Genomic DNA, 53,828 nt, shown 5'->3' on the forward strand with positions numbered 1-53,828 from the left:
AGCGAGGCGGCGGCAATCACCGGCGCCAGCGTGTTGGAAAACAGATAGGGCCGCGAGCGCTGGCGCAGCCAGTCGACAACCTCGGCCTTGGCCGACGTGTAACCGCCCGAGGCGCCGCCGAGCGCCTTGCCGAGCGTGCCGGTGATGATGTCGACGCGGCCCTCGACACCGCAATGTTCGGCCGAGCCGCGACCGTTCCTGCCGACGAAGCCGACCGCATGGCTGTCATCGACCATGACCATGGCGCCATACTTCTCGGCGAGGTCACAGACGCCCCCGAGATTGGCGATGATGCCGTCCATCGAGAACACGCCGTCGGTGGCGATCAGCTTGAAGCGACTGCCTTGGGCCTTCTTCAGCTCTTCCTCCAGCGCCGCCATGTCGTTGTTGGCATAGCGGAAGCGCTTGGCCTTGGAGAGGCGCACGCCGTCGATGATCGAGGCGTGNGGCGTGGTTCAAGGCGTCGGAGATGATCGCGTCCTCTTCGCCCAGCAGCGTCTCGAACAGGCCGCCATTGGCGTCGAAACAGGAGGAATAAAGGATCGAGTCTTCCAGGCCGAGGAAGGCGGAGATGCGCGCCTCCAGTTGCTTGTGCTCTTCCTGGGTGCCGCAGATGAAGCGCACCGAGGCCATGCCGTAGCCGTACCGGTCGAGCGCCTTTTTGCCGGCTTCAGTCAGTTCCGCATTGTCGGCCAGGCCGAGATAGTTGTTGGCGCAGAAGTTCAGCACCCGCTCGCCCGAGGCAACCTCGATCTCGCCCGCCTGTTTCGAGACGATCACCCGCTCCGACTTGTAGAGACCGGATGATTTCAAGCCATCGAGTTCGGAGCGGAGGTGGGAAAGAAAAGCATTGGTCATGGCGGGGTAAAGCCTCACTCTTGCCGGCGACACACTTCCGTGTCGCAGCACTGGGAATTCCATATTGAACAACGAGGACCGGGCTGTTGCCCGATCGGTTGCCACAATCGCCCGGCCTTCACGCACGATCGGCGGGCTGGCTGCCGCGAGCGCGTGAAAGCGGGCAATCAGGACTGAAGTCAGGCGGCCGCGGCAAACCCGTTGCGGCACAGCTCCTTGAGCTCGTCCAGCGACATAGCGTCGAGATCAAGGGCCGTCAGAAGGTCGTTCTCCGCGGTGAAATCACGGCCATACATCGCCGAGAAAATTCGGATACCCGCCTCGTGCAGTTCCGCGGGATGGCCTGCGAGACGGCCGATCTTCGCCGTCATGACCAGACCGAAGGGCACGTCTTCCGTCACGTAGCGGCTATCGGCGGTGGTCGGGCCGCTGCCGCCATTGCCGGCTTCGTGCATCTCCTGATTCATCTGGGAGATGGAGCTCATCGGCACGTGGAATGACAGATGAAAGTGCTGAAAGATATTGCGCACCTCAAGTCCGAGCTTGCTGGCGATGGCGATGCGCTCCCGGTCGAGATCCTCAAGAAGGCGTCCGACGTTCGGCGTCACGTTCTGGCCCTGGCTCCAACTTTCGCCGCGCTCCATGCGGGTCATGTTGCCGAGCGCGATGCCCATATGGTTCTGCGGATTGAGGTTGGAAAGCGCGATCGCCATCAGGCTGCCGCGGTCGAGGAAACGGTCGCCGAACAAGGACTGGCAGATCGAGAGCCCCTTGGCGCTCTCGGATGCCGGCACCGTCGCGAGATCGACCTGCTTGCGGATCGTGTTCACATTGACCGAGGTCGGGCTCAACTGCCTGCCCGACACAGCTGTCGTGCCCCAAGCGACGATCGGGACAGTAACGCCGCGCGCTGCCAGCAGGCGGGAGAGATAAAGCGCACCAAAGGAGGCGTGCGAACTGAAGATGACGATTTGCCCCGGCGTGATATGGGGTGCGATGGCGTCCAGTACAGTCTTGTGGCCATAGGCCGGCAGCGCGATGACGAGCGCTTCGGCACGGGCAACAAGGTCCTTTGCGCTGGTGGCAACGGCCAGATGGAAGGTGCCCTTGATCGCGCCTTCCGCAACCAGCGCCTGGCCGCTGGCCAAGGCACGCGTCCGTTCGCCGGATGGCGACCACAAGGTCACCTCGTGGCCCTGCTGCTCAACAAGCGCCGCCGTTCCAAAAGCGATCGAACCCGCCCCGACTATTCCTACCCGCATTATCATTCCCTTTTCTGCTCATGAATTCGGCCCGCTGGCCGATCGTTATTTCGGACGTATCGCCGTTCTCGGCGTGTTCGGCCCGACATCGCCGGACGCAACCACCAGGAATGCCCCCGCCCCGACAGGACCGACGCTTGTCAGCGAATGGGGGACGTCGGCGGCATAGCGCGCCGTTTCTCCGGCCCGAACGATCATGGTGTTGCCTGCGCTGCGCACCACGATCTCACCCTTGGTGCAGTGCAGATGCTCAACGGTGCCTGCCCCATGCGGGTCGCTCACCAGTTCCCCTTCAGCCTCAAAACTCAGCAGATACCATTCGATCAGCGACACCATGCTGGCCGGGGACAGGATCTGCAGCGTGCAACTGCCGTCCGCACTGCGGATGGTCGGCGTCAGGTTTCCCGGCTGGAGGTCGATGATGGAATCGCCGCGCTCTTCGCTTGCGCCGCTGACCAGACTGTTGAGGTCGATCTTGAGCGCACGCGTCAGATGCCACAGCGTTCCGTAGGTCGGGTTGGCATTACCGCGCTCAATCTCCGACAGCATGGAGCGCGATACGCCGGACATTGCAGCCAGTTCGGCGAGTGTCAGATTCAACTCTTTTCGATATGCCTGCAAGCGCGGCCCGATCTCGGGCGGGCTGACCAACACCATGGCTTGTCCCTCTTTGCCAATCGAGTGAGCGTCTCCTCCTGTCATTCCCTGATCGGTTCGCCGAGCGTATGCATAAGCCGGTTGGCCCAGCCGAACAGAGACGTGGACAGGATGAGATCGAGGATTTCCTCCTTACCTAAACCGGCCTCCACCAGCGCCGCCATATCATCGGCGCTTGCTTCGGACGGGCATTTCGAAAGCTTGACCGCAAACTTCAAGATCGCCTTCAACCGCGGCTCGATCTCGGCATCGACGCCATCGGCAAAAATGGATGCAATCACATCGGTACTTTTGGTCAACTGGTTGTAGCGACTGGCATGAACGGCCGCACAGTAGACGCAACGGTTGACGATGGAAGCACCGACGGCCCCGATCTCGCGCTCGGCGCGTGACAGGCCGCCACTATTATACATGACACCGTTGAAGAGCGGGCTTCTGTGCGTCAGCGTTTCGACGTCGTGCGCCAGCACCAGCACGTAGTCAGAAACCTTGGTATTGGATGGCGTGACCTTGAGCGCTTCGAGCTGCTCGGCGCTCGCGTCCGCCAGCTTGAGCGGGGTCACATAAGGCTTCCAGACCGGGATATCGGTGGTGAAGTCGTGCACGATCTCGCTCATGCCAACCCCCTCATCAACTCAAGGCCGACGGCAACCCTGATCTGGTAGCTGACGAAGGCGACGAGTTCTGAAAGCCGCACGATGTCGTCATCGGCAAGACCCGCTTCCTGCAACAATTCGATGTCGTGGCGGGTTGCCTGCTTCGGCGCATGCGCCACCAGGTCGACGTGGCGGATCAGCGCCTTGGCACGGATATCGCTGCCACCATCGAACCAGATATCGGCCATCCGGGCAGCGGCGTCGGGCGCACCGGCTTTTTCCAGCAAAGCCTCGAAATGATCCTCGAAGGCTTTATGGTCATTGATCTTTGCAATGCGCCAGGCAAGTGCTGCGCGCTCGGCATGCGACAGGCCACCGGAATTTTCCGGCGTCAGCGCACTGTCATGTGTCTTCTGGGTAAGCGCCATGATGTCCGCGCGCGCCGATAGCACGCCGGCCATCGCGCTGCCGGGCTCGATGCCGACGATCGCGGCAATCACGTCCTCGTTTTCAGCCATGTGATCCTCCTATGCCTGCTTGCGATCGTTGACCGCTACGCTGTCCGGCAAGGGCGATGCCGTCCATTCGTCGCCGCGCAATTCGGGCGTGTCGTAGTCAAGTAAACGCTGCCAATATTGGTCGAAATTCTCTGAGTAGAGCTTGGCGGCGATCTCCCGCACCAGCCACGACGCGCCTTCGCTGATGCCCGGAATGTCGCCACTCACCTTGCCGAGGCTGGCGGCAGCGCCCGAGTTGAAGCTGTGGATGTTGGCAAGCCACGGCGCCTGGCCTGGTACGCGCTCGAGGAAACTGAAATCGTCGGCGAGATAGGGGAACCGGCCGAGCTGATCATTTTCCTCGCGCGCTGGCGGCGTGAAGCGGTCCTGCCACAAAAGGATCTTGTCGGCGTAGCCGTCGAGTTCCTTGCGCGCCAGCGGATCGACCCCAAAGCCGGTGCCGAGGATAAGGAAATCCGCGCGGACCGACTTGCCTTGCGACGTCTCGATGACGATTTCGTCGCCGTCGAGTTCGACACTTTCGACGGCGGCGTCAAAATGGAAATAGGCGTTGGGATGGCGGCTGACGCGCATCGTCGACCCACGCGGCGCCGGCGTCTGGGTGCGCAGCGAGTAGTTCATGATCTGCCACCGCCTGGCGTCACCCAGCTGCGGGAACGCAGCGGTGAAGCCGAACGAGCCGATACCCATCAGTTTGTTGATGCAGGGCATTTCCTTGCGTCGGATGAGATGGCGGACTTCGGCAGCCCCCGCTTCCAGCGCCTCGGCGGCGTTGTCGACCGCCGATGCGCCGACTCCGACAACCACGACCCGTTTGCCGCTGAGGGCAGCAAAGTCGATCTCGTGGGAGGAATGCGCCCAGTATTTCTCCGGCAGATCGCCGACGAAGTCGGGAATGCTGGGATGCCCCATGCCGTCGCGGCCGGTTGCCATCACCACCTTCCGGGTAAACACCGACGTTTCCCGCGCGCCCTTGCCTGTTATCGTCAACCGCATGAAAGCGCCCTCGGGCTGGATCGCCTTGACCTCGACGCCGTTTTCGACCGGCAGATCGAGCACCTTGCGGTACCAGCGTAGATACTCCATCCACATCGGGCGGGGGATCTTGTCGAGCTTGGCCCATGAGTCATTGCCGAACTGGGCAACGTGCCAGGCGCGGAAGGTGAGCGAGGCCATGCCATAGGCCGGGCCGGTTAGTTGCTTGGGCGAACGCAGAGTCTCCATGCGCGCATAGGTCAGCCATGGCCCTTCGAGGCCCTCCTCGCTGCGATCGAAGATGCGGATATTCTGAATGCCGGCGCCGATCAGAGCGAAACTGGCGACCAGGCCGCACATGCCGCCACCGATGACGACGACGTCATGGACCTGTTCATCAGAGGCGGTGGGCACAACCCAGTTTGCCGGCGGATAGCACAGGCAGGCAAGATCGTCGCGGACACGCTGTTCCAGCTCCAGCAGGCTCGTCGCCGCCGATGGGATCGGTGTCTCTACGTTATAAGCCATGGTTCACCTCCGTCGGCCGATGGAACTTGGGGTTCGCATTGGCCGCCTTGCCTGCTTAGGACCCGCACCAATGCGATGCGCGCCGTTGGTTGATTAGTTGTGAGCGTGCCGGTCGGGAATGACCGTCGCCGTCTCGGGCTTCCAACCGACCCAGATGTCCTCGCCGTTAAGTTGCGCGACATCGCTTGGATGCACAAGGGTGTTGAGCAAGGTGCCCGCGCCGACTTCGACCATCAGCGAGGTGTGGTTGCCCTTGAACACCCGTTGACGGATCTTGCCCTTGATGCGGTTTCCGCTGGTCGGCTCGCTCGCCGAACAATGGATCGCCTCCGGGCGCAGGACCACGTAGAGATGCTCGCCGACCTTCGGCGAAAGCCCGCCTTGGTTTGCCGTGATGGTGATGCCGTTCCAGCTGAGAGCCGCGACATCGCCTTCGGTTCCGACAACGGTACTGCGCAACAGGTTGGTCTCGCCGATGAAGTTGGCGACGAAGACCGAGCCGGGGCGGCCGTACAGCGTGTGGGGATCGCCCATCTGCTCGATCCGGCCCTTGTTCATGACCACGATCGTGTCGGACATGGTCAACGCTTCTTCCTGATCGTGGGTGACGAACATGAAGGTCTTGCCGGTCTTTTCCTGGATGGCCTTGAGCTCGATCTGCATCTGCTGACGCAGCTTGGCATCGAGTGCGGAAAGCGGCTCATCGAGCAGCAGCACGTCCGGATCCGGCGCAAGGGCGCGCATGAGCGCGACGCGCTGGCGCTGACCGCCGGACAGCTCCGCCGGCAGGCGATTGGCATAGTCCTGGAGCTGGACCAGTTCCAGAAGTTCCGATACCCGGCGATGAATCGCCTGGTTGTCGAGGCCCTTCAGCTCGAGGCCGAAGGCAATGTTCTTGGCAACAGTCATATGCGGGAATAGCGCATAGTCCTGGAACACGATGTTGACGTTGCGCTTGTTGGGCGGAACCTTGGTGACGTCCTTGCCGCTCAGCAGGATGCGGCCGGATGTCGGCGTTTCGAAACCGCCAAGCATGCGAAGCGACGTCGACTTTCCGCAACCGGAAGGTCCGAGCAAGGTGACGAACTTGCCAGCCTCGATGCTCAGGTTCAGGTTGTCGACGGCGACGTGCTTGCCGTAGCTCTTGTTGACATTGTCGAATTGGACGACGGGTTCCATCAGCGGGTCCTCGCGCGGCGGGTGAGATGTTCGGCGTACAGTCCGACCGCGGCCGTAACCACGAGGACAAGCGTCGCCATTGCGTTGATTTCAGGAGACATGCCGCCCTGCACCTTGGCGAAGATCAGCATGGGCAGGGTCGGGCGATAGCCGCCAAGGAAGAAGGTGCGGACAAAATCGTCGATCGACAGAAGCACACAGAAGATCATGCCACCGAGCAGCGCCGGTCCGAGATAGGGCAGCGTCACGCGGAAGAAGGCAACGACGCTGTCGGCACCGAGATCGCGTGCCGCATCGACGAGGTTGCCGGGCATCGAGCGCAGGCGGGTGAGCGCCATGACGACGACGAAGGGCACGGCGTGCACGGTGTGGCCGAGGATGACGGCCGCCGTACCCGTCGGCATGTCGATGGTCGAGATGAAGATGCGCAGTGAGATCGCCGAGATCATGCCCGGGACGACCGCCGGCAGACAGGCGAGCGCGAAGATGATGACCTGGCCGCGGACGCCCTCGGCAACGATCAGCATGGCGATCCAGACACCGAGGATTGTCGCCGCAAGCGTCGTCGCTCCCGCGATCATGATGGAATAGAGGCAGGCTTCCAGGAACTGCTTGTCCTGCATCACCTTGACGTACCAGTCAAACGTCCACTCCCCGATCGGGAAGGCGACGAAATTGGCGCCCTTGAAGCTCATGGCCATCATCAGCGTGAGCGGCAGAAGCAGATAGAGGATGAAGGCCCAATAGAACGCGGTCAGTGATGCGCGCGGGGCATCGGAAAACAGATTGCGCATTAGATTGCTCTCCTTTTACGCCCGCCGACCAGCCGCATGAAGATGGCGGCGGCGACAAGTGCGGTCACCAGCATGATCAGGGCGAAGGCGGCGCCGACCGGCCACTTGTCGCTGGCACCATGGAAGAAACCGCTGATCGTTTCGGGAAACAGCACGGTGTTGGGGCCGCCGAGCAGCATCGGGGTGGCAAAGACGCCGATACATGTCAGGAAGACCAGGCAGCAGCCCGATACGATGCCATCGCGCGACAGCGGCAGGATGATCCGGCGGAAGCGCGTGAACGGCCCGGCGCCGAGATCGGCAGCCGCATCCAGCAACGGCGACGGGATCTTTTCGATCGCCGAATAAAGCGGCAACAGCATGTAGAGGCAGATCAGGTAGACCAGCCCGAAGCCCAGCGAGAACGACGTGTAAAGCATCGGGATCGGCCGGTCGATCAGGCCGATTTCGCGCAGCAGCACATTCACGGCGCCGCGGTTAGCAAGCAGCATGATCACCGAAAACGTCCGGATCAGCTCGCCGGCCCAGAACGGCACGAGCAACAACAGCAGCGCCTTGGAGCGTCCCTCGGGCCTGACGATCTTGGCGACGTAGTAGGCAACAGGATAGACCACGACCAGGGTCGCAGCGGTCGCGACAGTGGCAAAGATGAAGCTCTTGATCAGCGGCGTGAAGTAGATCGCCTCGCGGAAGAAGATAGCATAGTTGTCGAGAGTGAAGCGCGACTCCACGCCCGACTGAACCGGGTAATGGGAAAGGAGACTGATCTTCAGCATCTGATAGATCGGCCCGACATGCAGCATGATCAGCCAGATCATCGGCACACCGGCCAGAAGGATGATGCGACCGATCCACGATTCCACCGCCGCTCCCAGCGTGTGCCGGTAAAGCGCGGAGTTGACCACCTTGGCTATCCCCGTCGAATATTTCGGTACGGGGGCATCGCGCACCGTGCCGTATCCGGCTGTCGTGTTGCTACTCACCATTGAACGATCTCGGTTGGCGCAGCCCGACCGGCACCGCGCGGCGTCGCCGGCAGTCAGTCCTTGCGCGTTGTTGGCTGGAAGGGGCCAGCAGACCGGCAGCCGTCCCGGAGCTTACCGAAGCGCTCCGGGACAGGTGCAAGCTATGCGAAGCGCCGCCTGATCAGGCCGCCTTGACCTCTGTGGTCGCGCGGTCGATCATTTCGTTCTTCATGTCGCGGTTGACCGACGAGAAGAAGATGATGCGCTCGACTTCTTCCTGCGGAAGCGTCGAGGCGAGCTTTTCGCGTTCGTTGAGCAGATCGCCGACGCCGTTCATGGTCGAGCTGTAGCCCGACTGGCGGGTCATTGCAGCGCCGACTTCCGGGCTCGCCAGGATGGCGTCGAGCAGCTTGTAGGCATTCTCTGCGTTCGGCGCGTTGTTGACGACATTGAGTGTGTAGCAGAAGCCGAACGTGCCTTCCTTCGGCACTGACAGCTGGATCGGATGACCGTCGATGATCAGTTTGGCGGCCGGGCCAGACCACGAATGGGCCAGATAGATGTCCTCGTTGATGAACATCTGCTGCACTTCAGACCCGGCATCATAGTACTTGCGAACCATGTCCTTGTTCTTGATCAGGAAGTCGCGCGCCTCGTTGGTCGCCTTCTGGGCGACGTCCGCTTTACCGGCATAGCTGACGAAGTCGCCGTCATGGCCGAGATATTGCATGACGATGGTCATGAAATCGCTGACGATGTAGGAGGTTTGGCCCTTGAACTGCGGATCGAACATGATCTCCCAGCTCGGCGCCTCCTTCACATAGTCGACGTTGCGGGCGAGACCCTCGTAGCCGGCCAGGATTGGCAGACCCCACAGATTGCCGTCGACACGCGCCCAGGGCGCGTCCTGATAGGCGGGATTGAGGTTCTTCCAGTTGGCAATCTTGCCGGTGTCGAGCGGCTGCAGCAGCTTTGAGCTGATGAACTGCGAATAGCGGTGGCCGGCAACGGTGACGATATCGGTCGACGGATTGGCACCCTCGGCGGTAAGCAGGTTGTACTGTTTGCCCTGGTCGTCGGTCAGACGGATGCGAACCTCGATACCGGTATCCTTCTGGAACTTGTCGATGAATTCCTGCGGCAGGAACTTGTCATAGGTGGTGATGTTTAGGACACCATTGTCGGCCCAGGCCGGGCGCGGACGAATAATGTAAGGCGCCGCAAGAACAGCCCCTCCCGCACCAAGCAGTTTCAGCGCAGTTCTACGATTGATGGATACAATTTCACTCATTTAAGTCCCCCTTTTTTAGTTTTGACTTGTGAGAGCAGGTATTCTGGAATGTTCACGCACCAACTGGGCGCATTCGTCCGCCGGCAACATGGTGTCGCTGCGCGATCTGTAGAAAAGGCCTCCCCGCCTTCGTCCGGTATACCGAACTTTATATCCGCTAAACAGGAATTGACCTGTATAATGGACGAATGTCAAGCGAGCTTTGCAGGAAAATTACTGGATCATCGACCATGATGGGGTGGAATCGAACCCGAGAAAAAACGCACAGGTCCGGTTGACGGAAACCGCCCAGCACGGTCTCTCTGGTTTCGTCGCTCAAAGTCGTGATTAACAGTGATTGCTTTCCTATATCGAGAGATGCCAAACCCGGCAGAGTGACGTGTTTCCGAGAAGACAAGGTTGAATTTTCATGACCGAGAAATCCCCCGCCGATAATTTCCCCGCCGGCTATGCACTTCCTAAGGTCTGGACCTGGGAAGCGGGCAATGGCGGCGCGTTTGCCAGCATCAACCGCCCGATTGCCGGCCCGACCCATGACAAGGCGTTGCCCGTCGGCAAACATCCGCTGCAGCTCTATTCGCTCGCCACGCCCAATGGCGTGAAGGTCACGATCATGCTGGAAGAGCTTCTGGCTGCCGGCCATTCGGGCGCGGAATACGACGCCTGGCCAATCCGCATCGGCGATGGCGACCAGTTCGGTTCCGGCTTCGTCGAGGCCAATCCGAATTCCAAGATCCCGGCGATGATGGACCACGCGCCGAAGGGTGGCGGAGCGCCGGTTCGCGTTTTCGAATCTGCTTCCATCCTGCTCTATCTCGCCGAAAAGTTTGGCGCCTTCCTGCCAACCGAGCTTCGCGCCCGCACGGAAACGTTCAACTGGCTGTTCTGGCAGATGGGCTCCGCGCCCTTTCTCGGGGGCGGCTTCGGCCATTTCTATGCCTATGCGCCGATGCACATCAAATACGCCATCGACCGCTACGCCATGGAAGTGAAGCGTCAGCTCGACGTGCTCGACCGCCATCTCGAAGGCAATCGGTTCATGGCCGGGTCCGAATACACTATCGCCGACATGGCCATCTGGCCCTGGTATGGCGGCCTGGCCCTTCACCAGACCTATGGCGACGCCGGTACCTTTCTCGATGTAGGGAGCTACAAGCACGTCCAGCGCTGGACGGCCGAAATCGCGGCGCGTCCGGCAGTCAAGCGCGGCCGCATGGTCAACCGCCTGAGCGGTGATCCGTCGGAACAATTGCACGAACGCCACGATGCCTCCGACTTCGACACGAAGACGCAGGATAAGATCGCCCAGAAAGAGACCGCGTAAGGAGAGTGGAATGGCCAAGCTGCCTGATATGACGAAACACCGGGGATTTCCCTACGCCATGCCGGGTACAGGCATCCAGTTCGTGATTCGTCGCGCCAATCCAAAGGGGGCAACGCCGATCAAGGCGTTGCCCCGCCATGCCCGGCCGGGCTCGGGAGCGCACCGCATCGACGCGGCATTCCTCCACGCCCTTTGGCATCATTTCGGCGCGGAACCGTTCGAACGTGGCAATCTTGACGCCGCCCGGCTGAACCTCCTGTTCGGCCGCGAGGTCTTGGCTGTGGACAAGGACTTCGACCCGGTGTCCTATGAAGCCTTGCTCGTCATCAACGAAAAGGTCGCTCGCCAGAGCTTCCCTGAATCGTTCGAGGAAGTCTTCGAGGTATGAAGGTAACGGGCCGCGACCAGTGCGCCTGTTAGCGGCCCGCACCAGCAGATACGGGGATCAACGGCGACCTGAGCCAAACGTAGGGCGGATGCAAACTCTCCGAACCTGGCGGCGACAATGCCTCGACACGACGCCTGAAGGGCGCTGGAACTGCTGCAAAATGCGGGCCATCCTCGCCCCCACGCGCAAGCTGCCCCGATTGAGGGCCGTCAGCTAGTTCGGAGCGATTGCCTTGATACCGGCAGAACTGAGCTGGCCGCATCGCCAGACACCGTAGCCGGCGTTGGTATCCCAGTCATAATAGAAAGCGGCTTCCAATCGCCCTGACGACATGAGGTCGCTAAAAACTGATCGTATCGCCGCCACCGCCCCGGTGCGCTTCTGGTCGTCGAGCGGGCAGGAACGGGCGGAGTTCGCCACGCCCCATTCGGTGATCCAGCAGGGCCTGCCTGTGTCCCCTGCCCCGCAGAAACGAAGGAGTTCGCGGATATAGCCGGCAAGCTTCGGCCCTGCCTTACGTCCCGGATAGACGTGAATGCCATAGGCGTCGACATACTCATCGAGCCCACGCAATTTAAGAAGGGTGATCACTTCTTCCGGGTCCAGGCGCTCCATGCCCCTATGATCCGCCTCCCCGGCGCTCATGTCGGACAAGCCGGCAGAAACGACCACCGCGTCGCGGCTATGGATCGTCGCCTTCAGCTCCTGCCGGGTAATCCTGGCAACCTCCACATAGGTTGCCAGTCCTCGCTCGAAGGCCTGCCTGTTGCGGATGTCGGAGACACGGCGCGGTGTGACGGCACCGGGTTTTCGATAAACGACGAGATCGCCATTGTAGGCGCTGTAATTGATCTCGTTACCGGGCTCGACGGCCATCAGCGTAACGCCTGCATCGTCCAATCTGCGCAATGCCGCCTTGAGGCTTTCGCGGTACTTCGCCGGATCGAGGTCGGAGAGGCGGCGAATGTCCCAGATACGACCGAAGCCGGTTCGAGCACGAACCTCGTCCGCGTAGTAGTCGGGATTCGCGAGCTGAATCTCCAGCAGGATCTTCAAGCCGAGGCCATGAGCGATCTCGACCGCGTCGATGCTCTTGTCTACCGGGGCCGACAGGGATAGCCGCACGTGGGTTGCGCCGCTCGCGGCGATGTCACCAAGGATTTTTCTCTGCTCGTCGGGTGTCTGCCAAGCGAGATTGACCCTATTGATCCCGACGATCGCCGCCGGGTTTTGATCCTGTGCGATCGCCGATCTGGCCTCGAAGACAAGAAGCGAAATCAGCGCGCAAAGAAGGACTTTGCGCGCCGCAACCTTCCATGCCACGCGCTCAGATCCCAATCTGGCCGAGCACATTTCTGAAGTTGGTCTCACAGGCGCGATAACGGTCGACGGCCGCCTCTGCGTCGATCTTGGAAAGGAAGTTCGAAAGATAGGTCCGCTTGTCGGCCTCGCGATTCCAGGTCGCCGCCTCGATATAGGGGAAGCCGATGAACTCGAGCATTTCGCGCATGCGGTCGTCGACCGCGATCATCAGCGCCGGAACGCCGGCCTGCATGCCGATGATGCAGCCATGGAATCGACGGCCGAAACACATGTCTCTGGTCGTCGTCCAGCCTCGCCATTGGTTTGTGTCGAAGAAGGCGATCAGCTCGTGTTCGCGCTGCCACTTCTCCTTGTGCTTGTACTGCGTCGCCCCGGTAATACGTCCACTGGCGCGATCGTAAACCGGGGTCGTATCCTCACCCGGCAGGTCAAGATTGTAGGCGATGACCTCGTCCTGGACCACATAGCTGGCAACGGACTTCGGCCCCAGTAGTGCGTGCGCGTCGACGATCGTGTCGGCGACGCTGCCGAGGTAACCACCGAAGGCGATCTTCTGCGCGTCCGCCAAGGCCGGATTGGCGAGTGCCGTGAGCGATCGGACCATTTCGTTCGGGGCGAAATAGAGCGAAGGGCAGCCCGTCGGCTTGACGAATTTCATCCCCTGCTCTCTCAGGAACTCCGCGGTAAAATAGCCGCGTGTCAGGAAGAAGCTTTCCCTGTTCCTGAGCACGTCCAGGAACTTGAGCGTGCCTGCCGGCAGCAACTCCTTGAGACCTTCCTTACGCTGGATGCCGATGCCCATCACCACAACGGGCATCTTCAGCTTGGCGAAAACCTCGGCTTCGAGATCGGCGGAATATCCGGGCCGCAACAGGTTGGCGGAAGCGAAGACGCAGATATCGAATTCGCGGTTGGCCTGCTCGTAGAGATCGTCCGAGGTGCGATTGTTGACCAGGTGCCAGAAGGGCACATAGGTGACATCGTGCCCCCGCAGGCTTTGTGCAGCACCCTCGCCGATCAGATAATTGCCGGTATTGGCGATTCGCCTGACCTGGGAGAGGAAGTCCTTCTTCGCCGTCACCTCGTCGAAATAGGGGCGATGGTGCACCGTCATGCCGGCAACTGAGCCGATCGTGCGCTGCAGATACGAGGGGATCCCTGTAAGTAAGATACGCATAACTGTCCTTTGAACGAGCGCTTGGGAGGATGCCGAGTTCTGCTAGTGACCGATGCCGATTTCCCGCAAAGTCGAACGGAATGTGCGCTCCCGATCGGAATATCTGTCGACGAGCTCCGAAGCATTGAGCTTCCCCAGATGGTCGGCGACGAATTCGCTGCGGTTCTCGGCGCTGTCGATCTCGTTGATGTCGACTGCAGGCAATCCGGTGTAGCCGAGCATTTCGCGCATGCGGTCGTCCACCGCGACCATCAGGCTCGGTACGGCCGCCTGCATGGCAATGATCGAGCCGTGGAAACGGCGACCCAGATTGAAGTCCATCGACGAAGCCCAGGCTCGCCACTGGTTGGTGTCGAAGAAGGTGCGCACCTGGAATGGCTTGCCGAGCCTGTCGGCGCCGGGATAGGCGAGGTTGCCCACCATGGTGCCCGACGCCGTGTCGTAGACGCGCCCCTCCCCATTGGGCTCGACGCTCATGTCGAAGTGGAGAAACTCGTCCTGGACCACATATTGCGGGACGCTGTCGCCGCCAGGCAGAGCCTTGGCATCCAGGACCGTATCCTGGTTGCCGCCAAGGTAACCGGAGAAAATGGTGCGCGCCTTGCCGACATCGACCTCAGGCAGCTTTCTGAGCGATTTCCGCATGTTGTCGGGCATGAAATAGACGGACGGGCAACCGGTCGGCCGCACGAAGTTAAAGCCTTGATCTTTCAGGAAACCTTCCGTCTCGAAGCCGCGCGTCAGGAAGAAGTGCTCACGCTCCTTGAGAATGGCCAGCAGCCGCTTCGTGCCCTCTGGCAGATTGTTCTCCAGGTCCTTGCGGTTCTGCTGACCGATGCCGAGCATGACGATCGGCATCTTGAGCTGCTCGAGCACATCGGCTTCCGCGTCGGCCGAAAGCCCCTTGCGCAGCAGATTGGCGCAGGTGAAGACGCAGATGTCGAAGTTCGAGTTGAATTCGTCGAGGCCGACGCCATTCTTGGCGCAATTATAGAGATGCCAGAACGGCACGTGCTTGGCGTGGGGTGAAAGCGCGCGCAGGGCACCTTCGCCGATGAGGTAGTTGCCGGTGTTGCTGATATTGCGCAACTCCTGCAGAAACTCCTCTTTCGTCTCCGGCTGTTTTTGACGCTCCGCATAGGAGACAGACAAACCGTGGGCGCCATTGACGAGGCGGGTGTAGTGACCGGGAATACCGGTCACAAGAATCCTTGCAGGCATGCAATCGACCTTTCTGCTTGAAATACCGGCGTGGGCTCAACTGGCCGCCCGGATGCCGGCGTCTACCGCTGGATCCGCTGGAAAGACGGCCGTTCTTGACTGGGACGAGTTATCGACCCAGGTGTCGCACCACGCGAGAAACTGCGAAAACGAGGATGTCCACGAACGACGGGATGCAGTCTTGATGCAGCCTTCGATCAGCGGAGCAAGTTGGTCTGGGTTGCGGGCAACCGCCTCGATGGCCTGTGCCATCGACCTGACGACTTCGGGATCGGCCGCCGCATGGATCAGCACGCCATCTTCGCCGTCGATGATGAGTTCGTCGACGGCGCCAACCGCCGTGGCAATCGGAACGCATCCGAGCTGCTGTGCCTCGGCGATGGCGAGCGGCGCACCTTCCCAACGGGACGGCATGACGAGCACATCCGCCCAGGACAGTGCCTTGATGAGTTCCTTGCTGGCGAAGGCCGGTGGACGGACGTCGACGGAGAGATCCTTCAATCGTTCCGTCCATGAGACGCTCGAGTCGGCAAGAATCTCCCCACCGACGGCACGCGCCTCGAATGGAACATTCCTCGCTCGAAGCTCGGACAACGTGGCCGCCAGCCTGTCGATCCCCTTCTGCCGATCAAGCCGCCCCATGTAGAGCACGTGCAAGCGCGCATCGTCGCGCGGCTGCCGTCGGGCGGCGATCACGTCTGCCTGGACTTTCGGTGGCACCGTAAAGCCCGCGCTGTTGGAGACGGCAAAGACCTTTGCGTGCGGCACGCCAAAACTGTGCAGGTAGGTCTTCAACTGCTCGGAGCAGGTCAGGAACGCGTCGTAGCAATGTTCGTGGGCTATCGCGGCAAAAGGCTGGCCCGCCGGGCGCTTGAACGCAGTGTTGTCGACGACGTGAAGATAGCATGCCGTGCGCGTTCCCTCGGAACGCAGCCGGGCGATGAGGGGATGGACGGCCATGACATGGTTGTTGATCACCAGATCGAAACCAGACAGCTGGCCCTTCAACGCCTGCCAATCGACTCCATGCCCGTCAGCGATGAAATCCTGTCCAAGGAATGAGCCCGACCCGCCCCATGCAGGAATGCCGGCATCCCAGAAGTGAATGTGATCAAAGCTCGCATCGAATTCGTCGATGACATCCATCTTGGCGCTGCCGAGCACGAACAGATGTGTTTCGAAACCGGTTCGCTTCAGCTCGCGCGCGATAGCATAAATGACCTTTTCGGCCCCACCGAAAGAGGCGTTCGGCACCAGCAGAGCCGCAGTGCGCTTGCCGGAGCTGTGTCCGAGCGGCAGGATCGGCGAACCGCCGACTTCCCTTCGCAGCTCCTTGTATAGCTCGCCATAGGGCACCAGCCGCGAAGGTCGCCATGTCCACCGTTTGCCTGCCGTATGGCGCAAGGGGCTGGAAGCAATGGCATTGATGCAATTGATCATCATCTGCTGCGGCGTGATCAGCGAACGGCGCGACAGACTCTTGGGGAAGGGAAAGCGAACTTTCAGCAGCGTCACCATCGGCCAGATCTGCTGGTTGCCGATCGATGCGAACCACTCCAGCGCGTTGTTCTGGATCACGTCTCTGACCAGCGGCGTCGGAAGGAAAACAAGGTCAGCCGGGCCGACATTCTGCGAACCTGCCGGTAGTGCAACCGCCTCGATCCCACGCTTCACGCCGTCATTTGCAAGTTGAACGAACAACGCGTTGGTATTTTCGCTCAACCGCTCTAGGTGGGCGAGAATGTTTGGAAGCATGCGCGAGCGCAATAAGAGATCGAAAGCCGAACCACTGCCCGCCACGAGAAAGGGCGGGAAGTGTGCATTGTCGGGTTCGCCGACATTTGCCCAGAACGCCGGGATGATGTCGTCCAGCCGAAGCACGGTTGGTGCCTTGGTCGGATCGGTAAACAGCGAGATCGACGCATTTTCGGTCCGGGCGAAGAGATAGCGCGGCGCTTCCTCATGCTCGAAATCGACGAGCATCGGCCGGCGATACAGAGCCTTGTGGCGTTTTCTGAGGTAACTGACCGAAGTAGCGCGTTCCCGGTTGGCTTCCTTGAAGCGGCTTTCGGCGCGCAACCGATACTCAAAGACCGTGTCGTGGCATGGCACCCCGACGAAGCCATTCTCGATGCAGGACAACCAGAATTCCCAGTCCTCAAATCCGTTCTGCCGGTCGTCGCTGAAGCGCACGCCGGCGCGGAAAACGTCGATGGAAATCAGCGATCCCGTGTCGCAAATGTTGTCCGTGATGCAGTGCGCCAGTCGCGAATATTGATTGCCGTAATGCGCGCGCCAGGACACGGAGAACGTATCGATGTTGGTATAGACCCAGCCACAAGCACTGCTGCTGAGCTTTTCATAGAGCGTCTCGATGGTGCGAGGCAGAACACGATTGTCGGCATCGAGGAAATACACCGCCCGCGCCTCGGGCAGATGCTCTAGAATGAAGTCGATGGCGCGGTTGCGGGCACCACCTGGCCCCGCGTTGCGGCCGAATATCACGTGAATGAACGGATGGACCGCAGCATAGAGCAACAACTGGTCGAACGTTTCGTGGCACGGGTCGCCATCGACCGAAACCACGATCGCGAGCCTGGATGTGTTCAGATCGGACGCAAGAGCGGATTCGATGGCTTCCAGGACAAGCGCCGCATGACCGTAAAGCGGCATCGCGATGGCGATGAGATCGGCCTCTGAATTACCTGGCATTCAGGGCCTCCGTCGACTGCTTTACCAGTCGGAAGCTCGACAACTTGAGCCAGCAAAAATCGACGGTCTCATCCACGGCCCGGCTGAGGATGATCAGATCCATTGGAACGCGGATTGCCTCGTCCATTTGCATACTGATGCTGATGGATTGCTGTGCACCGACTTCGCGCCAGCCGCTGAACAGGGTTGAAGGTTTCACCGAACCCTTGCGCGCGAGCTCGGCGACTTCGGCGCGCGCGTTCGAACTGGCGGGGCTCAAGAGAAAACTGACGGCTGCCGGCGCGCCCTTGGGATGATCGATAATGGCGCTTGCCGACAACGAGACGGTGCCAGGCTCAATGGCGCGGTTGATCGCCCCGGCTGAGATACCGGTCGGCAGGGGGTGGCAGACGATCGCATGCTCGTGTTCGAGGAACCGGATCGTCTGGAAATCTGGGACGATTTGGGTCACCGAAACGTCGGTGATCTGGCTGAGCTTCTCGAGCCCCAGCCTGTAGTCGACGGTGAATTGTCCTTCCAGCAAACTGGTGGGAGCGATCATGTTCGCGGTGCTGGCGGGCTTGACCCCGGGCAGCCCCGTAAACACCCGGAACGCGAGCGGGCGCAGGTCAAGGTCAGGATGCGGATGTTCCGATCGCGCCGAGTAGCGCTCGCTGGCGATGTGGTGCCCGAGCGAAAGGCCAAGCGCGTCGGAGCCGCTTGCAGATACGCGCAGGCGAAGTGTCCTCGCCGCGCCGCCGCAGGCACGCGGCAGAGAAAAGAAGTTCCAGCCGGAAACCAGGCCGACATAGGGAACATTCCATTCCGCCACGCCTTCGCCACTTTCCAGGTAGTTCAAAGTGACGATGAGCTCTCCACTGCCCTTCGGCAATGAGTGCAAGTGAAGCGCAAAGCCGGCGACCCCGAGGCTCGATACGGGCAGGAGCTGCTCGATGAACGCGCTGCTCAACAGCTGCCCTACACCCTCGTCCTTCGGATCGGCAAAGGGATCATGGGCAAAGACTTCGGCAACCGGCTCCCAGTTTCGCGCATGGAAGGCGTCTTCCAGAAGGCGATAGTTTTCGAACAGTTCTTCGCGCTCACGCCTCAGCATGGCGAGTTCCGACGTGATCGAAGCCGAATATCGGGCGAGCCGACCGACGCCGTCTTCGGCAAGCGCACGCAGGAGCGCCGAGCTCTCCGCCACATTGGCCGGGTCAAGACGCAAGACCGCCAGCTCCGGAAGCGTCCGCAAGGCAGACAGTCGCGCCAGCCCCTTCTTCAGGTCCATCTCTGCCTTGTCGGAAAAGGCGACCGCGGCGATCGGAAACGTATCCTTCAACGTGTCGAAGGAACCACCGTCGGCCTCCACGTAGTCCACCAGATGGGCAACATTGCTGCCCTGCAACATCGCCCGATCGCGATCCGATGCCAGAAGCAGCTTTTTCAAACCGAGCCGAGGCCCCATGGCGGATTGTCTTACTTCTTGCACGTAACGCCCTCAGAAGAAACGATAACGCATATCGATGGAGTTTCTGAACCGACGACAGCTATACTGTCGATCGCCATTCATCACGCTGATTACGTAGCAGTGAATTTCGCAGTGCACAACGGCAAAATACATAGCACACCCAACAATAAACATAACAAATACTTCAATATTTGAATTATATTGAAATGCTACTGTCACATTGCTGCGGGACGCCCCGTCATCGTTGTCATGAGGTCTCGCTGACGCAGCAGGCAATCCTCGAGCCGGAAGCGCCGCTCGACAGTCCTTCGCGCTGCCGCCCGCATGCCGACGGACGCCTGCGGATTGCTGACGGCGCCGAGGATTGCTTCACTGAGCGCGTCGGCGTCGAAGAACGGCACAAGGATACCGTTGTGACCCGAGCGAATGACTTCGCGAACCGGAGGCGTGTCGGATCCGATAACCAAGGCGCCGCATGCCATGGCCTCGAGCACGGACCAGGAAAGCACGAACGGATAGGTCATGTAGACATGGGCCGCGGAGACCTGAAAAAGCTGGCGAAGGATGTGGTGCGGGACAACGCCTGGAAAGATGATGTTGTCAGGCGACACGTCAAGCGAGGCGAGCAGGTGCGATTTCCATGAACCACCGCCAGGAGGCGGCGGCCCGTAGCTGGTTCCGTCACCTCCGACGAAGACGAAAACCGTGTCAGGGCGCTTCTTCACGACCTGTGCGGCGGCCTGCAGTGCCTGGGGAAAACCACGATAGGGCTCAAGATCGCGGGCGACAAAGGTGACCACCGGCGGATCATTGGCCTTCAGCACGCGACCGTCCGGAAGCCGCACCGACGCCGAAGCGTTGGGGCGGAACAGCGCGGTATCGATACCTTCGTGGCAAACGGCAATGCGCTCGCGCGTATCGGCGGGATAAAGGCTCTTTTGCCATTCGGTGGGGCTGATGCCGCCATCCATGGCTTCCAGTGACAGCAATTGCGCGACGTTGCGCAGTCGCAATCTCTTGCGCTCTTCCAGGTCAGGTTGATCGTCGGGCGCAAAGCCGATATCGGCCCCCTGCGACCGATAGAAAAACTCGCAGTAGCCAAGGGCCGGAACGCGAGGAAGGGCATCCTTGACGAACATCATGCTGCCCCAGCCGATGTGGCCGACGACGATGTCCGGCGTCATGTCCTGTCGCGTCATCGCATCGAGCGTTTCGGCAACGCGATGTCCGATCCGGGCATGGTGATCCGGCACCGCCATGTGCCGAGCGATGGCCGCGGACATGCGCGGCCCGGGCTCGGCCCGGTGCCGAATGACGCGCACTGACGGAATCTTTTGATCCACGGTTTCGGTGATCAGGCTGACGCTGTTGCCCGACCGCACCAGGTCAGCCGCCAACGCGGCGAACTGGCCGAAGCCGCGCCGATGAACAAATGCCACATGCATGCTATCTAATCCGCTACCTGAATGACGTCCACATTGGGTTCTGCCCGGTCACATGTCGTAACGTGACGCGCTGCCCCAGACGAGTTCGAGTTGATGCAGGGTCTGAAAGGCGGTCTCCAGGTTCTGGCGATCCTGATGGCCGCGATTGAGCGCCCGCTCGTAGGCCATCGCCGCGTCGCGCAAGTTCGCCCTCAGTAGCCGGCCCTTTTCCGTAAGCTTGATGCGCGCCGAACGCTTGTCGCGCTGGGAGGCAACCCGATCGATGTAGTCGCCATCTGCCAGTTGCTTCAGATAGTACGACACGTTCGAGCCGACATAGTGCCCGCGATCGAGCAGCTCGGCCACCGACAGCTCGGCATCGCCGATTGCCAGCAAGACCATGGCCTGAGCCGGACCGATGTCGTCGACACGCAGCTTGGTCAGCTCGGCGCGCACCAAACCGGAAAACCGCCTGCTCACCCTCTCCATCAGGCGCGCAAGCTCGAAATAGGTCAGCTGTCGGCAATCGTTCGCGGCTTCGGCTTGATCGTGGGCTCCTACCGCCTTCGACGTCTGCTCCTCCTGCTGGAGCAACGACACATCTTTGATCCCCGTGGACGGATAGAGTACTCTTTCATTCATCCAACTCTCCATTTCGAAATTTACTTCAAATCTTGAAGTAAATCAGACTACAACATCCCCTCCCCTCTACCTTGAACTTGCATTACCTCTTAATTTTGTGCCACACATAGCGAAGCAATACTACGCTTCACCCTATTTTAAAGCCAGACGTCCTCCACGGATGGCTTTAACGTCAACCTCAGGCTACTGCCCATGCGTGATACTGTTCGGAACGAGACGATAAGCAACGCTCAAATTTTAGGGGTTCTGCGCCAGGATGAAATTATCAATCCAAGATTGCTAATATTGCAAGCCAAGCGTGTGTTTCTTTCCGTATCACTTTACGCCGCATTGCTCAGTGTCTGCATAAGCCTGCTTCAGCTCACGATACCGCTGTTCATGTTGCAGATTCATGACAGGGTTCTCAACAGCCAGAGCTTTGATACGCTCACCATGCTGACGCTGCTCGCGATCAGCGCATTGGTCGTCTATGGGGTCCTAGATCTTATCCGAGCCCTTGCTTTCCAAGCGATGGGCAGCGCCATCGTGCGAAGACTGAATGCTCCGGTTCTGGCATCGGCGGTGCAGGCATCGGTGAACCAGGGGCTTACTCGCGCCGCCCAATCCCTCCGCGACCTGTCGGAACTTCGCAGCTTCCTCACTTCATCGGCTGTGGTCGCGCCGCTCGACGCCGCTTGGTCCCCGATCTTTCTAGGGGCGCTGTTCCTGCTGCATCCGCTTTTCGGCCTGATCGGCGTCGTGTCCGTGGTGTTGCTCGTGTGCTGCGGACTGGTCAACGATTTGATGACGCGCCAGCTCACCAAAGAGGCCAACCAGGCGAATGTCGAAGCGGTCTCGAAGATCGCCGGTTCCCTTAGGCACGCCGAAGCGATCGAGGCGATGGGTATGTTGCCGGCGCTCGCAAGGCGCTGGCGTGGCCTGCAAATCCACGCTTTGGGCGCTCTTGAGGCCGGAGGAACCAGGAGCAGGGCGATGGCGTCGCTGACGCGCAGCCTGCGCTATTCGATCCAAGTGATCACGCTCGCCGCCGGCGCCCTGCTGGTTCTCGACCAGGCCATCACCCCCGGCCCGATGATGGCTTCGAGCATCCTTGTCGGCCGTCTGCTCATCCCCTTCGACACGATCATTGAAAACTGGCGCCAATGGGTGCTTGCCATTGCCGGCTGGCGCCGGCTCGAGGCGGCGATCGGCGAAGATCTGGCAATCCGCCAGACGACACCAACGCCCCATTCAGTCGGCGACGTGGGCGACATGATTGTGGATAAACTCGTTTACGCCGTCCCCGGCGTCGAGGTTCCGATCATCAAGGGCATTTCCTTCTCGCTTTCCCCCGGCGAAGTGCTGGGCGTGGTCGGCCCGTCGGCCGCCGGAAAATCGACGCTGGCCCGGCTGCTGGTCGGCATCTTGAAGCCGACCTCGGGTGGGGTCTTTCTCGATGGCCACAATACTTATCTTTGGGAGCGCGGGTCCTTTGGGGAATCGGTCGGATACCTCCCGCAATCGGTATCGCTGCTGGAGGGCACGATCCGGGAAAACATTGCCAGAATGGAAGATGGGGACCCCTACAAGGTCATCGAGGCCGCGCGGCTTGCAGAAGTGCACGAGATGATCGGCCGCCTGCCGCTCGGCTATGACACGCCCGTCGGCGATGGTCACCTGACGCTTTCCGGTGGACAAAGGCAGCGCATCGCGCTGGCGCGCTGCCTCTACAATCGCCCGCGCCTAGTCGTTCTCGATGAACCCAATGCCAACCTCGATTCGCTTGGCGAGCGCGCGCTGGTGCGTGCGATCCAGCGCATGCGCGACCAGGGTGCCATCGTCATCATGATCGCCCACCGGCCATCGATCATGCAGGTCGCCGACAAGCTTCTTGTCCTCGAAAATGGTCGTATCAGCCAGTTTGGGCCGCGAACGGATATCCTGACGACCGTGCCTGGGCCCGGCGAAACTCGGCGCGAGGTTGCTTCCGCATGACCGACAAACAGATGCTTCCGCTTCGTCCGCAGCCTTCAGAGCCCGTTGTCAGACCGCTGGCAAAAATCGCCCCTCAGGCGGCACCGACCCTGGCCGATATCGATGAGGCGCATTCCGAACGCGCGCTTCGCCGCCTGATGGTCGCGGGGCTTGCGACCATCATCGTATCCTTCGGCGGCTTCTTCACATGGGCGGTATCGACGGAACTCAGCAGCGCGACCGTTGCCAACGGCAGCGTGATCGTCGACTCCAAGCGCAAGACGATCAGCCATTTCGAAGGAGGCGTCATGGGGCGCCTTCTGGTTCAGGAGGGCGAACAGGTGGCCGTGGGTCAGCCGCTCATCCTCTTGGAAGACACGCGGGCACGCTCCAACTTGAATGCCCTCACCAGCCGTCGCATCGGCCTCATTGCCAGGCTCGCCAGGCTCAAGGCGGAACAGGACGGTGCAGCCGCAATCGCCTTCCCGAAAAATTTCGGCGAAGCCGGCGAGATCGCCGTCGACGAAGCGATCAAGGCGGAGAATGTCTTCTTCGACAAGCGACACGAGGCCAAGGCCGGGCGCGTCGACGTTCAGACGAAAACGATCGAGGAATATGGCGAACAGACAAAATCGCTGCTCATCCAGCTCGAAGCGACCGACCGGCAGATCGCCCTCATCACCGAACAGCGCACCGCAATCGCCACGCTGGTCGAGAAGGGCTTCGTGCAGCGCGCGAAGCTCATCGAGGTCGATACGCGCCTGAGTGAGCTCGCCAGAGCGCGCGGCGAACTGGCCGGAGACAAGGCGCAGGCAGAAAAGGCAAGGGCTGGCGCCCAACTCGCGTTGATCGGCATCGAAAGCGAGTTTCAATCGACCATCGCGGGTGAGATAACCACGGCGCGCATCGACCTGACGGATGTCGAAGAACAGATCGTTGCGGCAAAGGATGTCTTGCGGCGCATGGAAATCCGCTCGCCCCAGGCAGGCGTGGTCAGCAACATCTGGCTGCGTACCCCCGGAAGTGCTGTCACGCCTGGCCAGCCCCTGATGGAAATCGTACCCGAAGACGAGCCGTTGGTCGTCGAGATGCGCGTCAACCCTCGTGACATCGACAGCATATCGGTGGGCTCTCCGACGCAGATCCGTCTGACCGCCTACAATCAGCGCTCGCGCATGCCCTTCAATGGCGCGGTGACCTACATTGCCGCGGACCAGACGGTCGATGAGAAGTCGGGTGCCTCCTATTTCACCGCTCGCGCCAAGATCGATGCGGCGTCTCTTGCCGCCGATCCCGATGTTCGCCTGTATCCGGGGGCGCCTGCCGAGGTTCTGATCGTGCACAGGGCACGCCGCGCCATCGACTACCTGGTGTCTCCGTTGACAGAAAGCTTCAATCGCGCCTTCAGGGAAGATTGATCCAGCGCCGGCAAGCGGGATACGTAGTAAATTGCTACAAATATTGAACTAGTTTGCTACTAAACTACCCAATGAATCGCGGAAAACTATGCATAGTTTAATTTCTGTATTGATTTCCCACGAAAATTGGCAATAATGTCGCGAAGATTTCATGATTTAATCTGGAATCGATGTTGAAATATATTCGAGGCCGATGCACACTCCCGGCGCATCAACATCGACCTGGTCGGTGGACGTGCGATTTATCCACCAAGAGGAGAGGCAGATGGCCACACTAGAAGGCGGCGCATACGACGACGCGCTGTTCGGCTCTCGCTTCAACGATTTCATCCATGCTCGAGCGGGTGATGATTTCGTGAGCGGCGGCAACGGACATGACATCATTTTCGGTGACGAAGGTGACGACCAGCTTTTCGGCGGCAACGGCAACGATACGCTGTTTGGCGGCGAAGGCGACGACGTTCTCTATGGCGAGAACGGCAACGATACGCTGACCGGTGGATGGGGTGATGATCTCCTTTCCGGCGGCAATGGCAGCGACATTTTGCTCGGCGGTCAGGGTAACGACTTCCTGTCCGGCGGCAAAGGCAGCGACATGCTCTTCGGCGGTGGCGGCAATGACGTCATCGACGGCGGCGCTGGCGACGACCTCCTGGTTGGCGGTGCCGGCAGTGACGTCTTCGTATTCGACGGCGGCGGCGGCAACGACGTCATCCTCGACTTCACGCCCGGTGAAGATCTGCTACAGATCTCGAAGGGCATCAATGGTCTTGATATCACCTCGCCTGACGACCTCGCTTCGCGGGTCACCCAGGTCGGCGGCAATGTCATCATCGACCTCGGCCACGGCGATTCACTGACCCTGGTCAACGTCGACGTCGACGACATTCACGCAAATCCCGAGAACTATTTCACGGTTCACTAAGCGTGGACTAGGCGTGCCCTGCATTCCTCCCGCAGGGCGCGCACTCCAAGAGGGATTGAATTTGCCGTTCAGCGATATCAAGCAGCCGAATACCGATCATCGGGACGCAAAGGCATTTCGTTTAGGATCGGACCTGGCTGTTCTCATCTGGGACCTGCCGCCGGGGCTGCCAATTCCAACGCGGCCGCTGCTGACGATGTCAAAGCCGCCGGTGCCGCTCGTGAGCGTAACTCTTTCGCTCGTTGACGGACATCAGCGAACGCTGTGGGCGATGCGGACAGCGAGAGCACCGATGTCGGCCGTCATTGCCGTCGAAGGCAGCGACAGCGCGGTGCCGATCAGCGTCGAACCGGCAAGCGGTCTGCCTCCCCTCGACATGGAGCAGCTGTTCCTGGAACTCGCGCCGGAAGCGCGTATCAGATTTCTCAACGTCCTGCTGACGACGTGGCGAAGCGCATTCAAGGTCGCTAGCGACCCATATTTCTCACTTATCGTCGAAGACGCCCTCAACGCATTGGCGCCAACGCCTCGACCGGCGCGCATCACCTGCGAGCTGGGCCGCGGACGGTTCTTGATCGAAACGACCATCAATCCGGAGTTCGACGACAAGCTCGGGATCTATGTCGTGGGCGCGGCAAGCGTCAGCCAATTAAGGCCGAAGGCGGTCATCCGTCGCGGCACACGCTCGGCCTGGCAGACCTGCCACTTCATTGCCGAGATGCCAAGCCTCAGCCCACCCTTTCAGATTGTGCTGCTCAGCAAAAACGGCATCGCCATAAGACAGCTTTCCGAGCGCGAAGCGCAATGTCCAAGCCTTACGCGCTGGTGGGCAAACAATCGCGACGCGCTCGAACTGCGCGAATTGCTCGTTCAGCATCTCGCCGCCTGGCCGAACGGTGGACCGGCGACCGCAATCGACCTGCAGGTCCGGGCGCCCTTGAAAGAGCGTCACGTTCCGAGAGCGGCACAGCAGCCATCCGGTCAGGTCGACCTGGCGCTCGCCCTTTCCGACAGCCTGCTGGTCGGCGGATGGTATCATGATCCGTCATCCATGCTCGCCGGCATCGACTATCTGCAGGCGGATGGCAAAGCGGTGCCGCTGGACGGCAATATCTACGAATTCCCCGGATGGGCGCAGACACAGGCCGACAAATCGAAGACGGACGTGACCGGCTTCGTTGCCCGTCTACCCCTCGATCAACCGCTCGGCCCGCTGCTTCAGCCGCGTTTTCAGATGCGGCTCGCCTCCGGGGCCGTGAAATCCCTCATCCCGCCGCCGCAACCCTTCGAACCCGTGCTGCAGCGAAACCAGACCCTGCGCGCGGTCCCGCCGCAACACGCCATCGACGATGCATTCCGCACGATACTTGCGCCGGCGCTGCGAGAAGTGGAGCAACGCTTGGGCAAGACGGTCGAGGTCAAGCGGACGAGAGACTATGGCCTGCCGCAGCATGCACCGCTCGTTTCCATCGTCATCCCGCTCTACAAGGTTCTCGATTTTCTCCGCTTTCAGCTGTCGGGCATGGCGACGGACCCCTGGCTCATGGAAAACGCGGAACTCGTCTTCGTTCTGGATTCCCCGGAAATTCAGGACGAGACCGAGCATCTGCTCGGCGGGCTGCATCTGTTGCACGGTTTGCCCATGCGGCTGGTGGTCATGAACCGGAACGGCGGCTACGCGCGGGCGTGCAATACCGGCGCGCGTATGGCGCGCGGCTCCGTTCTGGTCATGCTCAATTCCGATGTCGTGCCCTGCGAACCCGGCTGGGTGCAGACGCTGATAGATCCGATCATGAGCGGGGCGTTCGGCGCGGTCGGCCCCAGGCTGATCTTCGAAGACAGATCGCTGCAGCACGCGGGCCTCTATTTCGGCCGCGACCAGCGTGGGATCTGGCTGAACCACCACTTCTACAAGGGCATGCCCAGCGACTACATGCCGGCGCAGCAGGCGCGAACGGTTCCCGGTGTCACGGGCGCCTGCCTCGTCACCACGAGGGATCTCTACGAGAGCGTCGGCGGCTTCACCGAGGACTATATCATCGGTGATTATGAAGACAGCGACCTTTGCCTGAAGATCCGCCGGGCCGGCTTCGAGATCGGCTACGAGCCGTCGGCCTGTCTGTATCACTTCGAGCGCCAGTCGATCCGGCGCAGCCAGGACTACATGCGCGGGGTCGCCAGCCAATACAACTCCTGGCTCCACACCCAGCGCTGGGACGATGACATTGCCGCGCTGATGGCGCGCGACTATCGATCGCCGAGCAGCCCCAAGACCGCGTCTCCCGATGACCACGCAATTGAATGGACGAATGCATGATCGATGCCCTGCCCCGCGATGAAATCGGTGCACCACCGCCACTGGACGACGCACATCTTCGCTGGCTGACCGACAGCGTGTCGCGCAACCGGTTCCTTCCGCAGCCGGACGCGAACAGCATTTTTGTCGGCGACGGTGATTTCCGTGCGATCGGCGCGGAGTTTCTCGGACATTTCATCCGCATGGGCGGCTTGCGGGCCAATCATCGCGTTCTCGATATCGGCTGCGGCATCGGCCGCATGGCCGTGCCGCTCACCCAATATCTCGATGGCGACCGAGGCCGTTATGATGGCCTCGATCCCGTGGAGGGCGGCATCCGCTGGTGCCGGGCGACCGTGACGCCGACCTATCCGAACTTCACCTTCCAACGCCTCGACATCGCCCATGATCTCTACAACCCGACGGGGACGATCAAGGGCCGGGAACTGAAACTGCCATTTGCAGACGCGCAGTTCGATTTCATCATCATGACGTCGGTCGTCACGCACCTGCCCGCCGACGAGGTCATGGCCTATCTGGCGGAGATCGTCCGGGTCCTGGCACATGGCGGCCGATTGTTCATGACAGCCTTCATCGTCGACGAGATCGCCAGGCGAAATGCCATGGGGCGGCGCGATCCGCGCCTTGCCTTCGAGCGCGCCGGCCAGGGGCCCTGCTGGTTCGTACCGGGTCAGCCGCCGTTGGCCGCCGTCGGCTTCGACGATGGTTTTCTCGACGGCGCGTTCAATCGCACCGGTCTCTCGCTCGCGCTCAAGTCCTTTGGCCATTGGCGCGAACCGGGCGGCACACACTATCAAGATGTGCTCGTGGGTGAGCGTCACCGGAGCCGCCCATGAGCGAGCGCATTCTCGTGGTGGCGCACAATCATCCGGCCCTTCATCCCGGCGGCACGGAAGTCTTTGCGCACGATCTCTTCCGCGCCTACCAGCGCGCAGGACACGAGGCGCTGTTCCTGGGCGCGGTCAACCAGGTCCATCGCGAGGCCAGACCGGGCACGAGTTTCCAGGCCATAGGGCCGACAGGCGACGAAATCCTGCTTTGGGCGGGGCATTTCGATCGCTTTTTCATGAGCCAAATCGACCTTTACGGTTTCGTGCCGGATCTGGTGGAACTGCTGCGCGAATTCCGGCCCGATGTGGTTCATCTCCACCATATTCTGCTCATGGGCGCCGAGTTTCCACATATCGTGCGCAGAGCGTTGCCGGCGTGCAAGATCGTCATGACCCTGCATGATTACTACCCGATTTGCCATCATGACGGTCTGATGGTGCGCACCGACAAGCGGGAGCTCTGCCACGGCTCTAGTCCGGACCGTTGTCACGCCTGCTTCAAGGACATCAAGCCCGACCGCTTCGCGCTCAGGGAACAACATCTCAAGGCGCTTCTGAGCACGATTGATCGTTTTGCTGCGCCGAGCGAGTTCCTGAAACGACGCTATGTCGACTGGGGAATTGCCGAAGACCGCATCTCCGTCATCGCCAACGGCCTACCGCCCCAGGCGTTTGAGGCCGGCAAGGACAAACCCAAGAGCGGACGCCCCGTCTTCGGCTATTTCGGCAATCTGAACCCTTGGAAAGGGATCAAGGTGCTGCTGGAGGCGGCGCGCCAGCTGATCGCCGATGGCGTCGACTTCGAGCTGCGCGTCCATGGCGGCGCACCGTTTCAGACCCAGGAATTCGTCGCCGACATCGACCGCCTGTTTTCCGAAACCGCACCCTTCGTCCAGCGGCGCGGCCCCTACCGCCGAGAAGATGTGGCAGCCCTCATCGGCGGCGTCGACTGCACCGTTGTCCCCTCCATCTGGTGGGAAAATGCGCCGCTGGTGATCCAGGAGGCGCAGGCGCAGGGACGCCCGGTGATCGCCAGCAATATCGGCGGAATGGCCGAACTGGTCAGGAACGGCGTCAATGGCCTGACCGTGGCACCCGACGATCCACGCCAGCTCGCAGCCGCCATGCGGCAGGTCATCGAAAAGCCGACGCTTCTGCGACAGCTTTCCGGCCGAGCCGTTCGCCCTGATGACATCGACACCACAGCCGGTCGTTACCTTGCTCTTTTCAATCTCCAGCAGGTTCAGGCCGCATAAAGAGGACCCATGGCCCAAGTCGCAGAAAAACTCGACACGCCGCCGCCCGAGAATGAAGGCGCCAAACCCATCAACGGTCGCGTCGATGCCATCGATGGGGGACGCCTGTTCGGCTGGGCGCACGATCCCGCCGCCCCCGGCCAACGCCTCAAAGTGCGCGTCCTCCTCGATGGCGCACCGGTCGCCGAAGCGATCGCCGACCGCAATCGCCCGGACCTCAAGCGAAACGGGATCGGTGACGGCCAGCACGCATTCGAAATCGCCCTGCCTGAGGCGGTGCAGAAGCGCAGCCGCGATCTCGTCGTCATGGCGTTTACGGGAGACGGAGCGGGGCAGCCCCTCCGCGTGCCGCAACCCGACGAACAGGCAGCCGAAGCGCTGATCGCAGCACCATTGACCAGGGTGCTCGACAAACTGGACGTGCTGATGGCTGCGCAGCGTCAGCTGCAGATTTCCCAACGTTCGCTGCAGCGCGTACCTCATATCGGCGCAGATGCGGCGGAAACCGAGGGAGCGCAAGACCCGAGCGCCGGCATCGACGGTCTTCGTGCCGAGATGAGCCGACGGCTGGACGATCTGGACGTGCATCTGCTGCGAATGGATGGCGTCGTGGCGGGCATGGAGAAGACACTCTCCACACTTCAAAAACGGGCGGGCGGCGAGACCAGGCCGCTCGTGCTGCTTCTCTTCGTCCTCATGGGATTTGCAGCCGGAGCGCTGCTGGCATTGCTGGCAAGATGATGATGCGGCAGGCGATGGCGAACGATGAAAGATCCGCTGGCACCAACGGCACCCGCGCCGCGGGGGCGCCCTTGCGCTTCGGCAAGGGTCGGGCCGTCTCCGCTCGGATCGATCAGGAAACCATGCTCGTCCTTGGCAGCGGACGGGCCAAGGGCCACGCTGTTTCCGTCAGAGCCGATGGCGCCAAGCCCGCGCGAGACGGCGCTTCCGTTGCAAGCTGGCCCTTAACTGCATCGTCGCCGTCGGCGACGCACGGTTTTGCGGCGCTCCTGACGCAACCGAATCCCGATGTGCCCATCTCGCTGATCGACGTTGACGATGGGCGCATCAGCGAGCGCTTCATCGTTGCCCCCAGACCGATTTCGATCGAAGACGCGGCAACCCTTATTGCGCAGACCACAGCAGGAGAAACGGCCGTCGTCGTCAGTCGCCTCGCCGATCAGCTCATGGCGCAACCGGGCAACCGCAACAGGGTTTTCGCCGGACTTACGTTGATCAAGGCACTGCAGCCGTCGGACGGCTTCATCGAACTGGTCGGAGAGACCCATGACGGCGTCATCGTCATCATGGGCTGGAGCCGCGCGTTCGTTCCCGGCCGTTGCCAGGCCTATCTTCTAGCCGGCGCAACGACCGTCGCCGATTGTTTCGTCGCCAGTTTTGCCCGGCCGGATATACCGGAGGGCGAGCTGGGTTTCATCGCCGTTCTGGAAACGGGCGGGAGGGTACGCGCCGACGCGCTCAAAGGCATCGTCTACAATGCCGGCGGAGGCTGGCACTTGACACCGGCGCATTCGCGCGTGCAGATCAGCGCGGCCCTGGACACTCCGGACCACATCCGGTCCGTGCTGCTCGAAACCCGGGCAACGCCAGAGGCCATGCTGCGCCTGCGTTCAGCGGCAAACGGTTTCACCGGAAAGGACACGATTTCGAGCCTTCCATACCCGGTTCGCCTGGACGTTGACCGGGTGTTCGAAACCGATGAAGGCGACATGCTGATTTCGGGCTGGCTGCTCGACCCGGAGCACCATGTTTCCTCCGTCAAACTGCGGCGGCCGGGCGCAGAGGCCAGACTCGACGACATCTGGACGCGCCTGGATCGGCTCGACGTTTCGCAAAGCTTCGCCGATCAACCCGCATTCCGGGCATCGCTTGACAGCGACGATCAGGCCCACGGATTTGTCGCCCATGCGAGACTGCCTGGCGGCAATCTCGACGCTACACCCTATCTTGAACTGACCTTGAGAGAAGGTCGGCGCGCGTTTCTGCCCTTGACACCCAAGCGGATGCCGGCGCGACGGGCCGCAAGCCAGCAATTGTCTTTGTTCGATGCCGCCAACTGGGCGCTGCCGGCGATCGTCGATCACCAGATCGTTCCGCTCCTCTCCAAGGTAGCCTGCACCGCGCCGCGCATGGAAACGATCATCGACGTCGGGGTGTTCGACGAAAATGCCGGCGTTCCCATCATCGTCGGCTCCACCGTCGGAATGCCGGAAGTCGGCCCGCTCCTCGCGTTGTTTGCGCTCGACCCGCAGACGCGCTGCGCTCCGCTCGTGATCGTTGTCAGCAAGCCGGCCTTCCAGAGGGATCTCGTCCGTCTTAGGCAGCTGGCACGGTTTTATGGTCTCTCGGTCCGCCTGGTCTGCGCGGCCGCGGCACAAGATCGCTTCGATCTGCTGTCGGTCGGGGCGGAGGTGGTTTCATGCGACACGGTCGTAACCATGGCGGGCTCACTCGTCCCTACTGGCAAAGGCTGGTACGACGCACTGACGGCAGTCGGAGAGGCCCACGTCGGAAGCGTGATTTCGCCGATGCTTGCCTATGACGATCACTCGGTGAAATGGGCGGGAAGCTGGCTCTCCGAGGACGGCGATCAACTGCTGCTCGATCGCTATGCCGGTTATCCGCTGATGGCGATTGCGGCACTGCAATTGACGCGGGTCGACGTCGCGTCGCTCGAATGCTGCATCATGCCGCGTGCGGTCCTGAACGACGCGATGCGCGATTGCGGCGTCTATCTCGGCTCAAAACAGAAGGCCTGCGAAATTGGGCTCCGGATCAACCGGGCAGGCATCGCTGCTTATTTGCTGCCATCGATCCAATTGCTCGGCTGCGACGAGCCGATGTCGGGGGAGCAGAACGGCAAGCTTGCCGCGCTCGCCGAACGCATCGATGTCGAAATCCTCAAGTCGCGGTGGCGAAGCGCTCACCAGAGCCAAAGATCGTTTGACAGGATTTCCGCATGAGGGAACAAAAGCTTCGCGTCCTGGTGATCTCGCATGCGCACCCCTCCTTTTCGCTGGGCGGGGCGGAGATCGCCTCGCACAACCTGCATCGCGGCCTGAACGCGATGGAAGGTGTCGAATCCGTGTATCTGGCGGCCGCCTCCCCGCCGCTGCAACGACACGCCTCGTCGGCGCTTATGAGTGCGCGCCTGCCGCAGGAAGAGGTGTTGTTCCACACCGTTGCCTATGATCATTTTCACCTCGCGAATGAGGACGTCGAGTCGATCGAGCGTGATCTCCTGCGCTTCGTGCGCGATGTGAAACCGGATGTCATTCATTTCCATCACGTTCTGGGTTTCGGTCTCGAGGCGCTCTATGCGGTGCGCTCCGCACTGCCAGACGCGGCAATCCTTCTCACCCTTCATGAATTCGTGCCGATCTGCCACAACCACGGCCAGATGGTAAAACGGCCGACGGGTCAGCTTTGCGAGCAGGCTTCGCCGACCGCCTGCAACAGCTGCTTTCCGGATATTCCGGCATCAAGGTTCCTCCGGCGTGAGGCGCTCGTGCGCACCATGCTCCTCGATATGGTCGACGCGTTCGTTGCGCCGAGCGCCTTTCTCGCCAAGCGCTATGCGGAGTGGGGCATAGATCGCCAACGCATTCACGTCATCGAAAACGGAATCATGGGCGAGGAAGCGACACCCGCGCGCGAACTTGCGCGAAGCGACGCGCGTCGCAACCGCTTCGCCTTCTTCGGCCAGATGACGCCGTTCAAGGGCGTCGACGTGCTGATCGATGCCATCGGCCGCGTACCGGATGAGATCTGGGGCGATGACGCCTACCTGATGATCTTCGGCGCCAATCTCGAGCGCCAACCGGCCGAATTCCAGGCGCGGATGAAGAAGCTGATCGAGCGAGCCGGTCGTCGGGTGCGCTTCTACGGCAGCTACCAGAATGCCGATCTGCCGAAGCTCATGCGATCCGTCGATTGGGTGATCTTCCCATCGATCTGGTGGGAGAACTCACCCGTCGTTATCCAGGAAGCGCTGCTGCACCGCCGACCGATCATCTGCTCTGACATTGGCGGCATGGCCGAGAAAGTTCGCGATGGCGCCGATGGCCTGCATTTTCGCGCCGGCAACGGCCAGCACCTCGCGGATCGGATCGTCGAGGTGCTGAACGACGACACGGTCTGGGACCGCTTGCGCAGCAGCATGCGCGGTCCCTTCAGTTCCAAGGATTGCGCAAGGGAACACCTCGGCGTCTATCGCAGCCTGCTGCGCGAAAAAGACGGTGCCGCGCAGCGCGAACATCGCGTCGAGATGCGCGTCTCGTCACAGTTCCAATGACGGATTAAGCTTTTGGCACGCATATTGGTCATGATCCCCGCCGGCGAAGTCTACGCACATGACAGCGTTCGCTGGTATCAACATCAAGACATCCAGTTCCACATCAACCACTACCACAATATGGGCGATGCCTTCGTCTTCGACTCGTCGCTGAAACTGCTGCGGTTCGAAGAACTCGGTGTGCTCGAAATATCGGAATTCAGGCCACGCGACATCGCCCGGCTTCGGGAGGAATACGATTACGTGTTCCTGCGCGGATCAAATTACATTCACGACGCCATGAACTGGGAGGCGGCAGCAACGGTCCTGAAGGCGCTCGGCCTGCCAGTGATCGGCTTTGGGATCGGTGCACAGGCTCCGGTGGATGGAAAAATCAGGCTCTCCGACGATACGCGCGCCGTGCTGCGCCTGATGTCCGAATCGACGACATCAGTCGGTGTGCGGGGTGCCTATTCGGCCGAGGTTTTGTGGGATCTCGGCATCCGCAACGTCCGGATCATCGGATGCCCGACCGCCTTCCGCCTGAACGATCCGGAACTGCGCATCACGCTGCCGCCGCTCGAACAGGTCCGCAAGGTCGGGGTCACCGTCAGGCGAGAAGTCTCCGACGCCTATGCCAAGGATATCGAACGCTATCTCGGCTTCCACCGCGAACTGGTGAAAACCATGGCTGGGCGCTTCGAGACCGTGCTGTTGACGCAGGGCGAGGTCGAGGAAAAGAAGCTTGTCCTGGGAGACGAGGCCCAGCGCGAAGAAGCACTCGCCGCGCTCAAGGCCGACCATTGGACATCGTCCTGGTATCTCGATGAGGCGATGCTGGGCCTCTACGAGCAAAGGCTGTTCTATTCTGATGTGGTTGCCGATTACGAACGGCTGATCCGCGCCCAGGACCTGGTGCTCGGCTACCGCCTGCACGGCAATCTCATGGCGCTGGCGAATGGGGTTCCGTCGATCTACTGCACCTATGACAGCCGAACGGCCGAGTTCTGTGACACATTCAAGATCCCCAGTTTCGACATCTTCGGGCAGCAGGCGTTCTGCCTCGAGGACTATTGGGACCAGGCCCTCTTCGACAGGTACAACCGTGCCTGGTTCCACACCTACGGCGAAATGTACCGTTTCCTCACTGAAAATGGTGTCGAGCACAAGATGCACGACATCCTCAAATCCACACCCGCAAAAATCTCCCGAGTTGCTTGAAGCGAAAAGGTGCTGACATGCAGAACAAAGTGCGCAAGGCGATCATCCCGGCCGCCGGATTCGGTACGCGAATGCTGCCGGCGACAAAAAGCGTTCCCAAGGAACTGCTGCCGATCGTTGATCGGCCGATCCTCGACTACATTGTCAGTGAGGCGTTTGCCGCGGGCATCGAACACGTCATCATCGTCACTGGCCGCATGAAGGGCGCGATCGAGGATTATTTCGATCACGCATTCGAAGTCGACGCAACGCTGCGGCGAGCCGGCAAGAACCCGCTTGCCGATCGGCTGGCGACGGCAACGCCTGATGTCGGCAGCATCTCATTTGTGCGCCAGCAACAGGCCCGTGGCCTTGGCCACGCCGTCTGGACGGCGCGCCACATCGTCGGCGACGAACCTTTCGCCGTGCTGCTGCCGGATATGCTGATGGTCGATCACGAACCCTGCCTCCAATCGATGACGACCCTTCACCAGCGACATGGCGGCAATGTCGTGGCTGTCGAACGATGCTTGCCGGAAGAGGCTCACAAATTCGGCATCGTTTCCCTGAAGCAGACTATTGGGGGCGCACTGGTCGATGGCCTCGTGGAAAAACCGGCCCCGGGCACGGCGCCGAGCAACCTGTTTATCTCAGGGCGCTATATTCTCCAGCCGGAGATCTTCAACATCCTCGAAAACCAGGAGCCGGGTGCAGGCGGCGAGATCCAGTTGACCGACGCGATGATTACCCTGATGAAAGACCAGGAAATTCGCGCTTTCGAATTCGGCGGCCGCACGTTCGACTGCGGAAATCCGACCGGCTTCGTCGCGGCCAACCTGCACATGGCAATGGCGCGCGCCGACATTGCAGCAGGGATCTCCGGCGAGATGCATGCACTCATGACGCCCATGCGCGCAATCGCCTGATGGCGCGTAGGCTGCGCCGCGAGGAACGGCCATGCCGCCAGGATGCGCAATCTGTGTTCGTGGCGCGGCGTTACGGTTCGAAGCTTGGCTTTTTTAGCTTTGTTTGCGCGTCTAATATGACGCGCGGCGCTGTAGAACATCAAAAGGCCCGCAGACATTCCTGTTTGCGGGCCTTGTTTGATTTGGCTGTCAATCTCTTCCGGATTTTCACCGATCACGAGACCGGAGAATCATTGGCGCCCCGTTAGCCGCCCGCGATCAACTGTCTGGTCCCGCCGAATGGCGGTCCACAACCGTCAATTCACGGGTGCCGGAGGAAGCGTTTCGCGGATCTGATCGATCTTGCCGACGTCGGGCCCGACGCCAAGGATATCCTTGGCTTCGTCAAGCATATCATCGGTTACGACACCGTCTTTCGAGAAGCCGGCAAGCGCATCGCGCAGGGCCTCGTCGCTGAGGGCCGGGTCGCTTGGGATGGCGTCCACGCCGTTCTCAGCTTCAAACTCTGCATAGGCGATGGCGTAGGCAGAAACCGCGGCCATTCGGGGATCGTTCGAGTTGAGATAAGCGTGATAGTTGCGGTTCAGCGAGCGCAGTCCCGGCGTGCCGACGCCAGCTTCAATTGGCTCCACCTTGGTCAGCTTGTCGGCCTTCGCAGCTTTTTTCGCCGTGTCCGGGCCTTTTTTGCCACGTGTGAACAACGATTTCCACGTCGGCTTGTCACTGGCGCTGGCCTTGCTCGACCGGGTGTCCTTGCTTGCACGCGCGGTTCCCGATTTTCCATGGCTGGAACCTGAGCCCCCGCCATGGTTGCCGCCATTTCCATTTCCATTACCACCGCCGCCGCCGCCGCCGGAATTGCCATGGCCTTCCTTGGCCAGGGCTGTGCCCGCCGCACCGACCATCCCGCCTACCGCGGGGGCTACGACCAGACTCAGCGCCAAGGCGCCACGAGCGATTGCTTTCGCGAAAACCATAAGAAACTCCTCTTCGAATAGCCGCGGCACCGACTCGATGAAGGCCGCGTTTGTAGAGAAGCGTAACTTATCTTGGGCCAAAGGCAGCTACTATGCCCCCCGGACCATTGCGGTGGCCTATAGGACCTTGGTCCTGTCGGGCAGACAGCCTAAGGTCCGATAAGGATTGAGAACCGAGCCACGGCATTGACCAGCCTGCCCAAGCGTTTAGGTTAACGCGGGTTTGTTGTACCACAGAGACGCTGGCGGCCAGCAGTCGATACCGGGAAATTTCGTGCGCGCCACCCAACTCATCAAAAATTGGAACGCCCGCTCACTGGCATCGCAGTTCCTGCTGATCGGCGGCCTTGTTGCAGCGGCTGCAATGGTGCTGGTTGGGGCGTTTGTTTCACGCCTTATCGAGGAGGCAGTCACTCGGAACTCCGCCGCAACCACGGCTCTCTATGTGGACAGTGTGATCGCACCGTTGTTGCCCGATATGCAGACGACCCAGATACTCGACGGCGGTGTCGCGCGCGCGCTCGACGAAACCCTTGGTCAGGGCGCCCTGGGAGACCGTCTCGTGTCCTTCCGCCTTTGGCGGGCAGACGGCACGGTTCTGTATTCAAGCGACGAAGCCCAGATTGGAAAACGGCTCGAGCTCAGCGACGAGTTGCGAACGGCATTCTCCGGCAGGATGGTGGCGCTCTTCGATCAATCAGGGGAGCAGTCAGACAAACGCCCAGCCGACATGCCGATCCTTGAGATCTACAATCCGGTGCTGCAACCGTGGTCGGGAGAGGTCGTTGCAGTTTCTGAATTTCATGAGGTCTCCTATGATTTCCAACACGGCTTGAATCAAGCGCGCTTCTATACCTGGTTAGCGGTCGCAGCCTTTACGCTTGCTTTTTTCGTGGTTCTCTCTGCGATCGTGCTGCGAGGCAGCCGGACCATTGAGACGCAGCGCCATGCGCTCAAGGATCGGATCGCCCAGCTTTCAGCGCTGCTCGCGCAGAACGAAGCTCTACGTGGGCGGCTCCAGCGGGCCTCGCAGCGCACGGCGGCGCTCAACGAAAGTCATCTGCGCCGCATCGGTGCTGATCTGCACGACGGGCCTGCGCAACTGCTGGCCTTCGCCTCCCTGCGGCTCGACAGCGATGCTTTGACGAACCCGAAAACACCCGGAGCGACGCGCGAGCGCAGCATCGCCGAAATCAAGGAAAGCCTCGATGAAGCAATGCAGGAGATCCGAACGATCTGCAGCGGTCTTGTTCTGCCGCAGATAGAAACAGCGACCCTGCCCGAGATCTTGAAGCGGGTCGTTCACGCCCATCAGCAGCGAACGGAAACGACCGTGGAGCTGTCAGTTTTCGACCCGCCTGATCACCTCGCTCTGTCCGCCAAAATCTGCATCTACCGCTTCGTGCAGGAAGCGCTCAACAACGCGTACCGCCATGGCGGCGGCGTCGGCCAGCGTGTCTCACAATCGACGGTGGGTGCGCAGGTGATGGTCGAGGTCGGGGACAATGGGCCTGGCTTCAACCCGGATCGCGTCGAGCCAACGGGCCTTGGCCTTGAGGGTTTAAGGGAACGAATCGAAAGCTTGGGTGGAGCCTTCGAGATTAAAGTCTCAACAACTGGCACCGTTGTTCGTATGACAATCAGCACCGAGGAGACAAAAGCGGTATGAAGACAGCGATACGCATAGCCGTGGTCGATGACCATCCCTTGTTTCGAGAGGGCGTAACAAGAAGCCTGCTGGAGATCGGCGGATTCGAAATCGTTGCCGAGGGGAGTTCCAGGGATGATGCCCTGCTTATTGCCGAGAATCTGCGTCCCGATGTCATGCTGCTGGACATATCCATGCCCGGGGGCGGCTTGAACGCAATCCCACCTATCCTCGAGTTATCGCCGTCGCAAAAAATCATCATGCTGACCGTTTCCGAAACGAGCGACGATGTCACTGCAGCCCTCGAACGAGGGGCGCTGGGATATGTGCTGAAGGGCGTAGGTGGCCGAGCCCTGGCGGAAATCATACGCAACGTCGCCACGGGCGAGAGCTATGTCACTCCGGCGCTCTCGGCCAAACTTCTCTCCAATCGGACGCGCGGTCCATCAAACCTGTCGGCCCTAGTCGCCAGCCTGACCGCGCGTGAACATGAAGTGCTGCAGTTGGTGGCCGCAGGCATGAGCAACAAGCACGTCGCCCGGAAACTCGAACTTCAGGAAAAGACAGTAAAGCACCATATGACGCAGATCATGGCCAAGCTCAGCGTCACCAACCGAACCGAGGCTGCCATGGTGCTGCGCGACGCGGCCGATTGGCGTCCCCTCACTGAATGAGGGACTGAATTCGTTTCAAGTCCGCCAAGGTCGCCTTTCGGTTGATGATTGTGCGCCCCCGCGCATCCTTCATTATGTAGCGGCCGTTATTGATCTCCTCGCTCATACCATCGGCATGGCGCACGCCGACCCTGGAAGCACCGCCGCCGGCACCCTTCGAATTGCCACGGGCGTTGCCGCCGCTCGAGTTGCCTTTTCCAGACCTGCCCCCTCCGTTTCCTCCACCGTTACCACCGCCATTTCCTCCACCACTTCCTCCGCCATTGCCTCCACCGTTACCACCGCCGCCGCCGCCGCCCCCACCATTGCCGTTATTCTCCCCGCTCTTGGCAAAAGCGGCCTGGGGAACAAGTTCCAGCAACGAGCCGGCAGGGCCGAGGGTATATGGAAGGGCTGTGGCGAACAGACAAACGGCTCCCGAACTGACTGCGGTAAGAAACTTCCGACGCGTAGGCATGACATCTCCTCAGTACAGAACTTTGCCCGGGCTTCGACAGGTTGTCGAGATTGGGCATGCTCTGCCAGACCGCAATCCGGCGGTCGATAGCATGAGTTCAACCGAGACAACCGCCTCGACAAACCCCTGTAAATGAAAGCCCTGATCGCTGAAACGCGTTGGGCCAGGGCGCCGCGAACGACCCGTGGCAGGCTTTCAGTGCGGACCTTCGGCTTTGCCGGCACGGTCCACCTTCTCAATACAGGACATGAGCCGCATTTCAATATCGCGACACAGAACTTCAAACTCCCGGATCACATCCTGCCGCGGATGCGTTTCTAGCTGCAACCTGTGCAGCTCCGTGACCGCCAGGTTGTAGGCTTGGCAAAGGTCAAGAAGAGACTCCAGAACATGTGTCCTGGGCGCCAGTTCTTGCCCGAGCGTCGGAGAAAGAAGTCGGCTCAGAGAGTTCTTGATCCTCATTTTCGTGACACCAGCCCAACATGCTGTCAGCGTGCGGAACAAGCGGGCCTGTGTCAAAGCGGACTGAAGTCGGATCAGGAGTAGGACCAAAGTCCGCCGGACGCACTTTCTCGACAGCGGAAGAACGGGATTTTCCCCGCGGCCGTCTTGAACTTGCACGCCGAGCGCGAATATTCAGGCGGCAGTTATGCCGTTTTGGTGCATTTCCCTGGTGCATTCTATGCGGTGCATAAAGTTGTAGATACCGAGGAAAGGGAATATGCATAAAACTGCACTAGACCGATTATCGTCAGTGAATCGGGAGCTGGATGCATGCAGAGAGAGTTACCATTCAACGGGCAGAGGGATTGGCGGATCGTGCGCTATGTCCTGGCCGGCATCGTTGGTTTCGCCGTACTCGCCCAGGTTCTGGTCTATCTCAGCCTGGTCGCTCTCGTCGACCGGCCCTATGCGGCAGCGATGGTCGGCGCGGCCTTGATTTCCTTGCTGATGGGTGTGCCGCTGATCGTCGTCGCGGCCATGCAGTTTCGCCGGGCTCAGCGCCTCCGCAACCAGATCAACCACGTCGTTGCCCATGACGCCACGACCGGCTGCGTTACCGGCCGCGGGCTCGTCCAGCATGTTAATGGTCTCGAGCGCCGCCGTCAGCGCGGTGCCGAGGAGCTTCACGGGGCTCTCATCCATCTGCGGATCAACAACCTCGACGATGTCGGCGCCGCTTTCGGCCCGGAATGGAGTGATGAACTGCTCCAATTCGTCGCCTCCACCATCAGCACCTCGGTGCGGCGCGACGATGTCGTCGCGCGAACCGGTCCAGCGAGCTTCGACGTCCTGTTGGTGGGTGCGACCGAAGCCGATGCAGAGCAGGTTTGCACACGCCTGACGAAAGCGCTGACCTCGTCGCATTTCGCAGCCGACGGCAGCAAGGTCGATCTTGCCTTCAGCGTTGGCGGTGCGTTGTTCGACGGCAGCGTTGACCTGGAGCAGCTGCGCCGCACCGCCGCTTCCGAGGCCGTTGCTGTTGCAGAGACCCGGAGCGTCGGTTTTGTCCGCCTGCCCTCGGCTTGAATCAATGTGGGCGCTGGCGCTCACGTTAGGTGAAGATACAACCTTTGCACGCGGCGACTGAGATCCAGTGGCTGAATTCGCGCCTGCATTGAGTTCCGGCGGCAACTTAGTCGCTCAAATCCTGAAGACGCATGCGCGATTAGTTTTATTTCAATAGCTTAACGGATCCCTGTTTAGCGGGGCGATTGTTCCATTTTTGCAACATGGCCGTGCGAAAGGCTGGGATACTCTTGCACCACCCCAAAAGTGGTGGCCGCCTTTTATTACAGCTGTATTATTTAGCGATAAATTTCTGCAGTTGTAATGTGCGCTTGGATTTGCAAGCGTGACGTACTGATTGCCAGGGGGATAGTATTGAACGTGGGGAAAACCTTTAAGGGCGGGCTGTTTTCTATTCTGCTCGCGTCATCCGTGCTTGCGGGCGGTGCGGCCGATGCGATGACGCTCAGGGAAGCGCTTCAAATCGCGATGGAATCGAACCCGGAGATCGGGCAGTCGATGGAGAACCGCGAGGCGATCGAGTTCGAACTGCGGCAGGCCCGCGGTCTCTACCTGCCGAGCCTCGATGTGGAAGCTTCCACGGGCGTGCAACACCTTGAGGACGAAGCACGACGGCTCGGCTCCATCGAAAACGACCCGCTCTATCCTTCCGATGTCGGTCTGACAGTCACTCAGAAGCTCTTTGACGGCGGTGGTCGTCGTGCCGAACTGGAGCGGCAGGCAGCACGCGTCGACAGCGCCTCCTTCCGTGTGCTGGAACGTTCCGAAACCATTGGGTTGCAGATCGTCCGCGAGTACTTCGAGTATATTCTTCAGCAGCAGATCGTGGCGGAGGCCCGCAAGAACGTCGGCGTTCATCAGTCGATCCTATCGGATATCAGCTCGCTGATTTCAGGTGGAACGTTGACTGATGCGGATCGCCAACAGGCCAGTGAACGCCTGCTTTCCGCAAAGGCCCGCCTATTGGAAGCGGAGGAAGCGCTCGATACCGTCAAGATCAGCTTCAATCGCCTGGTGGGCCAGCCGCTTACCAAGCCGTCGATGCCGAAGTCGGTTGCGAACGTCTTGCCGAAAACGCTGGAGACGGCGATCGGCATCGCCCGCGGTAACAACCCGCGCATCAAGGCTGCCGATTCCGACATCAGTGTCGCGGACTCGCAGGTAAAGGCTGCGCGATCGAGCATGTTTCCGGAAGTCTTTGCCGAAGGAAGCGTGCGCTCCGGAAACGATATCGACGGCGCGACCGGCAATTCCTGGGACGCGCAAGCGCGGATCGTAGCAAAATGGAATCTCTATCGTGGCGGCATCGACATCGCCAACGAGCAGGAACAGATGCGCCGGGCGAGCGAGCAGCGGCTGGTCTTCCACCAGGCGCATCGCGAGGTCGAGGAGGCCGTTCGCATTTCCTGGGAACGCCGCACGAGCCAGTATGACATTTCGCGCACGCTGAATGCACAGGCCCAGATGAACGTGCAGATCGTCGAGTCCTATCGCGAGCAGCTCAAGGTCGGCCAGCGCTCGCTGCTCGACGTGCTGGGCGCGCAGAACGCACGTTTCAATGTCAGCGTCCTGGCGAAAACATCGCAATATGCAGCCTTGTTTGCCGAATATCGCCTGCTTGCCGCAACTGGCCAGCTCCTGGCGACGATGCAGATCAAGGCACCGGCTCAATCCGAAGCCTATGCGCGCACCGAGTTCAATGTTCCGGACACGCCTGCTACGGAAACCTATCGCCGTGTTCCGTCGCGCCAGACGAACGATTTGCCGCTCGACTTGTTGGCGCCGATCCGGCAGAAATGATAGTCCTCGTGAGGGCGGACACAACCGGTGGTGATGCAAGCTATTGACAGGCATGCGCAGATTGGCCCGTCCTTGACTGGCTTTTCCGAGGCGTTCAAGGAGATTTGCATCTTCTTGAACCGCCCCTCGTCAGACAGTGTGCTCTATTCCGACGTCCCCTTCGACGCCCGGTCGCCGAGCGCCGAAGACGTTTCCCGCATCGCTGAGCGCGTTGGCCTGGAGACGGAGCTTGTTTCCACGCGGGCCCTTGCCAACCGCGATTTCGTGTTCCCGCTGCTGCTCGTCTTTCGCGATGGCAGCGCCACGGCGCTGTTGGAGGAGGCGCCGGACGGTACACTCAGTCTTTCGAACAAATTGGCAAGGCCCGACGAGACGGCGGTGAAGCTGTCTGATCTGCAACTCGGCGGGCTCGCCTATGCCGCGTCGTTCTCGGCGACCTATTTGAACGCGGCTGCCGGCCGGGGTGTTGGCGAGGCGCGCAACATTGACCGCCGACACTGGCTGACTTCGACGATCAAGCCCTTCTGGCAAGCCTATGTCCAGGTGGCGATCGCGACATTCTTCATCAACGTCCTGGCGCTCGCCGCGCCGCTGTTCACGATGAACGTGTACGATCGCATCCTGCCGAACAAGGCGATCGCGACGCTCTGGGTCCTGGCGCTGGGCATCAGCACCGCCATCCTCTTCGATTTCCTATTGAAGACGGTACGCGCGGCGCTGATCGACTACGCCGGCCGCAAGGCCGATCTGAAACTCTCCTACATGCTGTTCGAGAAGATTCTGCATGCAACCATGGCGTCGCGGCCGCCGTCCACCGGCGAGTATGCGAACCGGGCGATGCAGTACGAATTCGTGCGGGAGTTTTTCACGTCGAATACGCTCAGCATGATCATCGACAGTCTTTTCGTCTTCGTCTTCATCGCCGCCATCTATGCGGTGGCAGGTTGGATCGCGCTCATTCCAGCGATTGCTTTTATCTTGAGCCTCGTGATCGGCTACGTTGCGCAGTACAAGATCGGCAATCGCGTCGCCGCGGCATCCAACGAGTCCGCCCAGCGCCAGGCACTCCTGGTCGAAACGATCAGCGCGATCGAGACGGTGAAAACGCTGCATTCGGAAAAACAGCTGCTTCGCCGCTGGAACGAGTTGGCCAAGCATTCCTCGAACACGGCCGAGAAAATCAAGGAGATTTCCTCCTGGGCGTCGCACGCGACGCAGTTCGTGCAGCAGTTGGTGACGGTCTGCATCGTCGTGGCCGGCGCCTATGAATTCACCGAAGGAAACATCTCCTCCGGCGCGATCATCGCCGCCAGCATGCTGGCCGGCCGCGCCGTCGCACCGCTCGGCCAGATTGCGATGACGCTGGCGCGACTGCGCCAGGCGCTTCTATCGCTGCGGATCCTGAATGCGGTGATGGAGCAGCCGGAGGATCGGCCCGATACGATCGGTTTCGTCAATCGCGAGATCCGCAACGGCAGCATTACCTTCGCCAATCTCGACTTCGCCTACCCGGGTACCGACCACAAGGTGGTCAGCGGCATGAACGTGGCGATCAAAGCGGGAGAGCGGGTCGGCATCATCGGCCGCATCGGTTCCGGCAAGACGACGATTGGCCGGCTGCTTGCCGGCCTCTACCCACCAAGCGCGGGGCGAATCCTGCTCGACGGCGTCGACATTCGCCAACTGCACCCCTCTGTCGTTCGCTCGGCGGTCTCGTTCGTGTCGCAGAATTCTGATCTGTTCTCGGGCACGATCAAGGAAAACCTCCTGATGGCAAATCCGACCGCCAGCGATGAAGAAGTGGTGGCGGCAGCGAGGCTTGCCGGCGTGGACGAATTCGTCTCCCACCATCCGCGCGGCTATGACATGCCCGTAGGTGAACGCGGTTCTCAGCTTTCCGGCGGGCAACGCCAGGCGGTCGCCATCGCACGGCTGCTATTGCGCAAGCCGAAGGTCGTCTTCCTTGATGAACCCTCCGGGGCAATGGACCTTGCAAGCGAACGTGAGCTGATCAACAAGCTCTCCACCGTCTTCAGCAGCGATGTCACCCTTTTGATATCGACGCATCGCCATAGCATGCTGAGCCTCGTCGATCGGCTGCTGGTTCTTGACCGCGGGCGCGTCGTTGCCGATGGCCCGAAGGCTGAGGTCATCGAGCAGTTGCAAAGGCGGCCCGGTCCTGCTGGCCCAGTGGCCGGAGCCGGCCTATGATGCACGCTTTCACAAAGATGACGAAAAGACGTCGGTTCGCAAATGGCGGGAGGGGTCAGCATGACTGAGAAACCGCCGCTTGCCGCGCGCGCCGGGTTGCTTGTCATCGGCTTGCTGATCAGCTCTTTCGTCGCCTGGGCGGCGATCGCCGAGGTTGATGAGATCGCCCGCGGTGAAGGCAAGGTCATCCCCGTCTCGAAGACGCAGATTATCCAGTCGAGTGAACCCGGTATCGTGCGCGAGATCGCGGTACAGCCCGGACAGGTCGTTCGCCGCGGCGATCTGATCCTCCGGCTCGACGATACCGCGAGCGGCTCCTCCCTTGGCGAACTCGAGGCCAAGGGGCGATCGCTGCGCGCGCAAGTCGCGCGGCTCAAACTCGAGGAGACCGGGGCCTACGACGCAAAATACCAATGTCCTGAGGACATCACTAAGGTCGCGCCGGCCATATGCGCGAACGAGGAACAACTGCTTCAAGCCAAGGCCGGCAATTTCAACAACAAGCTGTCGGTCATGCAAGCGCGCGAAGGCCAGCGGCAGAAGGAGCTTGCCGAGGCGGCGGCCAATATCACCCGCCTGACAGAGAGCCTGCAGTTAACCGAGCAAGAACAGGAAATGCTCGCGCCGATGGTCAAGCGCAAGCTCGTCGCGCAAACCGAGGTGCTCAGGGTCGAGAAAGAGCTGACCGATACCCGGGGTCAGCTCGCCCTCTGGAAGGAGTCAGTCGGAAAGCTAGAGGCGGCGCTCAGGGAGGCAACCCTCCAGGTGACCGAATTGTCGCTGCAACTGAAGCAGGAGGCCCTGGCGGAAAAGACCGAGGCGCTTTCGCAACTTTCCGTAATCGAGGAAACCATCCGCGGCGCCAGCAGCCGGGTCGCCAACACCGACATTCGCTCACCAGTCGACGGCATCATCAATACGCTCGATGTCAACACAGTCGGCGCCTATGTGACGCCCGGTGGGGTGATCGCCGGCGTCGTACCGACGTCGGAGATTCTGCTCGTCGAGGCACGGCTATCTCCAAGGGACGTTGCGTTCGTGCGCGCCGGCCAGCCGGCACTGATCAAGGTCTCGGCTTATGACTTCTCGATTTACGGTGGCCTCGGCGGTGTCGTTGAGACCATCAGCGCCGACAGCCTGGTTGATCAGAACAATGGCGAAACCTACTATCTCGTGCGCGTCAAGACCGACACAGCCGCGCTGGTGAAGGATGGGCGCGAATATGCGATCATGCCCGGCATGATTGCGTCCGTGGATATCATGACCGGCAAGAAAACGATCCTTGCCTATCTGATGAAGCCGATCAACAAGGCGCGCGAGGAAGCTCTGCGGGAGCGCTGACGATGAACGAGACGCCGCCTCCCCCGTCCGACGCGGACCTGAGCGCTCTGCGGTTCCGTGTCGTCACCGTCGGCGGTCAGCGCCGCGGGATCAAACTTGAGGAGATCTATTGGCAGAGCCTTGGCGAGCTTGCCGCGCGGCAAGGCCGTAAGCTCGCGGATATCGTTGCCGCCTGCGAAACAGAACTCGAGGGCGAAGGCAACCTGACGGCGCGGCTGCGCTTTATCGCCACCCGCTACCTGCGCGACGAACTCTCGTCGGCCAAGGAGCGCAGCAATCTGGCGGTGGTTGCAGGCCAGGTCCGCGCAAGTCCGTCGCCGGCCTTTGCGCTCACGGGGAACAAGCACATCATTGCCTATAACCCCGCCTTTCTCTCCTTCGTCCAGTCACGTGTCCTGCGCTCGCACCTGACTCAACCCGCACAGGGCTTGAAGCTCTCCTTCGACGTTCAGTTTGTCGATCTCGTGCACCGCCTCAAGGAGACCCCCGGCGAACCGCAATCGGCCGGCTTCACCATCGGCGCGCAGGGACAGATCACGCGGGGCAAGTTTACCGCCGCCCTCGCTCCGCTCTCCGACCAGGACGTCATCATCGGCTTTATTCTGGCCTGATCCAATGCGACCGCCGCTGCGACAGCGTAGTTAAAATGGCGACCCTTTCGAGCGGTCACCCATTCGACGAAAGGCGTTGCGTTTGGAGATGAGGTTTAGCGAAGCGCGACGCCCTCTCCGGGCATGACATCGGACAGAGGTGCGGCCGAAGCGACCTTGTCGCCGGTCGACCTGACGCCGTGGATCCAGGAGCGGTCGGCGCTGACCGAGAAGAGCGGCTGGTAGTTCGGCAGAGCACGGTCGGGCTTCACCTCGTCGCTCAAATTGTCGAGAATGAAGTGGCCCTGGCTCGTCGTGATCGCGAGCACCGCGTGATAGAGGTTGCGTCGGACATCGCGCAGAACGACGACCGACATGGCTTCCGGCGGCAGGCCGGCCGCCTTCAGAGCCGCCATCTTCAGGATGGCATAGTCTTCGCAGTCGCCCTTGCCGCGGGCGAGAATTTCGTCCGGCGTTGCCCAATAATCCTTGGGGCCGTAGTTCTCAGCGTCCGGCTGGTAGCGGACAAGCCGGTTCACCGTCCGGTTGATGCCGCTGATCTTCTGCCGGAAGGCGAGGCCGTTGGCGTTTTCGATCGCCCTGCCGAGGATGCCGCGAGCGGCACAACCACTCTCGTTGGCGCAGTGGTCGAAATCGGCTGCCGCGACCGCCGGAAAGACGGTTTTCCATTTGCGGGCCACGGGGATCGAAGAGACGCGGAAGGCGACGGAATGGAAAACGGCGGAGGGCGTCGACTGCGCCGGTGTTTGGCCACCGAGGTTGGTGCCTGCCGTCACCGCCACTTTCTGCACCCGCTGCCGCTTGAGCCCTTCGGAGGCTTGCTTCGACCAGGTGCCGATTGCCTCAGTGGCGACGGCCGCCAGCGGACTCGCGAGGCTCAGCATCTGCTGGAAGACGCCGGGCTGGAGCATGCCGGGCTGTCCGGCCTGCACGGAGGATATCGCTGAAAGCGATGCCAGGCCGATCGCAAACACCGAAGTCTTCAGGTATTTTTCGCAGTGCTTCCAGCTCTTCTTGTTCATCGCCGTGTCTCTCGGTTGCATGGAGACACTCTACGAATCAAAAGAAAAATGCAGGTAAAGCCGTATGTATTATTTAGTATGTGTCACGCCAATACGTTTTATGTAAAATTTTATTCAAACTTTATACTTGTGTATGCTTTTGGAGCACTGACGGATTCGTGTATAGAAGCCGCCGACTCCGTCATCATGAAAGCGATCGCCAGCCCGGAGCATGCCGTTTGGCACCTGTGCCGGTTGTTTCATGAGGATGCGTGCAACGGAACGTCTTGCAACGCGGCCAGTTGCGATTGACGGGCGCATTTTGCTCTCTGTGGCATCAGGGCTTCTTTTTATAGCTCCGGCGGCCGGGTGGGGCATTCGTGTCGAACCCATGACCAGAACTATTAAAATTGCGTCAATCTAACCAATTTTGGGTATTAGCATATCATATTATGCTGTTTTTCTCTAATCCCTTCGATGCCGATTGCGGCTGCACAAGGTTGATGTTCTCTTGCCCGCAAAGGTCGAGGGGTATTTTCTATGGCAACCGCAGGCACCACAAATTCCAACGAAGCCGCCGCAAACCCGGCAGAGGCAATCGAGTACCGCGACGCACCGGATGGCAAAGCCGGCCGGTTGGTAGCACAGACCGGTGGTGGCGCGATGGACGAGCCGCAGCTCCTGGACCAGGCAACCGGCGCTCCGGTGAAGGGCGCTGAGAACGCGCCCCAAACGCCGCCGATGCCGGCGACGGTCAGCGCCGATGCTTCAAATGTCGTGCACCTCCCTGCAGGCGCATCGATCGAAAAGATCCAGGTGGTCGGCACTGATATCGTTTTAGAACAGCCTGATGGCTCTACAATCACGATCCAGAACGCCGCATTGAAAGTTCCGACCTTCGTCATCGGTGACGCCGAAATCCCCCGCGAAACCCTCGTGGCGGTGCTTGGAGAAAACGGTATCAACGTCGCCGCGGGCCCGGATGGCACCATCAGCGTCGTGTCGAACCAAAGCAGCGGCGGGGATCTCTCCGATGCGACCGGCGACATCGGCCAGGCCGGGCCGGTCATCGACTTGCTCGCCCCGACCGCCCTGGAGTTTCCTGCGCTTGAAGCGACCGAGCGTCTGCCCTTCGCGCTTGACCCCAACGATGACCCGTCGATCACCCCCGACTCCAAAGATAATCCAGGCGGCATCGCGGTGAGCGACAGGCAAGTCGACGAAGCCGGCCTCGCAGTCGGATCGCGTGCGGGCGATGGCAGTGCGTCGGTCAGCGGTGTGTTTGCCCTCACCGATCCGGACGGGCTTGACGACATCGCTGGCCTGACCATCAACGGTCAGACGTTCGCCATCGGCGGTCTCGTCGGGCAAACGGTTGTGGGTCAATTCGGTACATTGACCATCACCGGCTACAACCCGCTTACCGGTGTGGCGGAGTACACCTACGAGCTGACGAGCGCAGTCACGAGTTCCGGGGTCAATCCCGGCGCGAATATCGAGCAGGACCGGGACATCTTCGACCTCACGGTCACCGATCACGATGGTGCCGGCGGTTCGGCCACCCTCCAGATCGATATCATCGACGACGTTCCGGTGATCGGGATCACCGATCCGGCCGCGCCGAGCGTGGTGGAAGGCCAGACGCTTGCCGGCAGCTGGACGCTTTCGGCAGGTGCCGATGGCGTCGGCACAGTCGACGTGACGGTCGGCAACACGACGCAGACGCTGACGGCGGGCCAGTCGGTGGCGTTTGCGCTTGCCGAGGGTACGCTGACGGTCAATGCCGACAAGACCTGGTCGTTTGCAGCGGCCAGCAACCTCAACAATGCGGGCGGAGTCAATGTCAGCTTCACGCTGTCGGCCAAGGATGCCGACAACGACACGACCAGCGACAGCCAGACGATCACCGTGACGGACGGCGCCGGCCCGGCAGTCGATCCGCTTGCGGCTTCCGCATCGCTTGCACTCGACGACCAGAACCTGGCCGACGGCAGCACGCCGGGCGCCGACACCAGCAGCGGCACGATCGGCTTCGTGGCCGGTTCGGATGCCATCGCCACCATCGTGTTCGGCGACACCAGTACCCTCACCGGTGCGCTGACCTGGGATCGGGTCTCCGACACCCAGATCGTCGGCAAGGCCGGCGGCGTGACCATCGTCACCCTCGACCTGGTGCGCAGCGGCGACAGCGCGACCGTGACGGCGACGCTCACCGACAACTATGCCAGCCATCCCGGCGTCAATGCCGACGATCTCGCCGCACTCGGCTCGGTCAAGGTCATCGCTTCCGACACGGACGGCGACCAGACCGAAGGCACCGTCTCCGTCTCGGTCTCCGACGACGTTGCGACGGCTGCAGCGGACACGGATAGCGCGACCGAAGATGATGTGCTCGTTGCGGATGGCAATGTACTGACCGGCTCGGGTGGCACGGATGCCAATGGTACGGACGGTGTCAAGGACGTGCGGGGGGCAGACGGGGCGTCGGTCACGGCCGTATCGTCTGGCGACGCGGCGGGCGTGGTTGGTGGCGCAACGGTCGGCCAGTTCGGTACGCTGGTTTTGGGCGCTGACGGCAGCTACACCTATACACTGAACAACGCGCATGGCGCCGTCCAAGGTCTTGCCGCGGGCCAGACAGTGACGGATACCTTCAGTTACGAGATCACTGATGGCGATGGCGACAAATCGTCGACGACGGTTACGATCACCATCACCGGCACGAACGACGTTCCAGTGATCACCTCTGCGGTGCAGAGCGGTTCGGTGACGGAGATCGCCGACGGTGCTGCGGGCGAGAATGCGACAACGCATGCGCAGAATGGTGCGGTAACCTTTGCCGACGTCGATACGCTCGACACCCACAGCGCAACTTTCACCGCACAGGGCGCCAGCTATCTCGGCACCTTCGCGCTGGCGGCGGTGAACCAGGCGGGTGACTCGGTCKGCTGGAGCTTCGAGGTCGCCGACGGCGTGCTCGACAGCCTGCAGGCTGGCCAGATCCTGACGCAGAAGTACGATGTGACCGTCGATGACGGCCATGGCGGCACGGCAGTGCAGACGGTGACGATTGTGATCACCGGCACGAATGACGTTCCAGTGATCACCTCTGCGGTGCAGAGCGGTTCGGTGACGGAGATCGCCGACAATGCTGCGGGCGAGAATGCCACGACGCATGCACAGAATGGTGCGGTAACCTTTGCCGACGTCGATACGCTCGACACGCACAGCGCAACTTTCACCGCACAGGGCGCCAGCTACCTCGGCACCTTCGCGCTGGCGGCAGTGAACCAGGCGGGTGANGCGGTAACCTTTGCCGACGTCGATACGCTCGACACGCACAGCGCAACTTTCACCGCACAGGGCGCCAGCTACCTCGGCACCTTCGCGCTGGCGGCAGTGAACCAGGCGGGTGATACGATCGGCTGGAGCTTCGAGGTCGCCGACGGCGTGCTCGACAGCCTGCAGGCYGGCCAGACGCTGACGCAGAAGTACGATGTGACCGTCGATGACGGCCATGGCGGCACGGCAGTGCAGACGGTGACGATCACGATCACCGGCACCAACGACGTTCCGGTAATCACCTCTGCGGTGCAGAGCGGTTCGGTGACGGAGATCGCCGACGGTGTTGCGGGCGAGAATGCCACGACGCATGCRCAGAAYGGYGCGGTRACCTTTGCCGACGTCGATACGCTCGACACGCACAGCGCAACTTTCACCGCACAGGGCGCCAGCTACCTCGGCACCTTCGCGCTGGCGGCAGTGAACCAGGCGGGTGANGACGTCGATACGCTCGACACGCACAGCGCAACTTTCACCGCACAGGGCGCCAGCTACCTCGGCACCTTCGCGCTGGCGGCAGTGAACCAGGCGGGTGACTCGGTCGGCTGGAGCTTCGAGGTCGCCGACGGCGTGCTCGACTCGCTACAGGCCGGCCAGACGCTGACGCAGAAGTACGACGTGACCGTCGATGACGGCCATGGCGGCACGGCAGTGCAGACGGTGACGATTGTGATCACCGGCACSAACGAYGYWCCGGTAATCACCTCTGCGGTGCAGAGCGGTGCGGTGACGGAACGAGCTGATAACGCGGCCGGTGAGAATGCGGTTGTGCATGTGCAGGGCGGCGCGGTCACTTTTGCCGATGTGGATACGCTCGACACACACAACGCCAGCTTCGCGGCGCAGGGTGGCGGTTATCTCGGCACATTCTCGCTCGGCCCGGTGAATCAGGCGACTGACAAGGTCGGCTGGAGCTTCAAGGTGGCTGACGGCGTGTTGGACTCGCTGCAAGCCGGCCAGACGTTGACGCAGAAGTACGACGTGACCGTCGATGACGGCCATGGCGGCACGGCAGTGCAGACGGTGACGATCGTCATCACCGGCACCAACGACGCCCCGGTGATCACGTCCGGTTGGCAGCTTGGCGGCGTGGTGGAACGGTTTGACGGTACCGTGGGCGAAAATGCGGTAACGCATGCGCAGAACGGCGCGGTAACCTTTGCCGACGTCGATACGCTCGACGCGCACAGCGCCAGCTTCGCAGCGGGGGGCAGCGGCTATCTCGGTACCTTCTCGCTCGGCGTGCTGAATCAGGCGACCGACAAGGTCGGCTGGAACTTCCAGGTTGCCGACGGTGCGCTCGACTCGCTGCAGGCAGGCCAGATCCTGATGCAGAAATATGACGTAACCATCGATGACGGCCATGGCGGCACCGCGACGCAGACGGTTACGATCGTAATCCTAGGGACGAACGACGCACCGGTGATCACGTCGGGTACACAGAGCGCTACCGTGACGGAGCATGCTGACGGCGCGGCCGGAGAAAATGCGGTCGTCCATGTGCAGGGGGGTGCAGTGACGTTTGCCGACGTCGATACGCTCGACACCCACAGCGCCAGCTTCTGGCCGCAAGGCGGCGGTTATCTCGGCACCTTCGCGCTGGACGCGGTGAACCAGGCGACTGATACGATCGGCTGGAACTTCAAGGTTGCCGACGGCGTGCTGGACTCGCTACAGGCCGGCCAGACTCTAACGCAGAAGTATACCGTGCTCGTCAATGACGGCCATGGCGGCGTCGCGACACAGACGGTGATGATCGTGATCACCGGCACGAACGACGCACCGGTGATCACCTCTGCGGTGCAGAGCGGTTCGGTGACGGAGATCGCCGAC

The 53,828-nt window shown here is 61.1% G+C and carries 40 protein-coding genes and 2 pseudogenes; 20 read left to right on the forward strand and 22 right to left on the reverse strand.

Annotated elements, in window-relative coordinates; genetic code table 11:
- From ASD52_RS40215 to ASD52_RS20625, 11 genes and pseudogenes are all read right to left on the reverse strand, one after another.
- Nucleotides 1–446 (reverse strand): annotated as a pseudogene (locus tag ASD52_RS40215) (aminotransferase class I/II-fold pyridoxal phosphate-dependent enzyme); the annotation flags it as partial.
- A gap of 1 nt (nucleotide 447) precedes the next feature.
- A pseudogene (locus ASD52_RS40220) lies at nucleotides 448–858 on the reverse strand (aminotransferase class I/II-fold pyridoxal phosphate-dependent enzyme); the annotation flags it as partial.
- 179 nt (nucleotides 859–1,037) lie between these two features.
- Nucleotides 1,038–2,120, reverse strand: a complete 1,083-nt coding sequence (locus ASD52_RS20585) for an NAD/NADP octopine/nopaline dehydrogenase family protein (protein ID WP_200954066.1) — start codon at nucleotides 2,118–2,120, stop codon at nucleotides 1,038–1,040.
- 45 nt (nucleotides 2,121–2,165) lie between these two features.
- The gene (locus tag ASD52_RS20590; protein WP_063978369.1) at nucleotides 2,166–2,777 is read right to left on the reverse strand and encodes an XRE family transcriptional regulator; all 612 of its coding nucleotides are present in this window, start codon (nucleotides 2,775–2,777) and stop codon (nucleotides 2,166–2,168) included.
- A gap of 41 nt (nucleotides 2,778–2,818) precedes the next feature.
- The gene (locus tag ASD52_RS20595; RefSeq protein ID WP_057221342.1) at nucleotides 2,819–3,394 is read right to left on the reverse strand and encodes a peroxidase-related enzyme; all 576 of its coding nucleotides are present in this window, start codon (nucleotides 3,392–3,394) and stop codon (nucleotides 2,819–2,821) included.
- The gene (locus ASD52_RS20600; protein ID WP_057225393.1) at nucleotides 3,391–3,891 is read right to left on the reverse strand and encodes a hypothetical protein; all 501 of its coding nucleotides are present in this window, start codon (nucleotides 3,889–3,891) and stop codon (nucleotides 3,391–3,393) included. The genes ASD52_RS20595 and ASD52_RS20600 overlap by 4 nt, the downstream gene beginning before the upstream one ends.
- Before the next feature lie 9 nt (nucleotides 3,892–3,900).
- The gene (locus tag ASD52_RS20605; RefSeq protein WP_057225395.1) at nucleotides 3,901–5,394 is read right to left on the reverse strand and encodes an NAD(P)/FAD-dependent oxidoreductase; all 1,494 of its coding nucleotides are present in this window, start codon (nucleotides 5,392–5,394) and stop codon (nucleotides 3,901–3,903) included.
- A gap of 93 nt (nucleotides 5,395–5,487) precedes the next feature.
- Nucleotides 5,488–6,573: an ABC transporter ATP-binding protein gene (locus tag ASD52_RS20610; RefSeq protein ID WP_057217248.1), complete on the reverse strand. Its 1,086-nt coding sequence runs from the start codon at nucleotides 6,571–6,573 to the stop codon at nucleotides 5,488–5,490.
- Nucleotides 6,573–7,367 carry an ABC transporter permease gene (locus ASD52_RS20615; protein ID WP_025431402.1) on the reverse strand — a complete coding sequence of 265 codons (795 nt, stop codon included), beginning with the start codon at nucleotides 7,365–7,367 and terminating at the stop codon, nucleotides 6,573–6,575. Before ASD52_RS20615 ends, ASD52_RS20610 begins: the two co-directional genes overlap by 1 nt.
- Entirely contained in the window at nucleotides 7,367–8,353 is a 987-nt protein-coding gene (locus ASD52_RS20620; RefSeq protein WP_057225397.1) for an ABC transporter permease, read from the reverse strand. The genes ASD52_RS20615 and ASD52_RS20620 overlap by 1 nt, the downstream gene beginning before the upstream one ends.
- Before the next feature lie 160 nt (nucleotides 8,354–8,513).
- The gene (locus tag ASD52_RS20625) at nucleotides 8,514–9,623 is read right to left on the reverse strand and encodes an extracellular solute-binding protein (protein ID WP_057208311.1); all 1,110 of its coding nucleotides are present in this window, start codon (nucleotides 9,621–9,623) and stop codon (nucleotides 8,514–8,516) included.
- 409 nt (nucleotides 9,624–10,032) lie between these two features.
- Here ASD52_RS20625 and yghU point away from each other — a divergent pair, with 409 nt between their 5' ends.
- Nucleotides 10,033–10,947: a glutathione-dependent disulfide-bond oxidoreductase gene (yghU, locus tag ASD52_RS20630; protein WP_025431405.1), complete on the forward strand. Its 915-nt coding sequence runs from the start codon at nucleotides 10,033–10,035 to the stop codon at nucleotides 10,945–10,947.
- Nucleotides 10,948–10,957: 10 nt separating this feature from the next.
- Entirely contained in the window at nucleotides 10,958–11,335 is a 378-nt protein-coding gene (locus ASD52_RS20635) for a hypothetical protein (RefSeq protein ID WP_057225399.1), read from the forward strand.
- Between the two features lie 213 nt (nucleotides 11,336–11,548).
- On the opposite strand, the gene ASD52_RS20640 is transcribed toward ASD52_RS20635, so the two are convergent.
- From ASD52_RS20640 to ASD52_RS20670, 7 genes are all read right to left on the reverse strand, one after another.
- A complete protein-coding gene (locus ASD52_RS20640) occupies nucleotides 11,549–12,688 on the reverse strand; it encodes a hypothetical protein (RefSeq protein ID WP_057225401.1) in 1,140 nt (379 codons plus the stop codon).
- The gene (locus tag ASD52_RS20645) at nucleotides 12,663–13,835 is read right to left on the reverse strand and encodes a polysaccharide pyruvyl transferase family protein (RefSeq protein ID WP_057217254.1); all 1,173 of its coding nucleotides are present in this window, start codon (nucleotides 13,833–13,835) and stop codon (nucleotides 12,663–12,665) included. Before ASD52_RS20645 ends, ASD52_RS20640 begins: the two co-directional genes overlap by 26 nt.
- A 42-nt stretch (nucleotides 13,836–13,877) precedes the next feature.
- On the reverse strand, nucleotides 13,878–15,056 hold the full coding sequence (locus ASD52_RS20650; protein ID WP_057217255.1) for a polysaccharide pyruvyl transferase family protein: 1,179 nt from the start codon (nucleotides 15,054–15,056) through the stop codon (nucleotides 13,878–13,880).
- Nucleotides 15,057–15,092: 36 nt separating this feature from the next.
- Nucleotides 15,093–17,768, reverse strand: coding sequence for a glycosyltransferase (locus ASD52_RS20655; RefSeq protein ID WP_057225403.1), 2,676 nt, complete (start codon nucleotides 17,766–17,768; stop codon nucleotides 15,093–15,095).
- Nucleotides 17,758–19,215 (reverse strand): DUF6212 domain-containing protein, encoded by a 1,458-nt coding sequence (locus ASD52_RS20660; RefSeq protein ID WP_156613005.1) that lies wholly within the window; start codon nucleotides 19,213–19,215, stop codon nucleotides 17,758–17,760. The genes ASD52_RS20655 and ASD52_RS20660 overlap by 11 nt, the downstream gene beginning before the upstream one ends.
- A 218-nt stretch (nucleotides 19,216–19,433) precedes the next feature.
- Nucleotides 19,434–20,663 carry a glycosyltransferase family 4 protein gene (locus ASD52_RS20665; protein WP_057221336.1) on the reverse strand — a complete coding sequence of 410 codons (1,230 nt, stop codon included), beginning with the start codon at nucleotides 20,661–20,663 and terminating at the stop codon, nucleotides 19,434–19,436.
- A 48-nt stretch (nucleotides 20,664–20,711) separates the two neighbouring features.
- Nucleotides 20,712–21,284 (reverse strand): MarR family transcriptional regulator, encoded by a 573-nt coding sequence (locus ASD52_RS20670; RefSeq protein WP_057217263.1) that lies wholly within the window; start codon nucleotides 21,282–21,284, stop codon nucleotides 20,712–20,714.
- A 192-nt stretch (nucleotides 21,285–21,476) separates the two neighbouring features.
- Here ASD52_RS20670 and ASD52_RS20675 point away from each other — a divergent pair, with 192 nt between their 5' ends.
- The 11 genes from ASD52_RS20675 (at nucleotide 21,477) to ASD52_RS20725 (ending at nucleotide 36,403) form a co-directional block, all read left to right on the forward strand.
- Nucleotides 21,477–23,258, forward strand: a complete 1,782-nt coding sequence (locus tag ASD52_RS20675; RefSeq protein ID WP_057217265.1) for a type I secretion system permease/ATPase — start codon at nucleotides 21,477–21,479, stop codon at nucleotides 23,256–23,258.
- Nucleotides 23,255–24,655 (forward strand): HlyD family type I secretion periplasmic adaptor subunit, encoded by a 1,401-nt coding sequence (locus tag ASD52_RS20680; RefSeq protein WP_057225407.1) that lies wholly within the window; start codon nucleotides 23,255–23,257, stop codon nucleotides 24,653–24,655. Before ASD52_RS20675 ends, ASD52_RS20680 begins: the two co-directional genes overlap by 4 nt.
- A 265-nt stretch (nucleotides 24,656–24,920) precedes the next feature.
- The gene (locus tag ASD52_RS20685) at nucleotides 24,921–25,580 is read left to right on the forward strand and encodes a calcium-binding protein (protein WP_057217270.1); all 660 of its coding nucleotides are present in this window, start codon (nucleotides 24,921–24,923) and stop codon (nucleotides 25,578–25,580) included.
- 292 nt (nucleotides 25,581–25,872) lie between these two features.
- The gene (locus tag ASD52_RS20690) at nucleotides 25,873–27,897 is read left to right on the forward strand and encodes a glycosyltransferase family 2 protein (protein ID WP_244497498.1); all 2,025 of its coding nucleotides are present in this window, start codon (nucleotides 25,873–25,875) and stop codon (nucleotides 27,895–27,897) included.
- Nucleotides 27,894–28,733 carry a class I SAM-dependent methyltransferase gene (locus ASD52_RS20695; protein ID WP_057221349.1) on the forward strand — a complete coding sequence of 280 codons (840 nt, stop codon included), beginning with the start codon at nucleotides 27,894–27,896 and terminating at the stop codon, nucleotides 28,731–28,733. Before ASD52_RS20690 ends, ASD52_RS20695 begins: the two co-directional genes overlap by 4 nt.
- Entirely contained in the window at nucleotides 28,730–29,983 is a 1,254-nt protein-coding gene (locus ASD52_RS20700) for a glycosyltransferase family 4 protein (protein ID WP_057221335.1), read from the forward strand. The genes ASD52_RS20695 and ASD52_RS20700 overlap by 4 nt, the downstream gene beginning before the upstream one ends.
- A gap of 9 nt (nucleotides 29,984–29,992) precedes the next feature.
- Nucleotides 29,993–30,724 (forward strand): hypothetical protein, encoded by a 732-nt coding sequence (locus tag ASD52_RS20705; RefSeq protein ID WP_057221334.1) that lies wholly within the window; start codon nucleotides 29,993–29,995, stop codon nucleotides 30,722–30,724.
- A 14-nt stretch (nucleotides 30,725–30,738) separates the two neighbouring features.
- On the forward strand, nucleotides 30,739–32,967 hold the full coding sequence (locus ASD52_RS20710; RefSeq protein WP_063991858.1) for a hypothetical protein: 2,229 nt from the start codon (nucleotides 30,739–30,741) through the stop codon (nucleotides 32,965–32,967).
- A complete protein-coding gene (locus ASD52_RS20715; protein WP_057221332.1) occupies nucleotides 32,964–34,298 on the forward strand; it encodes a glycosyltransferase family 4 protein in 1,335 nt (444 codons plus the stop codon). The genes ASD52_RS20710 and ASD52_RS20715 overlap by 4 nt, the downstream gene beginning before the upstream one ends.
- A gap of 12 nt (nucleotides 34,299–34,310) precedes the next feature.
- The gene (locus tag ASD52_RS20720) at nucleotides 34,311–35,498 is read left to right on the forward strand and encodes a polysaccharide pyruvyl transferase family protein (RefSeq protein ID WP_057225411.1); all 1,188 of its coding nucleotides are present in this window, start codon (nucleotides 34,311–34,313) and stop codon (nucleotides 35,496–35,498) included.
- 17 nt (nucleotides 35,499–35,515) lie between these two features.
- Nucleotides 35,516–36,403 (forward strand): UTP--glucose-1-phosphate uridylyltransferase, encoded by an 888-nt coding sequence (locus tag ASD52_RS20725; protein WP_057221330.1) that lies wholly within the window; start codon nucleotides 35,516–35,518, stop codon nucleotides 36,401–36,403.
- Between the two features lie 296 nt (nucleotides 36,404–36,699).
- Here the strand turns inward: ASD52_RS20725 and ASD52_RS20730 are convergent, their stop codons facing one another.
- Nucleotides 36,700–37,380, reverse strand: a complete 681-nt coding sequence (locus tag ASD52_RS20730) for a hypothetical protein (protein WP_057225413.1) — start codon at nucleotides 37,378–37,380, stop codon at nucleotides 36,700–36,702.
- A gap of 274 nt (nucleotides 37,381–37,654) precedes the next feature.
- Between ASD52_RS20730 and ASD52_RS20735 the strand changes: the two genes are divergently transcribed.
- Both ASD52_RS20735 and ASD52_RS20740 read left to right on the forward strand, forming a co-directional pair.
- On the forward strand, nucleotides 37,655–39,049 hold the full coding sequence (locus ASD52_RS20735) for a sensor histidine kinase (RefSeq protein ID WP_057217280.1): 1,395 nt from the start codon (nucleotides 37,655–37,657) through the stop codon (nucleotides 39,047–39,049).
- A complete protein-coding gene (locus tag ASD52_RS20740; RefSeq protein WP_057208345.1) occupies nucleotides 39,046–39,702 on the forward strand; it encodes a response regulator transcription factor in 657 nt (218 codons plus the stop codon). Before ASD52_RS20735 ends, ASD52_RS20740 begins: the two co-directional genes overlap by 4 nt.
- Here ASD52_RS20740 and ASD52_RS39410 read toward each other — a convergent pair.
- Both ASD52_RS39410 and ASD52_RS20750 read right to left on the reverse strand, forming a co-directional pair.
- Nucleotides 39,692–40,063 carry a hypothetical protein gene (locus ASD52_RS39410; RefSeq protein ID WP_347369226.1) on the reverse strand — a complete coding sequence of 124 codons (372 nt, stop codon included), beginning with the start codon at nucleotides 40,061–40,063 and terminating at the stop codon, nucleotides 39,692–39,694. The two genes, ASD52_RS20740 and ASD52_RS39410, sit on opposite strands and share 11 nt — an antisense overlap.
- 291 nt (nucleotides 40,064–40,354) lie before the next feature.
- Nucleotides 40,355–40,621 (reverse strand): hypothetical protein, encoded by a 267-nt coding sequence (locus ASD52_RS20750; RefSeq protein ID WP_156408464.1) that lies wholly within the window; start codon nucleotides 40,619–40,621, stop codon nucleotides 40,355–40,357.
- A gap of 312 nt (nucleotides 40,622–40,933) precedes the next feature.
- Between ASD52_RS20750 and ASD52_RS20755 the strand changes: the two genes are divergently transcribed.
- The 5 genes from ASD52_RS20755 to ASD52_RS20775 all read left to right on the forward strand — a co-directional run bounded on the left by ASD52_RS20755 (nucleotide 40,934) and on the right by ASD52_RS20775 (nucleotide 47,652).
- On the forward strand, nucleotides 40,934–41,689 hold the full coding sequence (locus ASD52_RS20755; RefSeq protein WP_082571852.1) for a GGDEF domain-containing protein: 756 nt from the start codon (nucleotides 40,934–40,936) through the stop codon (nucleotides 41,687–41,689).
- Nucleotides 41,690–42,127: 438 nt separating this feature from the next.
- On the forward strand, nucleotides 42,128–43,489 hold the full coding sequence (locus tag ASD52_RS20760) for a TolC family outer membrane protein (protein ID WP_225906504.1): 1,362 nt from the start codon (nucleotides 42,128–42,130) through the stop codon (nucleotides 43,487–43,489).
- A gap of 33 nt (nucleotides 43,490–43,522) precedes the next feature.
- Nucleotides 43,523–45,700 carry a type I secretion system permease/ATPase gene (locus ASD52_RS20765; RefSeq protein WP_057221324.1) on the forward strand — a complete coding sequence of 726 codons (2,178 nt, stop codon included), beginning with the start codon at nucleotides 43,523–43,525 and terminating at the stop codon, nucleotides 45,698–45,700.
- A 60-nt stretch (nucleotides 45,701–45,760) separates the two neighbouring features.
- A complete protein-coding gene (locus ASD52_RS20770) occupies nucleotides 45,761–47,041 on the forward strand; it encodes an HlyD family type I secretion periplasmic adaptor subunit (protein WP_082557409.1) in 1,281 nt (426 codons plus the stop codon).
- A 2-nt stretch (nucleotides 47,042–47,043) separates the two neighbouring features.
- Nucleotides 47,044–47,652, forward strand: a complete 609-nt coding sequence (locus tag ASD52_RS20775; RefSeq protein WP_057221322.1) for a ribbon-helix-helix domain-containing protein — start codon at nucleotides 47,044–47,046, stop codon at nucleotides 47,650–47,652.
- Nucleotides 47,653–47,747: 95 nt separating this feature from the next.
- Here ASD52_RS20775 and ASD52_RS20780 read toward each other — a convergent pair whose 3' ends face one another.
- The gene (locus ASD52_RS20780) at nucleotides 47,748–48,695 is read right to left on the reverse strand and encodes a transglutaminase-like cysteine peptidase (RefSeq protein WP_244494283.1); all 948 of its coding nucleotides are present in this window, start codon (nucleotides 48,693–48,695) and stop codon (nucleotides 47,748–47,750) included.
- Between the last annotated feature and the right edge of the window lie 5,133 nt (nucleotides 48,696–53,828).

Origin of the sequence: Ensifer sp. Root142 (assembly GCF_001426785.1) — a bacterium.
In the GTDB taxonomy this organism is placed as follows: Bacteria; Pseudomonadota; Alphaproteobacteria; order Rhizobiales; family Rhizobiaceae; genus Ensifer; species Ensifer canadensis.

Coding starts and splice junctions, on each gene's coding strand:
- ASD52_RS20585 (WP_200954066.1), bottom strand. CDS start 2,120: ATGCGGGTAGGAATAGTCGGGGCGGGTTCGATCGCTTTTGGAACGGCG.
- ASD52_RS20590 (WP_063978369.1), bottom strand. CDS start 2,777: ATGGTGTTGGTCAGCCCGCCCGAGATCGGGCCGCGCTTGCAGGCATAT.
- ASD52_RS20595 (WP_057221342.1), bottom strand. CDS start 3,394: ATGAGCGAGATCGTGCACGACTTCACCACCGATATCCCGGTCTGGAAG.
- ASD52_RS20600 (WP_057225393.1), bottom strand. CDS start 3,891: ATGGCTGAAAACGAGGACGTGATTGCCGCGATCGTCGGCATCGAGCCC.
- ASD52_RS20605 (WP_057225395.1), bottom strand. CDS start 5,394: ATGGCTTATAACGTAGAGACACCGATCCCATCGGCGGCGACGAGCCTG.
- ASD52_RS20610 (WP_057217248.1), bottom strand. CDS start 6,573: ATGGAACCCGTCGTCCAATTCGACAATGTCAACAAGAGCTACGGCAAG.
- ASD52_RS20615 (WP_025431402.1), bottom strand. CDS start 7,367: ATGCGCAATCTGTTTTCCGATGCCCCGCGCGCATCACTGACCGCGTTC.
- ASD52_RS20620 (WP_057225397.1), bottom strand. CDS start 8,353: ATGGTGAGTAGCAACACGACAGCCGGATACGGCACGGTGCGCGATGCC.
- ASD52_RS20625 (WP_057208311.1), bottom strand. CDS start 9,623: ATGAGTGAAATTGTATCCATCAATCGTAGAACTGCGCTGAAACTGCTT.
- yghU (WP_025431405.1), top strand. CDS start 10,033: ATGACCGAGAAATCCCCCGCCGATAATTTCCCCGCCGGCTATGCACTT.
- ASD52_RS20635 (WP_057225399.1), top strand. CDS start 10,958: ATGGCCAAGCTGCCTGATATGACGAAACACCGGGGATTTCCCTACGCC.
- ASD52_RS20640 (WP_057225401.1), bottom strand. CDS start 12,688: ATGTGCTCGGCCAGATTGGGATCTGAGCGCGTGGCATGGAAGGTTGCG.
- ASD52_RS20645 (WP_057217254.1), bottom strand. CDS start 13,835: ATGCGTATCTTACTTACAGGGATCCCCTCGTATCTGCAGCGCACGATC.
- ASD52_RS20650 (WP_057217255.1), bottom strand. CDS start 15,056: ATGCCTGCAAGGATTCTTGTGACCGGTATTCCCGGTCACTACACCCGC.
- ASD52_RS20655 (WP_057225403.1), bottom strand. CDS start 17,768: ATGCCAGGTAATTCAGAGGCCGATCTCATCGCCATCGCGATGCCGCTT.
- ASD52_RS20660 (WP_156613005.1), bottom strand. CDS start 19,215: ATGGGGCCTCGGCTCGGTTTGAAAAAGCTGCTTCTGGCATCGGATCGC.
- ASD52_RS20665 (WP_057221336.1), bottom strand. CDS start 20,663: ATGCATGTGGCATTTGTTCATCGGCGCGGCTTCGGCCAGTTCGCCGCG.
- ASD52_RS20670 (WP_057217263.1), bottom strand. CDS start 21,284: ATGAATGAAAGAGTACTCTATCCGTCCACGGGGATCAAAGATGTGTCG.
- ASD52_RS20675 (WP_057217265.1), top strand. CDS start 21,477: ATGCGTGATACTGTTCGGAACGAGACGATAAGCAACGCTCAAATTTTA.
- ASD52_RS20680 (WP_057225407.1), top strand. CDS start 23,255: ATGACCGACAAACAGATGCTTCCGCTTCGTCCGCAGCCTTCAGAGCCC.
- ASD52_RS20685 (WP_057217270.1), top strand. CDS start 24,921: ATGGCCACACTAGAAGGCGGCGCATACGACGACGCGCTGTTCGGCTCT.
- ASD52_RS20690 (WP_244497498.1), top strand. CDS start 25,873: ATGTCGGCCGTCATTGCCGTCGAAGGCAGCGACAGCGCGGTGCCGATC.
- ASD52_RS20695 (WP_057221349.1), top strand. CDS start 27,894: ATGATCGATGCCCTGCCCCGCGATGAAATCGGTGCACCACCGCCACTG.
- ASD52_RS20700 (WP_057221335.1), top strand. CDS start 28,730: ATGAGCGAGCGCATTCTCGTGGTGGCGCACAATCATCCGGCCCTTCAT.
- ASD52_RS20705 (WP_057221334.1), top strand. CDS start 29,993: ATGGCCCAAGTCGCAGAAAAACTCGACACGCCGCCGCCCGAGAATGAA.
- ASD52_RS20710 (WP_063991858.1), top strand. CDS start 30,739: ATGGCGAACGATGAAAGATCCGCTGGCACCAACGGCACCCGCGCCGCG.
- ASD52_RS20715 (WP_057221332.1), top strand. CDS start 32,964: ATGAGGGAACAAAAGCTTCGCGTCCTGGTGATCTCGCATGCGCACCCC.
- ASD52_RS20725 (WP_057221330.1), top strand. CDS start 35,516: ATGCAGAACAAAGTGCGCAAGGCGATCATCCCGGCCGCCGGATTCGGT.
- ASD52_RS20730 (WP_057225413.1), bottom strand. CDS start 37,380: ATGGTTTTCGCGAAAGCAATCGCTCGTGGCGCCTTGGCGCTGAGTCTG.
- ASD52_RS20740 (WP_057208345.1), top strand. CDS start 39,046: ATGAAGACAGCGATACGCATAGCCGTGGTCGATGACCATCCCTTGTTT.
- ASD52_RS20750 (WP_156408464.1), bottom strand. CDS start 40,621: ATGAGGATCAAGAACTCTCTGAGCCGACTTCTTTCTCCGACGCTCGGG.
- ASD52_RS20755 (WP_082571852.1), top strand. CDS start 40,934: ATGCAGAGAGAGTTACCATTCAACGGGCAGAGGGATTGGCGGATCGTG.
- ASD52_RS20760 (WP_225906504.1), top strand. CDS start 42,128: ATGACGCTCAGGGAAGCGCTTCAAATCGCGATGGAATCGAACCCGGAG.
- ASD52_RS20765 (WP_057221324.1), top strand. CDS start 43,523: ATGCAAGCTATTGACAGGCATGCGCAGATTGGCCCGTCCTTGACTGGC.
- ASD52_RS20770 (WP_082557409.1), top strand. CDS start 45,761: ATGACTGAGAAACCGCCGCTTGCCGCGCGCGCCGGGTTGCTTGTCATC.
- ASD52_RS20775 (WP_057221322.1), top strand. CDS start 47,044: ATGAACGAGACGCCGCCTCCCCCGTCCGACGCGGACCTGAGCGCTCTG.
- ASD52_RS20780 (WP_244494283.1), bottom strand. CDS start 48,695: ATGCAACCGAGAGACACGGCGATGAACAAGAAGAGCTGGAAGCACTGC.